Annotated in this window: 45 protein-coding genes, 1 pseudogene and 1 other annotated feature; of the genes and pseudogenes, 33 read left to right on the top strand and 13 right to left on the bottom strand. The window is 35.8% G+C overall.

Going from position 1 to position 42,832, the window contains the following annotated elements; translation table 11 throughout:
* Positions 1-81 precede the first annotated feature (81 nt).
* Positions 82-1,716: a methionine--tRNA ligase gene (gene metG / locus BAU23_RS13260; RefSeq protein ID WP_071734612.1), complete on the top strand. Its 1,635-nt coding sequence runs from the start codon at positions 82-84 to the stop codon at positions 1,714-1,716.
* 43 nt (positions 1,717-1,759) lie between these two features.
* Here metG and BAU23_RS13255 read toward each other — a convergent pair whose 3' ends face one another.
* From BAU23_RS13255 to BAU23_RS13235, 5 genes are all read right to left on the bottom strand, one after another.
* A complete protein-coding gene (locus BAU23_RS13255) occupies positions 1,760-2,662 on the bottom strand; it encodes an EamA family transporter (RefSeq protein WP_000410493.1) in 903 nt (300 codons plus the stop codon).
* Positions 2,663-2,868: 206 nt separating this feature from the next.
* On the bottom strand, positions 2,869-4,311 hold the full coding sequence (locus tag BAU23_RS13250; protein WP_071734611.1) for a sensor histidine kinase: 1,443 nt from the start codon (positions 4,309-4,311) through the stop codon (positions 2,869-2,871).
* Entirely contained in the window at positions 4,289-4,954 is a 666-nt protein-coding gene (locus BAU23_RS13245; protein WP_071734610.1) for a response regulator transcription factor, read from the bottom strand. Before BAU23_RS13245 ends, BAU23_RS13250 begins: the two co-directional genes overlap by 23 nt.
* 359 nt (positions 4,955-5,313) lie before the next feature.
* Positions 5,314-5,775 carry a L,D-transpeptidase gene (locus BAU23_RS13240; protein ID WP_000735646.1) on the bottom strand — a complete coding sequence of 154 codons (462 nt, stop codon included), beginning with the start codon at positions 5,773-5,775 and terminating at the stop codon, positions 5,314-5,316.
* A 29-nt stretch (positions 5,776-5,804) separates the two neighbouring features.
* Entirely contained in the window at positions 5,805-6,248 is a 444-nt protein-coding gene (locus tag BAU23_RS13235; protein ID WP_071734609.1) for a DUF3978 family protein, read from the bottom strand.
* Between the two features lie 415 nt (positions 6,249-6,663).
* Here BAU23_RS13235 and BAU23_RS13230 point away from each other — a divergent pair, with 415 nt between their 5' ends.
* Positions 6,664-7,278: a DedA family protein gene (locus tag BAU23_RS13230; protein WP_000455363.1), complete on the top strand. Its 615-nt coding sequence runs from the start codon at positions 6,664-6,666 to the stop codon at positions 7,276-7,278.
* 42 nt (positions 7,279-7,320) lie between these two features.
* Here BAU23_RS13230 and BAU23_RS13225 read toward each other — a convergent pair whose 3' ends face one another.
* Positions 7,321-8,013, bottom strand: a complete 693-nt coding sequence (locus BAU23_RS13225) for a hypothetical protein (protein WP_002077813.1) — start codon at positions 8,011-8,013, stop codon at positions 7,321-7,323.
* Positions 8,014-8,258: 245 nt separating this feature from the next.
* On the opposite strand from BAU23_RS13225, the gene BAU23_RS13220 reads away from it, so the two are divergent.
* From BAU23_RS13220 to BAU23_RS13205, 4 genes are all read left to right on the top strand, one after another.
* Entirely contained in the window at positions 8,259-8,498 is a 240-nt protein-coding gene (locus BAU23_RS13220; protein ID WP_208611241.1) for a helix-turn-helix transcriptional regulator, read from the top strand.
* Positions 8,482-9,195, top strand: a complete 714-nt coding sequence (locus BAU23_RS13215) for a DUF3169 family protein (protein WP_083583353.1) — start codon at positions 8,482-8,484, stop codon at positions 9,193-9,195. Before BAU23_RS13220 ends, BAU23_RS13215 begins: the two co-directional genes overlap by 17 nt.
* Before the next feature lie 13 nt (positions 9,196-9,208).
* Entirely contained in the window at positions 9,209-10,291 is a 1,083-nt protein-coding gene (locus BAU23_RS13210; RefSeq protein ID WP_083583352.1) for a M50 family metallopeptidase, read from the top strand.
* A gap of 96 nt (positions 10,292-10,387) precedes the next feature.
* A complete protein-coding gene (locus BAU23_RS13205; RefSeq protein WP_000404783.1) occupies positions 10,388-10,528 on the top strand; it encodes a DUF3985 family protein in 141 nt (46 codons plus the stop codon).
* A 235-nt stretch (positions 10,529-10,763) separates the two neighbouring features.
* Here BAU23_RS13205 and BAU23_RS13195 read toward each other — a convergent pair whose 3' ends face one another.
* Positions 10,764-11,150: a DUF3938 domain-containing protein gene (locus tag BAU23_RS13195; protein ID WP_001077772.1), complete on the bottom strand. Its 387-nt coding sequence runs from the start codon at positions 11,148-11,150 to the stop codon at positions 10,764-10,766.
* A gap of 461 nt (positions 11,151-11,611) precedes the next feature.
* Between BAU23_RS13195 and BAU23_RS13190 the strand changes: the two genes are divergently transcribed.
* Complete coding sequence (locus tag BAU23_RS13190; protein WP_000406912.1) at positions 11,612-12,133, top strand: GNAT family N-acetyltransferase; 522 nt, start codon at positions 11,612-11,614, stop codon at positions 12,131-12,133.
* A 110-nt stretch (positions 12,134-12,243) separates the two neighbouring features.
* Here BAU23_RS13190 and BAU23_RS13185 read toward each other — a convergent pair whose 3' ends face one another.
* Complete coding sequence (locus tag BAU23_RS13185; RefSeq protein ID WP_000530031.1) at positions 12,244-13,137, bottom strand: YitT family protein; 894 nt, start codon at positions 13,135-13,137, stop codon at positions 12,244-12,246.
* A gap of 274 nt (positions 13,138-13,411) precedes the next feature.
* On the opposite strand from BAU23_RS13185, the gene BAU23_RS13180 reads away from it, so the two are divergent.
* From BAU23_RS13180 to BAU23_RS13150, 6 genes are all read left to right on the top strand, one after another.
* Positions 13,412-13,696, top strand: coding sequence for a hypothetical protein (locus BAU23_RS13180; protein WP_000394940.1), 285 nt, complete (start codon positions 13,412-13,414; stop codon positions 13,694-13,696).
* A 28-nt stretch (positions 13,697-13,724) separates the two neighbouring features.
* Positions 13,725-14,507 carry a membrane protein insertase YidC gene (locus tag BAU23_RS13175; protein WP_000920516.1) on the top strand — a complete coding sequence of 261 codons (783 nt, stop codon included), beginning with the start codon at positions 13,725-13,727 and terminating at the stop codon, positions 14,505-14,507.
* A 129-nt stretch (positions 14,508-14,636) separates the two neighbouring features.
* Positions 14,637-15,599, top strand: coding sequence for a hypothetical protein (locus tag BAU23_RS13170; protein ID WP_071734605.1), 963 nt, complete (start codon positions 14,637-14,639; stop codon positions 15,597-15,599).
* A gap of 288 nt (positions 15,600-15,887) precedes the next feature.
* Positions 15,888-16,124 (top strand) — a binding site (T-box leader).
* 64 nt (positions 16,125-16,188) lie between these two features.
* A complete protein-coding gene (locus tag BAU23_RS13165) occupies positions 16,189-17,502 on the top strand; it encodes an APC family permease (RefSeq protein ID WP_071734604.1) in 1,314 nt (437 codons plus the stop codon).
* Positions 17,503-17,553: 51 nt separating this feature from the next.
* Positions 17,554-18,798, top strand: a complete 1,245-nt coding sequence (locus BAU23_RS13160; protein ID WP_116733293.1) for an MFS transporter — start codon at positions 17,554-17,556, stop codon at positions 18,796-18,798.
* 554 nt (positions 18,799-19,352) lie between these two features.
* A complete protein-coding gene (locus BAU23_RS13150) occupies positions 19,353-20,963 on the top strand; it encodes an MSCRAMM family protein (RefSeq protein ID WP_071734601.1) in 1,611 nt (536 codons plus the stop codon).
* A gap of 31 nt (positions 20,964-20,994) precedes the next feature.
* Here the strand turns inward: BAU23_RS13150 and BAU23_RS13145 are convergent, their stop codons facing one another.
* Positions 20,995-21,753, bottom strand: coding sequence for a TrmB family transcriptional regulator (locus tag BAU23_RS13145; RefSeq protein ID WP_071734600.1), 759 nt, complete (start codon positions 21,751-21,753; stop codon positions 20,995-20,997).
* A gap of 208 nt (positions 21,754-21,961) precedes the next feature.
* On the opposite strand from BAU23_RS13145, the gene BAU23_RS13140 reads away from it, so the two are divergent.
* From BAU23_RS13140 to BAU23_RS13130, 3 genes are all read left to right on the top strand, one after another.
* Positions 21,962-23,956, top strand: coding sequence for a methyl-accepting chemotaxis protein (locus BAU23_RS13140; protein ID WP_071734599.1), 1,995 nt, complete (start codon positions 21,962-21,964; stop codon positions 23,954-23,956).
* 79 nt (positions 23,957-24,035) lie between these two features.
* Positions 24,036-24,338, top strand: coding sequence for an MTH1187 family thiamine-binding protein (locus BAU23_RS13135; RefSeq protein ID WP_001018862.1), 303 nt, complete (start codon positions 24,036-24,038; stop codon positions 24,336-24,338).
* A gap of 47 nt (positions 24,339-24,385) precedes the next feature.
* A complete protein-coding gene (locus BAU23_RS13130; protein ID WP_071734598.1) occupies positions 24,386-24,631 on the top strand; it encodes a YusU family protein in 246 nt (81 codons plus the stop codon).
* Between the two features lie 117 nt (positions 24,632-24,748).
* On the opposite strand, the gene BAU23_RS13125 is transcribed toward BAU23_RS13130, so the two are convergent.
* Entirely contained in the window at positions 24,749-25,120 is a 372-nt protein-coding gene (locus BAU23_RS13125) for a DUF1433 domain-containing protein (protein WP_071734597.1), read from the bottom strand.
* Between the two features lie 39 nt (positions 25,121-25,159).
* Here BAU23_RS13125 and BAU23_RS13120 point away from each other — a divergent pair.
* The 3 genes and pseudogenes from BAU23_RS13120 to BAU23_RS13110 all read left to right on the top strand — a co-directional run.
* A pseudogene (locus BAU23_RS13120) lies at positions 25,160-25,755 on the top strand (cytoplasmic protein); the annotation flags it as partial.
* A gap of 15 nt (positions 25,756-25,770) precedes the next feature.
* Positions 25,771-26,070, top strand: coding sequence for a hypothetical protein (locus BAU23_RS13115; RefSeq protein ID WP_071734596.1), 300 nt, complete (start codon positions 25,771-25,773; stop codon positions 26,068-26,070).
* Between the two features lie 443 nt (positions 26,071-26,513).
* Positions 26,514-27,431: a proline dehydrogenase family protein gene (locus BAU23_RS13110; protein WP_000436766.1), complete on the top strand. Its 918-nt coding sequence runs from the start codon at positions 26,514-26,516 to the stop codon at positions 27,429-27,431.
* 22 nt (positions 27,432-27,453) lie between these two features.
* On the opposite strand, the gene BAU23_RS13105 is transcribed toward BAU23_RS13110, so the two are convergent.
* On the bottom strand, positions 27,454-28,293 hold the full coding sequence (locus BAU23_RS13105) for a D-alanyl-D-alanine carboxypeptidase family protein (RefSeq protein WP_071734595.1): 840 nt from the start codon (positions 28,291-28,293) through the stop codon (positions 27,454-27,456).
* Positions 28,294-28,380: 87 nt separating this feature from the next.
* Positions 28,381-28,527 (bottom strand): YuzL family protein, encoded by a 147-nt coding sequence (locus BAU23_RS13100; protein ID WP_001096346.1) that lies wholly within the window; start codon positions 28,525-28,527, stop codon positions 28,381-28,383.
* A 237-nt stretch (positions 28,528-28,764) separates the two neighbouring features.
* On the opposite strand from BAU23_RS13100, the gene BAU23_RS13095 reads away from it, so the two are divergent.
* The 11 genes from BAU23_RS13095 (at position 28,765) to BAU23_RS13035 (ending at position 39,916) form a co-directional block, all read left to right on the top strand.
* The gene (locus BAU23_RS13095; RefSeq protein WP_016130798.1) at positions 28,765-31,146 is read left to right on the top strand and encodes a 3-hydroxyacyl-CoA dehydrogenase/enoyl-CoA hydratase family protein; all 2,382 of its coding nucleotides are present in this window, start codon (positions 28,765-28,767) and stop codon (positions 31,144-31,146) included.
* Between the two features lie 21 nt (positions 31,147-31,167).
* Complete coding sequence (locus tag BAU23_RS13090; protein ID WP_001206340.1) at positions 31,168-32,340, top strand: acetyl-CoA C-acetyltransferase; 1,173 nt, start codon at positions 31,168-31,170, stop codon at positions 32,338-32,340.
* 329 nt (positions 32,341-32,669) lie between these two features.
* Positions 32,670-34,454 (top strand): acyl-CoA dehydrogenase family protein, encoded by a 1,785-nt coding sequence (locus tag BAU23_RS13085; RefSeq protein WP_000416295.1) that lies wholly within the window; start codon positions 32,670-32,672, stop codon positions 34,452-34,454.
* A gap of 139 nt (positions 34,455-34,593) precedes the next feature.
* Positions 34,594-35,316, top strand: a complete 723-nt coding sequence (locus BAU23_RS13080) for an MBL fold metallo-hydrolase (RefSeq protein ID WP_001242343.1) — start codon at positions 34,594-34,596, stop codon at positions 35,314-35,316.
* A 3-nt stretch (positions 35,317-35,319) separates the two neighbouring features.
* On the top strand, positions 35,320-35,877 hold the full coding sequence (locus BAU23_RS13075) for a TetR/AcrR family transcriptional regulator (RefSeq protein ID WP_000074930.1): 558 nt from the start codon (positions 35,320-35,322) through the stop codon (positions 35,875-35,877).
* A gap of 183 nt (positions 35,878-36,060) precedes the next feature.
* Entirely contained in the window at positions 36,061-36,288 is a 228-nt protein-coding gene (locus BAU23_RS13070; RefSeq protein ID WP_000813830.1) for a helix-turn-helix transcriptional regulator, read from the top strand.
* Positions 36,285-36,572 (top strand): DUF2178 domain-containing protein, encoded by a 288-nt coding sequence (locus BAU23_RS13065; protein ID WP_000029290.1) that lies wholly within the window; start codon positions 36,285-36,287, stop codon positions 36,570-36,572. Before BAU23_RS13070 ends, BAU23_RS13065 begins: the two co-directional genes overlap by 4 nt.
* Before the next feature lie 663 nt (positions 36,573-37,235).
* Positions 37,236-37,421, top strand: a complete 186-nt coding sequence (locus BAU23_RS13055) for a hypothetical protein (protein WP_001180550.1) — start codon at positions 37,236-37,238, stop codon at positions 37,419-37,421.
* A gap of 13 nt (positions 37,422-37,434) precedes the next feature.
* Positions 37,435-37,683 (top strand): spore coat protein, encoded by a 249-nt coding sequence (locus BAU23_RS13050; protein ID WP_001002991.1) that lies wholly within the window; start codon positions 37,435-37,437, stop codon positions 37,681-37,683.
* A gap of 246 nt (positions 37,684-37,929) precedes the next feature.
* Entirely contained in the window at positions 37,930-38,880 is a 951-nt protein-coding gene (locus BAU23_RS13040) for an L-lactate dehydrogenase (RefSeq protein ID WP_002079696.1), read from the top strand.
* Between the two features lie 22 nt (positions 38,881-38,902).
* Complete coding sequence (locus BAU23_RS13035; RefSeq protein ID WP_071734593.1) at positions 38,903-39,916, top strand: PTS sugar transporter subunit IIC; 1,014 nt, start codon at positions 38,903-38,905, stop codon at positions 39,914-39,916.
* A gap of 56 nt (positions 39,917-39,972) precedes the next feature.
* Here BAU23_RS13035 and BAU23_RS13030 read toward each other — a convergent pair whose 3' ends face one another.
* On the bottom strand, positions 39,973-40,620 hold the full coding sequence (locus BAU23_RS13030; RefSeq protein ID WP_000787715.1) for a phosphatase PAP2 family protein: 648 nt from the start codon (positions 40,618-40,620) through the stop codon (positions 39,973-39,975).
* Positions 40,621-40,764: 144 nt separating this feature from the next.
* Here BAU23_RS13030 and BAU23_RS13025 point away from each other — a divergent pair, with 144 nt between their 5' ends.
* The 3 genes from BAU23_RS13025 (at position 40,765) to gcvH (ending at position 42,583) form a co-directional block, all read left to right on the top strand.
* Positions 40,765-41,292 (top strand): hypothetical protein, encoded by a 528-nt coding sequence (locus BAU23_RS13025; RefSeq protein ID WP_000830433.1) that lies wholly within the window; start codon positions 40,765-40,767, stop codon positions 41,290-41,292.
* Positions 41,293-41,792: 500 nt separating this feature from the next.
* Positions 41,793-42,158 (top strand): arsenate reductase family protein, encoded by a 366-nt coding sequence (locus tag BAU23_RS13020; RefSeq protein ID WP_000218970.1) that lies wholly within the window; start codon positions 41,793-41,795, stop codon positions 42,156-42,158.
* 41 nt (positions 42,159-42,199) lie between these two features.
* Positions 42,200-42,583, top strand: coding sequence for a glycine cleavage system protein GcvH (gene gcvH / locus BAU23_RS13015; RefSeq protein ID WP_000026895.1), 384 nt, complete (start codon positions 42,200-42,202; stop codon positions 42,581-42,583).
* Positions 42,584-42,832: the final 249 nt, after the last annotated feature.

Below are 42,832 nucleotides of genomic sequence, written 5' to 3'. Positions count from 1 at the left end.
CCGCGACTGTTTATACAGCCCCGCCCTTATCTTTTTTAAGATAAGGGCGGGGCTTTTTATATTTTAAAGGAGGAATATAAGGTGAGTATTTTTATTGGAGGCGCTTGGCCGTATGCAAATGGTTCGTTACACCTTGGACACATTGCTAGTTTGTTACCAGGAGATATTTTAGCACGTTATTATAGGGCGAAAGGTGAGCATGTGTTGTATGTTTCAGGAAGTGATTGTAATGGAACACCGATTACAATTAGAGCAAAACAAGAAGGTGTGACGGTGAAAGAAGTTGCTGATAAGTATCACGAAGAGTTTGAGCGATGTTTTCGTAGCCTTGGTTTTACTTATGATTGCTATACACGTACAGATAGTGAGCACCATCATGAAACTGTTCAAAAAGTCTTTTTGCGTTTATTAGAAGAAGGCTATATTTATAAAAAAGTAGTTGAACAAGCTTATTGCGAAACGTGTACGCAATTTTTACCAGATCGTTATGTAGAAGGCCTTTGTCCACATTGTCATGAGGCAGCAAGAGGAGATCAATGCGATGCTTGTTCTGCCATCTTAGATCCACTCGATTTGTTAGAAAAGAAGTGTAAGTTATGCGGTAGTACGCCATCAGTACAGGAAACAGAGCACTTCTATTTTGCATTGCATAAATTTCAGCAGCAAATTAAAGCGGCTGTAGAAATTGCAAAGCAGAAAGGAACATGGCGCGACAATGCAATTCAATTAACAGAGAGATATTTAAAGGAAGGATTACAAGATAGGGCAGTATCACGTGATTTACCAATTGGGGTACCAATTCCGGTGGAAGGATATGAAGATAAGAAAATTTACGTATGGATTGAAGCGGTGACAGGATATTATTCAGCGAGTAAACACTGGGCTGAAGAAACAGAGAAAGCTAATCAAGAGTTTTGGGATAGAGATGCGAAAACATATTATGTACATGGTAAGGATAATATTCCGTTTCACTCCATCATTTGGCCAGCGGTATTACTTGGAATAGGAGAAGAAGCGATCCCGCGTCATATCGTTTCGAATGAGTATTTAACAGTAGAAAAAAGAAAGTTATCGACAAGTAAAAACTGGGCAGTATGGGTACCTGATATATTGGAACGCTATAATCCAGATTCTATTCGTTACTTTTTAACAGTAAATGCACCAGAAAATCGTGATACTGATTTTTCATGGCGTGAATTCATATACAGTCATAATAGTGAATTGTTAGGTGCATATGGGAACTTTGTGAACCGAACATTAAAGTTTATTGAAAAGTATTATGATGGCATTGTGCCGAAGGGAATTATTAATGTAGAGCTGAAGGAGAAGATAGAAGGATTATATAAAAATGTAGGGGAATTGATTGAGCAAGCAAAATTTAAGGTGGCATTAGAGACAATATTTGATGCAGTACGTTTTGCAAATAAATACTTTGATGAAAAGCAGCCTTGGAAACAAAGAGAAGATGCCCCAGTTTCATGTGAAGAAACGATTTATAATTGTGTTTATCTTATCGCTAATTTTGCAAATCTCCTTGAACCGTTTTTACCATTTTCAAGTGAGAAAGTTAGAAACATATTGTCGATTGTTAAACAAAATTGGGAACCTCAAAATACGTTGCCCAATAGAATTGATAGCGTGCAGCCATTATTTGAACGAATTGATGTAAAACAAATTGAGCATGAGATAGAGAAGTTATATGGAGCGGTAAAGTGAGATATAGAAAAAAGACCTTTCAAGTAAATGAAAGGTCTTTTTTCTATGCACTATGCACACGATTATGTTTTTTTTCTTTCCTAGCAGTAAGTAGTTGTGGTGTGAAAATACCGAGTAATATAAATACAATCCCAATCCACTGCATGAGCGATACAACTTCATGAACAAGTGTAATAGAAGCGATAATTGCTGTTGGTAATTCAGCTGCACCTAATATTGTCCCAAGCCCCGTTCCGACTTTCGGTACACCAATTGAAAAACAAATGACAGGTACAATAACTCCAAACAGTCCAAGGAAGAAAGCATATTTCCATAGGCCTGCTTGTAAAGCGCCGTCCGTTAAAAAGGTAGGCGGGAAAAATAAACATACAATAAGAGTAGCACTCGTTGTCATAAGAAAGCTTTTCGTATAAGGCGGAACATCTGTAGCGACGCGCCCGCTTGCAAATACATAGAATGAGAAAGAGACGGCAGCTAATAGCCCGAAGATAATACCTTTCGTCGAAAAGTTTTGTCCAAGTCCTTCAAATACTCCACCAGCAAACAATGTACCAGTAAACAAAATAATAATAGATATAACTTTTTCACGGCTTGGGAATGTTCGGTTGGCAATTGCTTCGATGACTACACCAATCCAAGTGAACTGAAAGAGTAAAACGACAGCGATAGAGGCTGGCAGTTCTTCTACCGAAATAGCATAGAAAATACCTGTCATACTCATTGTGGTGCCGACTGTTAGTAACGAAAAGAATTGTTTTTTTGATACTTTATGACGTGAAAAGAAAAGGACAAGTAAAAGTAGGCCAATCCATCCGAAGACATATTGTCCTCCTAGTAGTTGGTGTGCTGAAAATCCATCGATGAATCCAAGCTTAAAAATAGTTGAAAGTACGCCGTAGCTACAAGCGCCGAATAAAACTAATAATGAATACTTAAATTTTTCCATGAGAAAACCTCCTTATATAAAGTGAAACTTTAATCAGTGGAGGGTGTTCATCCCTCACTGATTATTAGCCCGCACCAATCGGGATAAATAAAAAACGCCCGTTATCCTAATAAGGACAACGGGCGAACGAAACAGAGTAAGAGACTCTACAAAATTCCGCCACTCATACGAAGTATGAGTTTGGGGTATGAAATTATAGTAGTAGTTTACATTGCTTTTGGAAAGACAATTGAGCATTTTACACCTTGAGGTGTGTTTTGTATTCCATAAGGAAACTGATGTTTATCTAGTATTTGTTTTACAATATATAATCCAAGACCGCTACCTTGTACTAAACCATTGTTTCCAGGATTAGCGCGATAGAAAGGCTCGAATAGATGAGCGAGTTTGTCCTCATCTATTTGTGAACCTGTATTTAAAACCTCTAATGCGTAACCGTTCGGTTTTTCATAAAGCTTTATATATACATACTGATGATCGATTGTATAGTGAATTGCATTTGAAATAATATTAAAAATAGCAGTTTGAATAAATTTAGGATCAGCTAAAATTGTTACATCTTGTTTAATGTTAGATTGAACAGTTAATTGCTTTACAGATATAAAATAATCTACTTTCCTCATAACGTCCTCAATGATGTTAGATAGTGAAATAACTTCTAAATTCGGTTTGAATTGAGGATTTTGCATTTTGGATAATTCTGACATCTTTTCCATTAGTGCGTTAATATCTTGCATCATCTCATAGGATCGTTTTAGATATTTGTCTCTATCTTGGTATGCACCGATTCCGTGAATCATGCCATCTAGTTGTCCCATAACGGCTGCGATAGGTGTTTTTAATTCATGGGATACCATAGACATAAATTCTTTACGAGATTGTTCTAATTGTTGTTCTTTCTTGAGCTCATTTCGTAAATCTTTATTTGTTTCGTGTAGATTCCTCACAATAGTTGGGACTTGTGAAGCCGCTACTTGTAAATTGAAATCTGTTTGATCTGTATTTTTGTTAGGTGATTGTTTATCTGAACAGTCCAGATTTATAATATCTTTTAAAGTATCACTTATATATTGAAAAGGTTTGGCAATTAGTTTGGCATAAATTAAAGAACCGAGCAGAGATAATGCAAGCATTGTTACACCAATATTTGGAGCTAAGTGTTGCAAGGCATCTGCTAAACTTGGACTATCATGTGTTTCATTTGTTTTCTTTTCTGCATTTTGTGTATGTAAGGAAGCAGTGTTAGCGGCCGTTTGTTCCGCTTTAGTATGTGATTCAGTTTTGTTGCTTTCCCCCGAAAGATTTTCTGCATTTTCTTTTGCAGTTGCAGTTTGGCTAGGTTGCAAAAGATGATTAATAGCTGTAGAGAGTGTTTTGAAATCTATAATAGATGACTGGAAATTTGAGATGCTACCCTCTGAAACAACTTTATTTTCTTCTCTATTATTTTGTTCATGATTCGTAACTGAATCCGCATGTTCCACAGTTTGAGTTTCAGGGTTTTGCGCATAACGCTCTTTATCATAGTCTAAAGCTAGAAAATAAATAATTTGATACAGGCAAAGTGATAAAAGAACACAAAACAATAAGGTTTTGATGAAAATATTTTTGGTGATGTTATCCTTGCTATGATTCGATTTTGTAGCCAATGCCTTTCACCGTTTTAATATAAGGGATCCCCAATTTTTTTCTTAAATTTTTAATATGTGTATCTATAACTCTTACATCACCATAATGTTCATAGCCCCATACCTTATTTAACAAATCACTTCTTGATAATACTTTTCCTCGATTTTGTAACAAAGTATATATAATCTCAAATTCTTTAGTTGTTAGTTCAATTTGATTGCCATGAACATAAGCCGCATATGCTGTAGAATTTAACATCAATTCATGGAATTGTAGTATAGTTGCAGTTTCGGTTTCCTTCGTTGTTGTTCTTCTTAATACAGCTTCTACACGTTTAATAAATACCGTGTAATGGAACGGTTTCGTAATATAGTCATCAACGCCCAACTCAAACCCTTTAATTTCACTTTCTTCATTATGTAAGCCTGTTAACATAATGATTGGTACATCAGACTGTCCTCGCATAATTTTACAAATACTATAACCATCTATATCTGGTAACATTACATCAAGGAGGACAAGGTCGTATGAATTTTTTTGGAAAAGAAGAATTCCTTCCGTTCCAGCGCCAACCACATCAACGGTAAAATTTTGGGCAGTTAAAAATTCACGAATAAGTTCTTGTATATCTGGGTTGTCTTCAATCACCAGTATATGCGTCATAGTAACACCTCCTAAATAACGCTTTTTACTGCAATATTCGAATTCTTCATTTTTGGATGACTCAGGTTATATATATAATAAGCCCCTGCTATAAAGTAATCATAAAAGTAGCAAGGGGAATTGTTTATTGGAACTGAATATTTCAGAATCACAGTAGTTCTATTATAGTGTGCAATGTAACAGTTATAAAATATTATAACTGTTTAATTTTAATATCCATGTGTATCGATGTTTCGATGCTATTTAGTGCGGGCTACTTTTATTATATATGCAAGTATAGTTGTTTCGCTACTGTAAATGAATAAATAAAATAAGCCAAGATATAAAATTCTTGGCTACATGTAAATCTGGTTCATATGTTATTTTACAGTGACAGTGGCACGATCGTGGATACGTTCAAATAACCAATGTATATCATTGTTATACATGCGAATACAGCCAAGTGTTGTAGCTTTACCAATCGCTTGATTATTGTTAGTGCCGTGAATTGCATACGTTGTTCCGTATGTTCCTGCCATATTTAATCCGAGCCAACGATCACCGAGTGGATTACGTGGATCGCCGCCTTTAATATGTCCTTTATAATAAGGACGGTTTTTAATTTTGTTTACCACTTGAAAAGTACCTTTCGGTGTAGGCGTTGCAACTTTGCCAGTAGCGACAGAGAAGCTTTTTATAAACTTTCCATTTTGATAGAAATCCATTTTATTTAATTTCGTGTCAACGATAAGCTGTTCGTTAGTTGAAGCTGCTTCTGCAGACATATATGGAACAGTTAAAAAACCTAACGATAACATTATAGTTACTAGTAATTTTTTCATTATATTCTCCTTTTACTATGTTAGTAGTGTTATATACAACGAATTTGTAATCCGCGTAATGCTTGATGTACGTTTTCATTTAGTGATTCAAAAAAATTGGCGATTTTTGCATTATATTTGTTATTTTTATCAATAAGTAATCTTTCATTTAGTAGAAGCTCACCGTATAGCCCAAAGCTCTGTACTTGAATGTTCATTTCATCTTCTGTTTCAGAAATGATAGGTAAGAAATAATGAAAGGCTTTAGTTGGAATGATATAACTTTTTCCAATCATGCTTTCGTGATTAGAATTAATCCATTTTTTCGTGACAATCTTAATATTCTTTTTAGAAATGATAAAGGATAGCGTTGTAGATTTTGTTAAACTTACGTCAAATTCATTTGTTTCATATATGTGTAAGTTAAAAATCGTTTCATTTGGATGAGATTCAATATTGGTATTAATAAAATCGTGCATTTTATAAGCTTCCATTCCTATTCTCCCTTTTTTCATTTTCAGAAAGCGATTTATATTTATTCAATTTAATGTTTAGGTAATATAGTAGTAAAAGTATTCAACAAATTCCGATATAATCTTACAATACGTATATGAAGCTAATATGAAGTTAGTATGAGTTTGTTATGGTTTTTTATAGAGAACAAAATGAGGCGATTTCCGAGTGTTAAAAACTGGATAAGTTTTGTGTATTAATGTCCCTATCCAGTGTAATAGATAGGTGTCATCTCGTTTTAAAGCGATAATTTATATAATTAAATAAAGAATAGAAAACGTTAGTGTGAGCCTTACAAAAATGTAATAAAAATGTAAGCTATTGCGATAGTTATTTCGACAATTTTTTTATACAATATATAGTAAGAAGTTGTACGTGATTGAAAGGAGAGATGACATGGAATGGGTTCATGAATTATTTCAGCAATACGGGTATTATGTAGTGCTTGTAGGCTTGCTGTTAGAATATATTGCACTGCCGTTTCCGGGAGAGCCAACATTAGCATATGCGGGATTTTTAGCACAGAAGGGTGATCTAAGCTTACCTATTTTAATTATCCTATCCTTTATTGGGACAAGTGTAGGAATGACGATTCAATACTTTTTAGGGAATAAGCTTGGCATGCCTTTTGTTCAAAAGTATGGGAAGTATGTATTTTTAACACAAAGAAAAATTGATTTAACGAGAATGTGGTTTGATAAATACGGATATTTCCTTATCTTTATCGGTTTCTTCATTCCTGGAGTACGTCATTTTACAGGATACTTTGCAGGTATCATTAACTTACCGTTTCGCCGTTTTGCGATTACAATTTATTCAGGTGCTTTATTCTGGGTATCATTCTTCTTAATCGGTGGCTACTGGTTAGGTGGTAACTTACATGATATTTTCGGATTATTGGAAGATCATATCGGCAAAATCATTTTCGGAGCTATTGTCATTGTAGCAATTACGTTAAGTGTTCGTTTCCGCAAGCAACTAAAACGAGTATTTTTACAAAACGCAAGTTAATATGGAATCCATTCTATGTCAGATTTTAGAAAAGGCAGTGCTTTAGGGCACTGCCTTTTTTATTTTCCAGTTTGTTTTTATTTTTCCTTCGATACCGTAACCGGTCACTACTATATAATATGTTCCCGTTTTACTAGGGGAAAGTTCATACGTATCGTCGTTTAGTTCGGAAAGCGGTTCATATTTATTAAATTCACTAGAAAAGTAAGTGCTATAACCTTGATAGGCGCTATTTTCAGTAATAAGGAAGTTTACGTTAACTTCAAGTGTTTCTCCCTTTTTTACATAAACGGGTATTTTATGTGTGCCGTTAAAAAACGAGAATTCCGCTTCGAATGCATTTTTTGTACTATGCTCAACCCAGTTTTCTTTTTTTGTAAAATCAATAGAGCATATTACGATGAATAAAATAGGAATGATAATAGCGGTCGCATATCGAAACCATTTTGATTTATTTGCTATACATGTACATAAATAAAAGAAAAGTGAACAAATTGCTCCTACAGATCCTATTATGAGAGTTAGGATAATATCTCCCCCATTGTATATATGCAATGGAAGAAAGAATAAGTAACCAGATAGAATATAAAGCAAAACTTTTCTTGGCGTGCTATTATGTTTTGAACTTAATTTGTCAATTACAAGCGAGCATAAAATCGCGTAGAAGAAAAGAAGGTAAAACCAAAAATTATATAAAAATCCAGTTAAGTATGCGGAAGTTTTAAAGAAGTTCATATCACTTCCTATAAAGAAAAATAATAAAAAAGAAAAAAAGAGAGAACAGGCCGCTGAAAGTTTAATAAGAGCGTAAGGAAAGACCATTCTTTTATCCATGAGACACCTCAATTATGTAGTTCTTAAAAATTATTATATACGTTATATCTAGTATAATATATATGTATTTTTGACATGTATCTACGTCAAAATGACAATGATAATTGACATTTAACAGGATATTATTTACAATTTTAATTAAATAAATGAAAAAGAGGGAAGACATGAAGCTTCAAAATCGAGTGAGGGAATTTCGAGCAAAGCATCGTTTATCACAAGGTGAGTTAGGTAAAGCGATTGGCTCATCACGGCAAACCATTAGTTTAATTGAACGTGGGGATTATGCGCCATCTATTGTGTTATCGCTAAAAATCGCACAAATTTTTGGAGCGCCGGTGGAGGAGATATTTATGTTAGTGGAGGGGGAAGATGGAGATGGGGAGTAAGGGAAATGGGAAAATGACGGCTATATTGAAATTGTTAGTAGGAGCAATTTTTGGTGGGTTTATAGGGTATGTAGTAGGGGATATTGCAACAGCGGGTACTAGCAAAATATCTCCTGTTATTAGCGTCGTGATGGTGAGTGTATTTGGCGTAGCGATTATATATTATATTTGGAAGCGTACAAGAGCGCTCGCACAAACGAAAGATGAAGAAGAAAATGTTAAGGGACGAAGATTAGGGATAGCGCTTATTTATTTTAGAGTAATGGAAATTGTTATTCCATCATGGTTTGTTTGCTCAGTTATCGCTTTTTATAGAACGTATACAAGTGAGGGGAACTTGCTCTTTGTTAGTGTAAGTATTGTGGTATCTACAGTGTGCTTCATTGCTATAACTTGGTTAGGATCTGTAATGAGGAAAAGGTATAACGCTCTATATCCAGAACAGAGTGTTACGTATTCTCAGTCAATGGAAATGTGGGCAAAGAATGCAGATGAAGGGCAAAAGCAAATTGTTCATGAAGCGGGATATAAGGCATATCAATATACAAATATGACACTTGCTTGTGCGTGGTTGGTGGCGATTGCGTATGCAATTTTAGATGGAAAAGACTTCTTTATGGTCATTATGATTTCATTTGTTTGGGTTTTACATGTTGGAACATATATGTACGAAATGCATAGAAAAATGATTTATTAAGGGGAGAAAAACGGTGGACATTTTAAAAAGACCTGCTTTTTCAATGTTCGTTGCCTTCGTTTGCTCCGCTTTATACGGATTCATTCGAATAGAAAAAGTACAGCAAATTATAGAAATATGGGCCTTTTTCGGGATTGCATTGCTTGTGTTAGCTATTCATGAATTAGGGCATGTAATATTCGGTTTGATGGGTGGTTTGAAATTTAAGTTTATGACAGTAGGGCCTATTACTGTTCAAAAAGAAAAGGGAAAAATACGAATTCGAGAAAATAAAATATGGATGTATGTTGGTGGCGTCGCAATGTTAGTACCGCCTTCCACATACACACCGAACCTCTCAAAAAAATGGGCCTGGATGACTTTAAGCGGACCATTAACGAGTTTCGTATTTTGCATTGTATCAGGTTACATATATATGGTGAGTTATTACCACATGCTTTTATACTTTTCTGTGTTACATCTCGCAATCTTTGTCGTCACAGCAATTCCAATAAAGGGAACGCTACTAAGCGATGGCATGCAATTTCTCATTTTAATTAAAGATGATGAAAAGGCTAGAGAGCATTTATACACGATTCAAGTATCGAGTGAGTTATTTAGTTACAAAAGACCAGAAGATTGGGATGAGAGATTAATAGAACTTAGTGAGGAAAAATTAAAAGAGGATAAAAGTATAAGCGAGATAATGAGTGGACTTATGCTCGTCTTTTATGCCCGAGCTGATCAAGAAGGAATGGAAAAGGCGATAGTGTATTTAGAGAAAATTGTGCAGTTACCTGTGACAAAAGAGAATAAATATTTTGTTGGTAGTTTTCATAGTTGGTATCTTTTATATAGAGTACTGTATCAAAAGGAAGGTCTTTCTCTGCAAGAAGCGAAGAATCATGCAAAGGCCATTACAAGGCTAGACTTACATGGGTATTACCGCGCACAAGGAATTATCAAATATTTAGAGCAAGACATAGAAGCATTCCATATTTATATGAAGAAAGCAGATAAAGAGTTGAAGACCGCTGAGAAGAGTGAATTGGGATATTTACAACTGGAGAGAGAATGGTTTGAGCGGCTGAAGGAGAGGGTATCTTACGATGGGTGAGGTATCCTCTTTTCTATATGTAATCTTCTGCCGTTCCGTAAAAAGCTTGGGGCGAGTAAAATGAGGTAAGAAGAGCAAAGCTTGGAGGAATTCTAGATGGAAATTTTAACGATTATTTTAATAGTCTTGCTCATTTATGCTGTTTTTAAAGTAGCATATGTAGCATTAAAGATACTCGCGATCCTATTAGTTATCTTTTTAATCGTAGAGTTCGGCAGTAAATTACTTGGGGGATAGGGTATGTTGTACGCCTTGAGTGTCGAAGGATGTCGGTAAGTCGATATAATGAAAAAATCGCCGATATAAGTGGAGAAACGATCGATATATTTGAAAAATCGTTGATATATTCCGGTAAGTACCGGATGGGGTATGTGGAAAAGAAGTTGCCGTGGGGGTAACTTCTTTTTATTTTGATGATGGGTATGAACAGGGAAGGATAACAAACAAAAAAGCTGGAAGAATATCTTCCAGCTTAAGAGTTGCTTTCAATTTGTTGACCATTTTCTTCTTCGTGATCTTGTAGTAGGTTGAATACATCTGCTAGGCAGAATGCAATGAACCAAGTCCAAAGACCGTGGAAGAAAGCTGAGCTTAATTGAAGTGGTAATGTATAGTTTGTCATTGAGTAGGAAATACATCCGCCAACGATTCCGATCATTGTTAATAACATTGTTTTTTGAGCATTTTCTTCTGGATTGAAGAGGAAGTAAATGTATCCACCTAAAATTGAAGCGCTTACAAGGGTTTCGATTCCATTAAAAATGATATTCTCTCCAAGCTGAGTGTTTGTCCAGAAGCAGATTGTTCCGCCGATAATAGCAAACAGGACAGCTATTGTATATCTTATATATTGATTCATAGGTTCATCTCCTTATGTAATAAGATGATTTGGAAGTCAAAAAGGTAGGTATAGTATATTGAAGTGAATTTTAGTTGTACGTATCTTTTTATAAAAAGATCATGGAAGAATAACTAAGATGATCGGTTTTTTAAACCGTTACGTGTATGGTGTCTGAAATATACCTGACTGCTCGTTTCTTTTTGCTTGTAAAAATAAGAGAAACTTCCAAGTCTATATACTCTTTTTTTGTGAGTCTGCTTTCATTATAACACATTTAGGGCCACAATAATAGAATTATCTGATTTTGTAATAAGTGTAAAAAATAAAAATCGCAAGGAAATACCACTAACAATGCAGTTTAGTGGAAGAAGGATTTTAATTTATTATGATGAAATATGTAATCAAGGTGAGATCTAAGAAGGAGGCTTAAATACTATAAAAAATATTTTGTAGCATGAATGTAAGGGAGGAGAGCTAACTTGGAGATCACAACAGAAAGATTAATAATTAGACCTTTTAAGAGTACTGATTTACAGGATGTATTTGCTATTTATAATAATGATGATACATGTAAGTTCCTATTACATAATAAGTGGACTCATGAAGACATGCAGAAAAGATTTAATAAGAAGCTAGCAAACAATGTACTTACTGAAGAATCAATATTAAGTTTGGCAGTTATATACAAGACTAAAGTAGTTGGTGATTTATCCGTATGGTACACAAATATGAAAGATACTGTTGAGATTGGTTATAGTTTTTCAAATGAAGTAGCTGGGAGAGGTTTGGCAACAGAAGCAGTAAGTAGTTTGGTATTTAAATTATTTAATGAATTTAATGTACATCGTATACAAGCTAATCTTGATGCACGTAATACAGCTTCAAAAAAATTGTGTGAACGAATAGGCATGAGAAAGGAAGCCCATTTCATACAAGATTTTTGGAATAAAAATGAGTGGACAGATAGTTTTGTATATGGAATGCTATCCTCGGATTTGTAGTAATAAACTTCGTGGTTTTATTATGCTAAAGGGTGCGTTAGTTGAATAACAAAGGGCATAACATATTATATATGACTAATATGTTATGCCCTTTAATGTATTAACCTTTTTTATATACGTTTGAAACGGCCGACAATTTCAACTGTTTCAGTAATGTTCATAAATGCTTTATTATCCACTTGGCGGATAATACGTTTCATTTCGCCCAACTCGTAGCGAGTTACGACAGTGTAAATCATTTTTTTCTTATGGTTTGTATAGCCGCCGACAGCATCTACCATTGTCACCCCGCGTATGCCGTGATGTAGTAGTGAGCTTTTTATTTCCTCACCTTTTTCTGTAATTGTCATTATCGTTAATTTAATATGTTTTGTATGCACGGCATCAATTACTTTGCTGACTACAAACCGACTAATTAACGTATAAAGTGTAATATCCCATCCGAAAATAAATCCTGCTGCAACAAGTAAGATTAAGTTGAATCCAAAGATGATTGCTCCAATTGAAACATCGCGATGTTTCGCTACAATCAATCCAACAACATCAAAACCACCTGTTGAAGAAGCAAATCGGAATATGATTCCTGAGGCAGCACCGCAGATGACACCACCGAATACAGAAGACAGTAAAATATCGTCTGAAACTTGGTGTACTGGGATAATGTTCATCGCTAAAGATGATACAGCTACAAAGTATGCCGTTAAAAAGGTTGTCTTCTTACCTAAGTAAAAGTGACTTAAAATAAGAAGCGGAATGTTTAGTAAAAAGATAAGTGCTCCGATATTGTAGTGCATTAAATAACCGATAATCATCCCTACACCAGCGAATCCACCGCTAATCATATTATGCGGGATAAAAAACATATTCATAGAAATTGCATACAAAATAGAAGCTATAAAAATAACAACTAACTGTATGATAAATTCTAAATGAAATGTTTTAGCTGCTGGGAAGGATAAAAAGGCGGTGTCGGGAACGTAATCGGCGTCTCCTAGTTGACCCATAGTATGTTTCATCTCCATATTCATTTTTGATTACAAGAAGAGAATAAAGCTTTTTTCAAAAACTGGCAATAGTTTTATTATAATGCAAAAATTTTATAAATTTCTAACAAATTAAACCTATTCAAAGATACGTGTGAATATACTAAAGAAAGCGAATACATTGGTTTTCTAGCATAATTTTTTGAGAAAATATGCAAAAAAACTTTTGAGAACAAAAGGAAATAGAGAATGTTTGCTGAATATGCTAAAATGACTTTATTAAGGATGTGAAGCGATGGAATTTTTATTGCAGGATGCAATTCTATATATATCGTTTGTAACGACAGCGCTTTGTGTATTAGAAGTCTTTTTTCTTGCTAACGTTTCTCGCTTTGTACGTCAGCAAGCATCGAGCGGTAGACAGAGAGCTTTTAAACTAGTTGATACGTGTGAAGAGGGTATAGGAAATGTACCGCTTTTCTCTATTTTTTATAAATATGGAATGATTCGTTCTGTCCGTAGACAAGAATCGAGCGGAGAGAGTGACGAGGTAGGTCCGTATACACCAATGTTTCGCTAATTAATTACGAAACATTGGAGGAATGAACATGTTAAAATCATACCGAGCTGCGCTCATTAGTTTATCATTATTACTTGTTTTTGTTTTATCTGGCTGCAGTAATGCAGGCACAATCGATTCACATAGTACGGGAATTTGGAACCATTATTTCGTATATCCAATCTCGTTTATGATTCAATTTGTTGCTCATCATATACCTGGTGGAAGTTTCGGGATTGCTATCATTGTTATTACGCTAGTTGTTCGTTCAGCGATGATTCCATTAGCTGTTTCGCAATATCGCAGTCAAATGAAAATGAAAAAGATGCAACCTGAATTACAGAAGCTGAAAAAGAAACACGGTGATGTGAGTAAAGATCTTGAAAAACAAAAACAGTATCAAAAAGAAATGTCAGAACTAATGAAATCAGGCGGTTGGAATCCGTTAGCTGGGTGCTGGCCAATCTTTATACAAATGCCGATTTTCTCTGCTTTGTATTATGCGATTAGCCGAACTGAAGAGATTCGTACATCCTCATTTTTATGGGTGAACCTAGGACATGCAGATCCATATCATATATTACCGATTATCGCAGCGTTAACAACATTTATTCAAATGAAGGTGTTCCAATCAAATGTAACGCCTGGAGAGCAAGTACAGATGCTAAAAATACAGCAAATTATGATGCCTGCAATGATTCTATTTATGGGATTTGCGGCGCCATCAGGACTTGTGCTGTATTGGATTACAGGTAATTTATTTACAATGACACAAACAATTGTGCTAAGAAAAGTAATGGAACGTGAAGAAGTACAATTACAAAATGCATAGAAAAACACCGCTCATGATGAGCGGTGTTTTTTATTTACATCGTTAAGGAAATTTTAAGAAACCAACATTACTATTGGCATTGTATACGAAAGTGTACATGCTTTAGAAATATGAAGGAGGAAATTTCCTATGAAGAAGAAAACAGTTGGGTATTTAGCAATTGCAGGTGCTTTATCATTTGGAATTATAGGAGGAGTGGGTATACCAGCATTTGCGGCAACGAATACTCCGGCGGCTGAGCAACCTACAAAAACGGCGAAGAAGGATTTAGATGACGCTACAAAACAAAAAGTAAAAACGATTATGGATGATACAAAGAAACAGTTAGAGGAGCTAGGTGTAAAGCTTCCAGAGAAAGAAAAACGTAAAGATATGTTTGCGGGATTAGATGATCAGGCGAAAGAAAAAGCGAAGTCGATTTTAGAGCAAGAGAAATCTGGGGAATTAACACGTGAGCAAGCAAAAGAGGAATTAACAAAACTAGGTGTGAAATTGCCAGAGAAGGGTAAGCATAAGGAAATGTTCGCGAACCTAGATGAAGCGACGAAAGAAAAAGCGAAGTCGATTTTAGAACAAGAAAAGTCCGGAAAATTAACACGTGAACAAGCGCAAGAGGAATTAACAAAGTTAGGCGTGAAATTGCCAGAGAAGGGTAAGCATGGTGATATGTTTGCGGGATTAGATGATCAGACGAAAGAAAAAGCGAAGTCAATTTTAGAACAAGAGAAGTCTGGAAAATTAACACGTGAACAAGCGCAAGAGGAATTAACGAAGCTAGGTGTGAAATTCCCGGAGAAAGGTAAGCGTAAAGATATGCTTGCTGACTTAGATGATCAGGCGAAAGAAAAAGCAAAGTCTATTTTTGAACAAGAAAAATCAGGGAAATTAACACATGAGCAAGCAAAAGAAGAATTAACAAAGCTAGGTGTAAAACTTCCAGAGAAAGAGAAGCATGAAGATATCTTTACTGGATTAGATGAGGCAACAAAAGAAAAAGCGAAAGCAATTTTAGAAAATGAAAAGAAACAATTAGAGGAATTGAATGTTAATTTACCGCACCATAAATTTTTTATGAAAAAAGAAGATAAATAATTGAACTATGTCGTATCTTTCGTGTGGGCAACCGAAAGGTACGTATGCGAGGAGGCTGTCTTTGGGACAGCCTCCTTTTAGTATTTAGAGTGATATCGTTGTCGTTTTTGTCGAATTATCGATATGATTTCATTTACGATCTTATGGCGTTCGTGGAAGAGGAGATTAGAGAAATAAAGTAGCTTCTGTTATAATATAAGAAGAGAAATATTTCTTATGTTATATAAAAAATATATTGATTTTTTCTAACAATTCAATATAATGGGAAATAACTACAAAATTCGACATCAAGAAGTGATGATGAGGACATGATCAATTTTTTACGATTCTCAGAGAGGGAAGCCTTTGGCTGTGAGCTTCCTAATACGGGAAAATCGATTACCCCCTCTGAACTGCAGCAGTGAACGAATATCTAGTAATTGCTTGCCGGCAAAAACCGTTATTTAGACTTGAGAAATTGGTGAAGTGTGTCACTTTGCGAATTGAAACAAGGGTGGAACCACGAATACAACACTCGTCCCTTTTTAGGGAGGAGTGTTTTTTTATTTCATTTTTGCATCACACTAGAATTGGAAGGAGGATATGCAGCATGCATCATGATGAGAAAAACAAAATTGGTTTAACAGTGGCACTTTCTATCGTAGTAGGAACTATTATTGGGTCTGGTGTGTTTATGAAACCAGGGAGTGTATTAGATTACTCAGGGAGTTCTAATATGGCTATTTGGGCTTGGATAATTGGTGGTCTGTTGACGTTAGCAAGTGGTTTAACAGTAGCCGAAATTGGAGCGCAGATTCCGAAAAATGGTGGGTTGTATACGTATTTAGAGGAGATTTACGGAAGCTTTTGGGGGTATCTATCTGGCTGGATGCAAACGATTGTATATGGTCCAGCTATTATTGGAACGTTAGGTTTGTACTTTAGTTCTTTAATGATTAATTTTTTCTATTTAGATAAAGTCTGGAATTTACCAATTGCAATTGGAACAGTTGTGTTCCTAGGCGTTATAAATAGTATGGGAACAAAATATGGAGGCATCGTTCAAACCGTTACGACAGTTGGGAAGATGATTCCAATTATATTAATTGTTGTGTTAGGGTTTTGGAAAGGGAATAGTGATATCCTCAACGTAGTTGTACCGATATCAGAAAATCAAAGTATCGGGATGGCAATTTTGGCAACTTTATTTGCTTATGATGGTTGGATTTTACTCGCTTCTATTGGCGGAGAAATGAAGAACCCAACAAAATTATTACCGAAGGCAATGACAGTTGGGATTTTAATTGTAACAGCTGCTTACGTATTAATTAACTTAGCGTTATTAAATGTATTACCAGCAGCGAAAATTGTAGATCTTGGAGAAAATGCAACAGCGACAGCTGCGGGCATGTTACTTGGAGAATATGGCGGGAAAATTATTAGTATCGGTATTATCATTTCTATTTTCGGCTGTTTAAATGGAAAGATCTTAACATTCCCACGTATTCCGATGTCGATGGCAGAGCGTGGACACCTTCCGTTTTCTAAGTTTATTGCAAAGGAAAGCCCAAGATTTAAAACCCCAGCGAATGCGATTACTGTTGAAATCATATTAGGAATTATTTTAATGCTTATTAGTGATCCGAATAAGCTATCTGAGATTTCCGTATTCATTATTTATATTTTCTACGTAATGACGTTTATTGGTGTCTTCATTTTAAGAAGACGTAACAAGGATAAAGAGCGTGCATATAGTGTACCGTTATTCCCGATTGTACCAATCGTTGCGATTTTAGGGTCATTGTTTGTACTTGGAAGTGCGATTATTAACGATCCGGTAAGTTGTTTCTTATCGATTGGAATGGTATTTACTGGACTTCCAGTGTATTGGTATTTAAATAAGAGGAACAAAACTGAAGTGTAATGATTGAAGGGTAGGCGTATAATACGCCTACCCTTTTTTACTGTAAAAAAGTTGTACTTGCTTACAGTTTCTATTTTGGTTACTATAGTCGTAGTAACCAAAATAGAAAGCGTGGGGAAAGACTTGAATTTTCGTGTGTATATTCTAGCTATTGCGGCTTTCGTAGTCGGAACGGTTGAGCTAATTATAGGAGGAACGCTCGATTTAGTTGCCAATGATTTAGGAGTATCTATTAGTGCAGCTGGTCAGCTTATAACAATATTTTCAGTAGTATTTGCTTTGTCAGGTCCGGTTTTATTAGCATTAACCGGCAAGTTTGAAAGAAAGAAATTGTATGTTGTGGCATTATCAATTTTCTTAATTGGAAATATCGTTTCGGCATTTAGTGTGAATTACGGGATGTTAATGTTCTCAAGGGTAATTTGTGCAGCGAGTGGATCGCTTATTATTGCACTGTCAGTAACACTTGCTTCTAGTGTAGTAGAGCCACATTTTCGTGCGCGTGCAATTGGAATCATTTTTATGGGGATTAGTGGATCGCTCGTACTTGGGGTACCACTTGGCCTTGTACTCGGAAATGCATATGGATGGCGTGCGCCATTTGTGTTAATTTCAATATTAACGGTTATGGCGATTGCTTGTATTTCATTATTCTTAACGAAAGTACCACCAACATCGGTATTATCAATAAGAGAACAAATTGCTACGTTAAAGGATAAAAAAATTGTAAGTGCACAGTTAACATCATTTTTATTTTTAACAGGTCATTTAACACTGTATGCATACTTAACACCATTTTTAAAAGATGTGATGCATGTGGAAGCGAACTGGATTAGTGTATTTTACTTCATTTTCGGAATTGCAGCGGTACTTGGAGGTGGCCTTGGCGGCTGGCTTGCTGATAAATGGGGATCGAAGAAAAGTATTATTTCCATCATTATCGTATTTGCATGTGCAATCTTTATGTTGCCGATGATGACATTCTCATTCCCGCTGTTCATTATTATGATGGGACTTTGGAGTATGCTGAGCTGGGCAATTTCGCCAGCACAGCAAAACTATTTGATTGAAATTGCGCCAGAATCAGCTGGTATTCAGCAAAGTTTAAATAACTCTGCACTTCATTTAGGAATTGCACTTGGCTCAACAGTGGGCGGAGTTGTTATTGAGAAATCATCTGTTATATATAACGCTTGGGTAGGCGGCGTTTTCATTATATTGGCACTGCTTTGTGCGATTTTCTCTATTACGAGAGGACGCTCTACTCAGTTCGCGAAAGAAGAATCTATCGTTTGATAGGTTCTTTTTTGTTTTGTAAAAAATTGAAGGGTTTAGCAGGGGCGGAGAGAAGGGTGTATATAGCGAGGTGATAGTACATGTATTCAAATTTTTCAATAATTGGTTTTCTATTTACGATCATACCATTCTTTCTTGTAATTTTTATATTTAGATGGGTTCGTTTCATCTATCAAAATTCAGAGAAACAAGTGGAGCAAAATGAGAAAATTATTGAACTGTTGATGGAGATAAAGGAGAAGAATAAGTAATAGTAGTTATTTTGAAAATAATTATATACAGATATAAAGAAATTTAATTTTAGCAAATTTGAAAGGTACTTTTGAAAGTGCCTTTTTATTATGTTTGAAGGGCTGAGCGCAAATTATCTTTATTTATCAATAGTCAAATGAGAATGAGAATGAGAAATTCAAAATTCGCAGTTTATCCGTTTAAATTTCTCAACAATTCGACAAGATACTACAAAAAAACCACCTATTCTCTTTTTTTTACTATAAGTACAATGAAACAGTAAGATTGCTTCATGTAGAAATTTATATATGGTGGTGGAGAGAATGAAACGAAAGATGTTAGGAAAATGGTTTAGTTTTTTAAGTGCTCTTATTATTTTATTAGGAATTGCAATGCCACAAGTGAAGGCAGAAGTAATGAACAGAGAAACATATAAAATGGATTGGAGCTATAGTAATTCGAAACAGCGTGAAATAAAGACAGAGATAATTAAAACGGCTTCGGGTAGTATTGCGTATTGTTTAACGCCTGATTTACGTTCTCCCAATGGGGATGATTTGCCTGAAATGGGAAAAACATCTGATGCTGTATATCGTGTTTTATTAAATGGATATCCTCAAAAAAGCCCATCTGAATTAGGTGTAGCGACAGTAGAAGAAGCGCATTATGCGACACAATTAGCAGTATGGATTGCAGCAAATGAATTAACGGAAGAAGATTTAGTTGCAAAAAATGAACGAGTACATAATCTTATGAAGAAGTTAGTAGAAGCTTCAAAAAATACAACTGGATCACAAGATGTGTTTTTTGAAGTTAATCCTGTAGATCCACAAACTGCTACACAAAAAGGTGACTATTTAGAAACAGGGTTTTATGCAGTGCAAACAAATGCGGTTTCTGGCTCTTATACAATTCTTCCTGAAAATGCTCCTAAAGGACTTCGAATTGTAAATGAAAATGGAGAAGAGAAAAGTACATTACAAATTAACGAAAAATTTAAAATATTAATCCCGAAAGATACGAGTAGTGGAAATTTTAAAATGAAAGTGAAGTCTACTTTAACAAATTTACAAGCAATAGCTTTTAAAGGCTCGGGAAAAGTTCAAAATACAACGGTATTGTTACAAAGAAATAGTGAGAAAATCAGTACAGATTTAGCTGTAAATTGGGAATCAGTAGGCTCTTTAAAGATTATGAAATTAGGAGAAAAAAAGGAATTATTAAAAGGAGCTGTGTTTGAAGTCTCTAATGAAAACTTTAAACAAAATGTTACGACAAATGATAAGGGGGTTGCGGAGCTAGGTAATCTTCCAATCGGTATATATAGCGTCAAAGAAATTCAAGCGCCAGCTGGATATGTGTTAGACGAAAGTGTTAAAAAAATTGAAGTGAAAACTGGTGAAACAGCTGTATTAGAGTTGAAAAATGAAAATCTAAAAGGTGAATTAGAAATAACGAAAGTAGATGTAGCGGATGGAAATACGAAACTGCCAAATGCAGAGTTTACAATTTATAACGAACAAGGAAAAGAAGTAGTAAAAGGAAAAACAAATGAGCAAGGTGTAGCGAAATTCAAACTAGCATACGGAAAGTACACGTATAAAGAAACATTAGCACCGAATGGATATGTAATAAATGAAGAGACATTCGCATTTGAAATAAAAGAGAATGGAGAAATTATTAAACATATTGTGAAAAATAAGAAAGAAGAAAAGGCATCACTTCCTTCTAAGCCAAATAAGCCAACACCGAGTGGAGAAGTGAAACCTTCCACTGATGTGAAGCCGGTAAAACAACCTAATACTCATAATGAAGTTCGTTTACCAGCTACTGGTGGCGTCGGTAATGAATTTACGTCGTTATTCGTTTTAGGAATTAGTTTTATTATTGCTGGTGCTTATGTGTTAAGAATGAAAAATAGAAAAGAAATGTAGAAAAAAACGCCTTGAAATAGAGGCGTTTTTTTTAGTATCTCAACTTCATCAACAAGCTCTTAATTTCCTCATCTTCCATAAAGAGATCATGGTGTTTCAGGGTAATCTTTGCAAGTGCAACATCATGATAGAAGAACTCCGTAAAGAACTTCACGAAAGGTTGTGACATTGTTTTCATCGCTTGCCATGATTCTTGCTCTACACCAGCAAATAAAATTTCACGATCGTCAACGATGAGTAGTAAGTAGCGCTCTAATGCGTTAGGTTCTTCAGTTGGGATTAGAAAATGCATGTTTTCTAAGTCTGTTTCTACTTTTCCAACTATGAGGGACTCGATTTGGACACCTTGTTTTGTTTTTTGTTCTAGTAAAGGAAGATATTCTAAAAGGGTATCGTTCCATGCGGATATGCGTATAGATTCTTTTGCATCTTCTATAAGTTGCCTACTTTGTACTTTAATAGAAGACTGCATTTTTAAGCTCCAAACGCGGTCATCTGTAAATGACTTTTTAGAAATATTATTTTCAAGTTCTTTAATATTAGATTGGAATTCTGTCGTTAATTTTTCAATTGCTAGCTTGAGTGGTAATGCTGTATACAACTTTTTCTTTTCTGAAACAGAATCCATTACCATCCCCTTATCAATGAGGCGTGCTAACACTTCATATATTTTTGCTTTTGGAACACCTGAATGTTTAACGATAGTTGTTGCATCTAATGGTTCGTTGCTTGATACGACAACTTCATAGGCCTGGCTTTCATATTGTGAGAAACCGAATTTTTGTAGCATAGTTCCCTCCGAACGAATGAGATTATATGTTAAGGATAATGAACTATTTGTTTTTGCACAAGTGTTGAGATAATAACTAAGTTGATTGAAATGAGAATAAATTTTAATTTTTTATACTATATAGATTGAGCTTTTATATTTATCTATTATACTTAATATAGTAATTAATAGAGTTATAATTCATCGAGAAGGAGATGCTTGAGGGAAGATGTTGAGAAGTTTAAAAATTGCAGTAGTGTTTTCGGTGCTTATTTCTATGATGTTTGTAATATTAGGTACAGCTGTGTATCAATTACAAAAAGAAAAAGAAACGCACTCCTTAGACCAGTATTCTAAAAATACGATGGATCTTGTGACAGAGCAATTAAATGCATTTATGCAGCAAATTGAAGAGGGCATGGGGTATTATGGGAGCCATTATAGCATTCAAAATATGTTACAAGATGGAGTTACGCCAGAAGAAGAAAGTTCTATATTAAAGGAGTTTTCCTATTTTAAAAAATCCCACCCCGATATTTTAGACGTATATATTGGGACGAAAGATAAAAAGACATTAAGTGCAAATATTGCAGATGGTGGGACGATTCCAGAAGGATATGATCCGACGAGTCGCCCTTGGTATAAAGCAGCAGAAGCAGATACGAATTCTATTATTTGGGGACAAACACATTATGAAGTTGCGACAGGCAAGCTAAGTATCGGAGTTTCAAAGGCTATTGTTGGTCAAGATGGCTCAGTATTAGGAGTTATGGCAATGGACGTATCGCTAGGGACACTTCAAAAACTACTCCATAATATTCAATATAACAATGGCGGGGAAATGTTTATCGTAAATGATAAACATATTGCCCTTGTATATCCGGGGAAAGTTGGGAAAGATGTTTCGAAAGAACCACTTGTGAAAAGTTTAAATAAAGGTGAAACGAGATTTGCAGTAACGACACTAGATAAGAAAGATGTAGTTGCGTATAGTCAAACCTTTAATAAGATGAACTGGAAGGTAGGGATTGTATATCCGAAAGAGGAAATTGATAATTTACTTGTAGAAACAAGAAATACGGTTATTTTAATGGCGTGTATAAGTTTATTAATTGGAATAGTTGCGTCATATATATTCTCAAGAAGATTAGCAAGACCATTACAACTATTAACAAATCACGTTCAAAAAGTAGCGGAAGGTGATTTAACACTCCAAATGAAGGTGACAAGTAAAGATGAGGTTGGTACGCTTACGAATCACTTTAATCATATGGTTGAGCAAATGAATGAAATGGTAAGTGAAATTAAAAATAGTGTATCGACAGTACAGCAATCAACTCACAATCTGTATTATTTAACGAATGAAACGGTAGCGGCTAGTAGAGAAGTTTCAGGTGCAATGGATGATGTGAGCGGAGGCGCATCTACTCTTGCTAATAGTGTAGATAAGGTTTCAGCGCAACTTGAAAATATGGCGCAATCGATGGAAGAAATGAATGGTTCCGTTGGTGAAATAAAGGGAGTGACTGGCAAGGCGGAAGAAGCGTCTAAGCAAGGATTAAATACGATGCGGAATTTAGTTCGTACAAGAGCACAATCATCTTCTATCGTTGTTCATACGGAAGAAGCATCCGGTAAGTTAGAGAAAAGAGTTGGATCCATTCAAAATGTTGTAGAGCTTATAAAGGGTATTTCGGATCAAACGAATTTACTAGCTTTAAATGCTTCGATTGAAGCAGCACGTGCAGGTGAGCAAGGTAAGGGCTTTGCTGTTGTTGCTGAAGAAGTTCGAAAGTTAGCGGAACAATCGAAAGAGGCAACAGGAGAAATCGCAACGATGATTGGCGATGTACAAGTAGAGGTAAAACGAGTTGTAGAAGTTGTAAGTAAATTAAAAGATATTGCAGATGTACAAAATAAAGTTACGACAGAGGCAGAGGCAGAATTCCGTACAATTATGTCAGTTGTAAGCACAATTAGTACTTCAGTCGAAAAGATTGTAGCAGAAGTGCAAAATATAGGTCATGAGCAAGAAGAAATTACAGAAGTTATGCAAACAATTGCTAGTACAAGCCAAGAGAGTGCAGCTGTTTCTGAAGAGGTTAATACAGCGACTGAGTCACAAGTTAATCATTTAGAAAAAGTGGCTCATACAATGGAAAGTTTGACAGAGAATATGCAGGACTTAGAAAGATTGGTTGAGCAGTTTAAAGTAGACGAATAACAAATTATTAAAATGATAAAAATTTTGGTAAAATAGATAATGGATATATAAGAAGCGATTTAATAGGAGGAAGACTACTATGGCAATTGTTGACGTATCGATTATTCCAGTAGGAACAGGTAATCCAAGTGTTAGTGAATATGTAGCAGAAGTACAAAAGGTGCTAGAGAAAAATGCAGATCGCGTGAAGTATCAATTAACACCGATGAATACGGTTATTGAAGGAGATCTTCCTGTCATTCTAGAAGTAATTCAACAAATGCATGAAGTTCCATATACGAAAGGTGCACAACGTGTTGCAACAACAATTCGTATTGATGATCGCCGTGATAAAGTAAGCACAATGGAGAAGAAATTAAACTCTGTTCGATCAAAATTATAAGAAAAAGCAGCGATCTTCGCTGCTTTTTTCATATAGGAGGAAATAAGATGAGTGAAAAGTTTAACGAGCAATTTGATGGATTACTAGAGAAATACACGGAGCTATTACTTGGAGAGAGTAACGAAGAGCGAAAAGAGCAGGTGCAAAAATGGGCGCTTTATTCTTATATGGCTAAGACGATGCCAGTTTTAGTGAAGCATTGGAATGAGACTTATCCTGATGCGAAAGAAGAGATGGTGCAGTTAATTACGGATATTAAAAGGCTGAATGAAGAGAAGAGAAATGAAGGATAAAAACAATAAAATGCACAACCTTTTCTCAATACAATATTGAGAAAAGGTTGTGCATTTTTTGATTGTTTAATCAGTTATTTCGTATGTTCTTGGAAGAATGCTGATTGAATTAATGCTCTATCTTTTTTCTTCTTTTTCTATTTCGGATACAGATTTTTCAGGTTCTTTTATAAGTTTTCCCAGTTCTCCAGAACGTGTAAGCTGTTCCTCAAAATCTTTTGTAGTACTGACACTAGCTATAAACCATAATTTATCATCTTGGTTTATATATCCATTTATATGTGGAATGCCCATAGGGGTTATTTCTCTTTTTGTAAATGTAATAGATTTCACATCTTTTACATTATAACGAATGTACTTTTCCACTCGTGCTTCTTGTTTTTTCCAAAATTGCTCTTCCTGTTTTTTCTTTTCTACATATTTCATCGCAATATATCCTCCTGTTATAATACAAATTATGACAAATATAATTACCAATTTCTTTTTCATTTGGAATCTCCTTGCATTAAAATATATCATGAAATGAGTGATTTTTATGCGACAACATATGCTGCACCTAATATTTATCGCTTGTTAAGTGATGAAGCAAAAAACGTGTAGATGAAGGTGTAATGGATCATAAGGCTGTTGATTATACACATGAAAAAGATGCTGTAGGGAATTTTGAACAATTTGGTGCAAATCCGATTGGTAAACAATATGTTGTAAAAAGTAATGGAACTTCTCATGGTGTACTGGGTCTTTTACTTATGTCAGAACACCCTATGGATACATTTCAAGGAATGTTCCACTCTGATGGAAGTCCGATGTTAGTAGCCGAACCCCATGGCGTTATTCGCCAAGTTAAGAATACAGAAATCCACCTGAAAGTTGAGGATATTCAAGCCATTACAACAGATTTACAACGTGAAATAGATCATATTAACGAAAAAATCGTGGAAGCCAGCTCAAAGATTATACAAGTATTACAGCAATCACCGGCTAGTGTAGATGGTAATTTAATCCCTACAATCACGTATGCTGTAAATCAATTCCAAAGAAACTATGTGGAATCTCTACGTTCTACATCAGATTTTATTTATCAAAAGGCAAATGAATTTGAACGGGTGGATAATGAAGGCTAAATAGGAGGAAATAGCATGAAAAACTATGATGTTATTCAACATTCTTTAGATGTACAAGGGGCAACCAATCAATTAGCTGCGTGTTTATCAGATTTAGAAAATCACAAAATCAAACTATATTCTATCAAAACATTATTAGCTCATAATTGGAAAGGGAACACTGCAAGCGAAATTGAAAGAAGATTAAGTGAAACTGAAGATAAATTAATGTATGTACTTAATCAATTTCAAAATATAGAAGGTGATTTAGAAAGATATAAAAGAAGTGTAGACAGTTTTGCCAATCAGTTTATGATGATGGGGCCAAAATATTAATTAATATCCTCTATATGCAAAATATAAAATGAGTCTTAATCTACATAGAAAGTTGGTTTTACTGTAAAAGGGTATATTTAATTGTAAGTGCTAGTCATTGCATCCCTTTTTAAGTAGATATTCAAAGTCACGATGATTGATGAATATGAAACATATATTGTTCTTTACATTAATATCCTCATATAATTTACATGGAATATAAAGGGTTTTATAAGCATGTCGAATATTTTCGACATGCTTATTTTTTGCCTAGTAAACCCGTTTTTTATAAATGTCGAAAAATATTTCCGGCATATTTGTAAGCGAGAATATGGGGTTTTAAATATTTTTATAGTATTTTATAAATTATCTAAATAATTATTTGTATCAAATAATTTTAAACAGTGATATAATTTTGAAGAGGGGTAAAAAACAGATAAAGAACAGTCATAGGGGTGAATTACATGGAACAATTAATGCGCAATTCGTTTCTTTTTTTATCAAAAAATAAAGCGCTAACAAAACTGGCTAAAAAGTACGGTTTACGCTTTGGCGCGGGTCGCTTCGTCGCAGGGGAGACGATTGAATTAGCGACAGCAGCAATTAAAGCATTAAATAAGCAAGGTCTTTGTGTAACGATCGATTATTTAGGTGAATTCGTTGATAACGAAGCGGAAGCAAATGAAATGGCTAGCGAATCGATTGAAGCGATTCGTGCAATTGGAAGAGAAGGTCTTAATTCGCAGCTTTCTTTAAAGATGACTTCTATGGGATTAGATATTTCTGATGAAATCGTAATGAACAATATGCGCCGTATTTTAGAAGCTGGAAAAGAAAACGGTGTGTTTATTACAATTGATATGGAAGACTATACGCGCTGCGGAAAAACAATTGATATCTTTAAACAGTTAAAATCTGAATACGATAATATTGGTACTGTTATTCAAGCTTACTTATATCGTACAGAAAAAGATATGGAAGAATTAAATGCTTATAGTCCTAATTTACGTCTTGTAAAAGGAGCTTATAAAGAGCCTGAAGAGGTAGCGTTCCCGGATAAGAAAGATGTAGATGATAACTATAAAAAAATTATTAAAATGCACTTATTAAATGGAAATTATACTGCAATTGCTTCACATGACGAAGCGATTATTGAATATACGAAAAAACTTGCCGAAGAACACAATATTCCAAGAGACCAATTTGAATTCCAGATGTTATATGGTATTCGTAATGAGCGTCAACTTGAGCTAGTAAAAGAAGGTTACAAAATGCGTGTTTATGTGCCTTATGGAAACGACTGGTATGGCTATTTCATGCGCCGTCTAGCAGAGCGTCCAGCAAACGTTGCGTTCGTATTAAAAGGTATGGTTAAAAAATAACCAAGGAGAAAATACTCCTTGGTTATTTTAATTGCTGAAATGCGTAGTGCGCCATTTTCTTCGTATCAGGGTATAGCTGCGTACGAGTAGAAGATAACACGACGTTAATGACGCGTTTACCGTCTTTTTTATCAACTGTTACGACTGTATATTTTCCGAGTGCGGATAAACCACTTTTACTTCCAATCGCATATGGATCGTCATATAGTTCTTCTCGTCCATAGTTTGCAATTTTTGGAGAGCGCTCTGAAGTATGTAGAGTAGTATGTGTTGAATTCATATAATCTAAAACAATTGGATACTTTAATGCTTCTTTCGTAATAATAGCAATGTCATAAGGTGATACTTTATTTCCAAGTGCATCAGCACCGCTTGCATTTTTGAAAGTTGCATGCTTCGTCCCGAGTTCCTTCGCCCTAGCATTCATCATTTTCACAAACTCATTTTTTGATCCTGCGATATGTTCTGCAATTGACTCAGCGATCGGGTCTGCACTAATGATAAGCATAAGTTTTAATGCCTCATCACGTTTTAATTTTTCACCAGCACGAAGCTTAATCTTCTTACTTTGACTTTCTGTTTTTATTGCGTTTTCTGTAACTGTAATTTCCTCATCTTCTTTTACATTCTCAAGTAAGAGAAGAGTTGTCATCATTTTGGCTATACTAGCCGGATAAGAGCGCTCATCCTCGCGTTTTCCATACAAAATTTCACCTGTGTCTGCATCGATTGTAATTCCATATTGCCCAGTAATACTAGGTTGATCCGCTCTTACGGCTTGTTGTCTGTGAGCATAAGAGAAGAAAATCATCCCTGTAAACAGTGTAGCAATCATTACAATCATAACTATTGTTCGTTTCATTATAATTCCCTCTTTTGTTCCAAATAAATTGGGCAGAAAAAGCAGCCATTAATCATTATGCCACGTTCTCTGCCCAAAAATATAGCGTTATTTTTCGCCCATATTATGCTTCTTATATTGTTGGTTATTACCTTGACGCCCTTTTTCAACACCTTGATTATGCGGGCCTGCATTTCCAGTTACGCTTGCTGCGCTAATTCCAGCTTTTGAAGGGTTCTTCTTAAGTTTTGCCATATATATTCCTCCAGTTTCGTCAGATTATAAAAAGGAAAAGTGCATTTTAATGAAGAAAATACACATGTATAGCATAGCCAAATGAAAGAAATATATTTATTTCAGAAAATTTTATCAATAAATATATTGCGAAAATTCAAACTGTATCATATATTTATTAGTAGAGGCTCACTCATTGATTGCGACTTATGTCGAAAAATTGAATGAGCATTCATTCAAGAATAGGGGGAGAAATGGATGTTCCAAATTAAAAAGGCTGCTGTTCTAGGTTCAGGCGTAATGGGTTCAGGAATTGCGGCACACTTAGCTAATATTGGTATTCCGACATTATTGCTTGATATTGTACCACCTGCGCTTACGAAAGAAGAAGAAGCGAAGGGACTTACATTAGAACATAAAAGTGTGAGAAATCGTTTTAGTAATACGGCTGTGCAAAAACTATTAAAGCAAAAACCAGCTCCTCTGACAGTGAAAGGAAATTTAGCACTGATTGAAGCAGGTAACTTAGAAGATGATCTTGAGCGTCTAGCTGATGTAGATTGGATTATTGAAGTAGTAGTTGAGAACTTAGATATTAAAAAGAAACTATTTGAAAAAGTAGATGCTGTTCGTAAACCAGGCTCAATTGTGAGCTCAAATACATCAGGCATTTCCGTTGAAAAAATGGCAGAGGGTCGTTCAGACGACTTCCAGAAACACTTCTTAGGCACACACTTTTTTAACCCACCACGATATTTAAAACTTCTAGAGGTAATACCGACGAAAGAAACTGATCCACAAGTATTAAGCTTCATGAAACTATTTGGCGAAGACGTTCTTGGAAAAGGCGTTGTTATCGCAAAAGATACACCAAACTTTATTGGAAACCGCATCGGTACGTATGGCTTGCTTGTAACATTACAAGAAATGATTAAGCGCGGCTATAGCATTGGGGAAGTTGATTCTGTAACAGGCCCACTTATTGGTCGTCCGAAGAGCGCAACGTTCCGTACATTAGATGTTGTTGGTTTAGATACATTCGTACACGTTGCAAATAACGTATATGAAAATGTACAAGAAGAAGAGCGTGATGTATTTAAAGTACCAGCTTTTATGCATGACATGCTTGATAAAAAGTGGCTTGGAAGCAAAACAGGTCAAGGCTTCTTCTTAAAACAAGGAAAAGAAATTTTAGAACTAAATCCTGAAACGATGGAATACGAAGCTCGCAAAAAATTAAAAGCTGCATCTATCGAGTTAAGTAAACAAGAAAAAGGTTTATCGAATAAATTGAAAGCGCTTGTATACGCGAAAGACCGCGCAGGAGAGTTGTTATGGAACATCATTACACCGACTCTTTTATACTCTGCAAAACTTCATAAAGAAATTGCTGACGATATCGTTGCAATTGACCAAGCCATGAAGTGGGGCTTCGGCTGGGAGCAAGGACCATTTGAAGTTTGGGATGCAATTGGCGTTGAAAAGTCCGTTCAAAAGATGGAAGAAAACGGTGCAGTTGTTCCGACTTGGGTGAAAGAAATGGTAGAGAAAGGTTTCACTACTTTCTACAAACATGATAACGGAGATAGCTACTATTACGATAATGGCGAATATAAGCTAATCGAACGTAATAAAAAGGCAATTTCTCTTAAGCAATTAAAAGCGAAAAATGGCGTATTAAAGAAAAATAGCGGAGCGAGCTTAATTGATTTAGGTGACGGCATCCTTTGCTTAGAATTCCATTCGAAGAGCAATGCAATCGGTATGGATATTACGCAAATGATTAACTACGCTGTTGATGAAGTAGAAAAGAATTATAAAGGTCTTGTTATCGGTAACCAATCGAAGAACTTCTGCGTTGGTGCGAACCTAGCAATGATCTTAATGGAAGCACAAGATGACAACTACTTTGAAATTGAGTGGGTTGTGAAAAATTTCCAAGATGCAATGACGAAAATTAAGTACTCTTCTAAGCCAGTCGTAGCAGCACCATATGGTATGACGCTTGGTGGAGGTACAGAAGTTTGCTTACCAGCTGCTAGCATTCAAGCTTCTAGTGAAACGTATATGGGCTTAGTAGAAGTTGGTGTTGGCTTAATCCCTGGCGGAGGCGGTAATAAAGAGCTTTACATTAAACACTTAAATAAAATGCCAAACGGTGTAGAGTTTGATCTGCAAAAAGTTGCGAATAAAGTATTCGAATCTGTAGCGATGGCGAAAGTTTCTACATCAGCACAAGAAGCTGTCTCGAACAACTTCTTAGGCGATAAAGACGGTATTAGTGTGAATGGTGATCACTTACTATATGATGCGAAACAAAAAGCACTTGCTTTATATGAAGCTGGCTATAAAGCACCAATCCGTAAAAAGATACCAGTTGTTGGTGAAACAGGATATGCAACGCTTGTACTTGGTGCAGAAGCAATGCATTTATCAGGTTACATTTCTGAACATGATCTTCACATTGCGAAAAAACTTGCATATGTCATTGCGGGCGGAAAAGTGCCGTACGGAACAGAAGTTGATGAGCAGTATTTATTAGATGTAGAACGTGAAGCATTTATTAGCTTAGTAAGTGAGATGAAATCACAAGCAAGAATGCAGCACATGCTTGTAAAAGGAAAGCCATTACGTAACTAATAACGAGGGGAGATATCGTTCATGAGAGAAGCTGTCATTGTTGCGGGAGCAAGAACACCAATTGGAAAAGCAAAGAGGGGTTCATTAAAAACAGTTCGTCCTGACGATCTAGGGGCATTAGTAGTAAAGGAAACGTTAAAGCGTGCGAATTATGAAGGACCGATCGATGATTTAATTTTCGGTTGTGCGATGCCAGAAGCTGAGCAAGGTTTAAATATGGCTCGTAATATCGGCGGATTAGCAGGACTTTCTTACGATGTTCCAGCTATTACAATTAACCGTTACTGTTCTTCAGGTTTACAAAGTATCGCTTACGGAGCAGAGCGTATTATGCTTGGTCACTCGGAAGCTGTATTATCAGGCGGAGCGGAATCAATGAGTTTAGTTCCAATGATGGGACACGTTGTTCGTCCAAATAGTCGCCTTGTAGAAGCGGCTCCGGAATATTATATGGGTATGGGACATACAGCAGAGCAAGTTGCTGTGAAATATGGAATTTCTCGTGAAGAACAAGATGCATTTGCAGTAAGAAGTCATCAACGTGCTGCGAAAGCATTAGCTGCAGGGAACTTTGCTGATGAAACAGTATCTGTAGATGTAACGTTACGTACTGTTGGATCAAACAACAAACTGCAAGAAGAAACAATCATTTTCGCACAAGACGAAGGTGTAAGAGCAGAAACGTCGCTAGACATTTTAGGTAAATTACGTCCAGCATTTAACGTTCGCGGTTCTGTAACAGCTGGTAACTCTTCACAAATGAGTGACGGTGCAGCATCTGTACTATTAATGGATCGTGAAAAAGCAGTGAGTGATGGCATGAAACCACTTGCGAAATTCCGATCATTCGCAGTAGCTGGCGTACCACCAGAAGTAATGGGAATCGGCCCAATCGCTGCAATTCCAAAAGCGTTAAAATTAGCTGGCTTAGAGCTATCTGATATCGGTCTATTCGAACTAAACGAAGCATTCGCTTCACAATCGATCCAAGTTATTCGTGAACTTGGTTTAGATGAGGAAAAAGTAAACGTAAACGGCGGTGCAATCGCACTTGGACATCCACTTGGCTGTACAGGAGCAAAACTAACACTATCTCTTATTCACGAAATGAAACGCCGCAACCAACAATTCGGTATCGTAACAATGTGTATCGGCGGCGGAATGGGAGCAGCAGGAGTGTTTGAATTACTATAAAAAAGTGGAAGTGGCTTGCTCAGAACAGGAGGGCGTTGGAAGCCCTGACGAAGAGGCGCTTTTTGCCTCACAGGAAGGGGTGAAACGATCGACTGTTCTAGCCACTGGAACTGGATTATGAAAAAAAGTGGAAGCGGCTCGTTCAGAATGTGAGGGGGATGGAGCTTCAGACGTAGAGGCGTTCTTTGCCTCGCAGGTGGCTCGCTCAGAACGAGACGTCGCCAATACAAAGAATGGAAGCAACAAAGGTTTATAAAAAATAAACGGGAGAGCCAGCTTCTTTCAAAATGAGAGAAGCGGCTTATGAAAATATGAAGGAGGAAATTTTCATGGAAAAAACAGTAGGAAATGCGGTTAAAGGCGGTAGCTTTTTAGTTGATGAGATTACGATTGATCAAGTGTTTACGCCAGAGGATTTTTCATCTGAGCATAAAATGATTGCAAAAACGACAGAGGACTTTATCGTAAATGAAGTTCTTCCAGAGCTTGAATATTTAGAGCAACACGAGTTTGATCGTTCTGTGCGTCTTTTAAAAGAAGCTGGTGAACTTGGTTTATTAGGCGCTGACGTACCAGAAGAGTACGGCGGAATCGGTCTTGATAAAGTAAGCTCAGCGTTAATCGCAGAGAAATTCTCTCGCGCAGGTGGCTTTGCAATTACTCACGGTGCTCACGTAGGTATCGGATCTTTACCAATCGTATTATTCGGTAACGAAGAGCAAAAGAAAAAGTATTTACCATTACTTGCAACTGGTGAAAAATTAGCTGCATACGCATTAACAGAGCCAGGTTCAGGATCTGACGCATTAGGTGCAAAAACAACGGCACGTTTAAATGCAGAAGGTACACATTACGTATTAAATGGTGAAAAACAATGGATTACAAACTCTGCATTCGCTGATGTATTTGTTGTATATGCAAAAATAGATGGTGAGCACTTCTCAGCATTTATCGTAGAGAAAGAGTATCCAGGCGTATCTACAAGCCCAGAAGAAAAGAAAATGGGTATTAAATGTTCTTCAACTCGTACGTTAATTTTAGAAGATGCATTAGTACCGAAAGAAAATCTACTTGGTGAAATCGGTAAAGGTCATATTATCGCGTTCAACATTTTAAATATCGGTCGTTATAAATTAGGTGTTGGTACAGTTGGATCTGCGAAACGTGCAGTAGAAATTTCAGCACAATATGCAAATCAACGTCAACAGTTCAAACAACCAATCGCTCGCTTCCCATTAATTCAAGAGAAACTTGCGAATATGGCAGCAAAAACATATGCAGCTGAAAGCTCTGTATATCGTACAGTAGGTTTATTCGAAAGTCGCATGAGCACATTATCTGAAGAAGAAGTAAAAGACGGTAAAGCAGTAGCAGCTTCTATCGCTGAATATGCAATCGAGTGTTCTTTAAATAAAGTATTCGGTTCTGAAGTGTTAGATTATACAGTAGATGAAGGTGTTCAAATTCACGGTGGTTACGGATTTATGGCAGAGTACGAGATTGAAAGAATGTACCGTGATTCTCGTATTAACCGTATTTTCGAAGGAACGAACGAAATTAACCGCCTAATCGTACCAGGTACGTTCTTACGTAAGGCGATGAAAGGTGAATTACCACTTCTTCAAAAAGCACAAAAATTACAAGAAGAGTTAATGATGATGATGCCAGAAGAAGTAGGCGATGAGCCATTAGCACTTCAAAAGTATTTAGTAACTAACGCGAAGAAAATCGGTTTAATGGTAGCTGGATTAGCTGCTCAAAAATACGGTAAAGCATTAGATAAAGAGCAAGAAATTCTTGTGAATATCGCTGACATCGTAAGCAACCTTTACGCAATGGAATCAGCTGTTCTGCGTACAGAAAAAGCAATTAAAACAACTGGTCTTGAAAAGAATAAACAAAAAGTGTTATACACTGAAGTATTCTGCCAAGAAGCATTCAACGAAATCGAAGCAGATGCGAAAGAAACACTTATCGCAGTTGAAAATGGCGACATGCTGCGCATGATGTTATCATCATTACGCAAATTAACACGCCACACGCCACTTAACGTAATTCCGAAGAAACGTGAAATCGCTGCGAAAATTTTAGAAGATGAGCGTTACACAGTTTAATACCTTTAAAGAACAGTAGTCGTTTATACGACTACTGTTCTTTTTTTTTTGAAAAAATGAAATTTTTAGTGACATAAAACTAATGCCATTAGTATAATAAAACTAATAGCATTAGTTTTTCGGAAAGGGAGCTGGAAATATGAGAATGATACATGAAAAAACGGTATATCAATTGTCATTTTTACCAAGAGTGTTTCCTGTGAATTGTTACTTTGTGGAGGAAGAAGATGGTTTAACTTTAATTGATGCAGCTTTGCCATATAGCGCAAAAGGTATTTTACAGGCGGCTGAGAAAATAGGGAAACCAATTACTAAGATTGTATTAACGCATGCGCATGATGATCACATCGGTGCGCTAGACGAATTAAAAGAAGTACTTCCTGATGTCCCAGTCTATATTTCTAAGCGGGACGCAAAGCTGTTAGAGGGAGATACGTCGTTACAAAAGGATGAACCAAATATACCAATAAAAGGCGGTGTACCTAAAAAGGTAAAAACGGTACCTGATGTTTTATTGGAAGATGGCGACCGAGTTGGATCGCTTCTTGCGATTATGACACCGGGACATACGCCAGGATCCATGTCGTTTCTTGATGTACGAAATAAAGCTCTTATTGTCGGGGATGCCTTCCAAACAAGAGGAGGTATGGCTGTTTCGGGACAAATGAAATTTTGGTTTCCGTTTCCTGCGATGGCAACGTGGAGCAAAGAAATATCATTACAAAGTGCAGAGAAGCTAAGAGAATATGAGCCTTCCTTGCTTGCGGCGGGACATGGAAAAATGATAAAGGATCCAGGCGCTGCTATAAAACTTGCTATTAAGGAAGCTAAGCGGAATATGGAAAGTAGAAAAGAGGTTTAATTGATGTCACCGAGAATCGGACTTACATTACAGAAAATTGTAGAAACAGCAGCAGAAATTGCAGATATAAATGGAATACAAGAAGTAACGTTAGCTTCATTAGCGCAAACATTAGGGGTGCGTTCTCCCTCGCTATACAATCATGTGAAAGGGTTACAAGATGTACGGAAAAATCTTGGTATGTACGGAATAAAAGAGCTGCATAACAGACTGGAAGAAGCGGCCGAGGGTAAACGTATGGATGAAGCAATTCATGCTTTAGGAGAAGCGTATGTAGCATTCGTACGCAAACATCCTGGATTGTATGAAGCGACTTTTTTACGAGATGAAGAAGTAAGAAAAGCAGGTGACGGAATTGTAAAGCTTTGTCTTCATGTTTTACAACAATACGGCTTAGAAGGAGAGAATGCACTTCATGCGACGCGTGGATTCAGAAGTATTTGTCATGGGTTTGCGTCGATTGAACAGCAGGGTGGATTTGGTTTGCCACTAGATTTAGATACAAGTTTACATGTATTATTGGAGACATTTATTAAAGGATTACACGTAATGAGAGATTGAATAAGAGGCGAGACAACATGAAACCTTAGGAGCGATTCTAAGGTTTTTTAGTGCATAGGATTCCAAAAGAACGGTAGGTGGGCGGATTGAAGTTTCACTTTATCTGTGTTAAAAATAGTTTACATGATGTTAAAAATAAATTACAATTAAAATATGGAAAATAATGTAAAATAAGGAGAGGTTATGAAACAGAGTGGGAATTTACAAAATAATCTCGTTGTACTCAGAGCAGAAAAACGCTGGTCACAAACGGATTTAGCGAACAAAGCTGGGGTAAGTAGACAAACGATCGCATCAATTGAAGCGAATCGGTACAATCCATCTTTAATTTTAGCTTTTGAAATTGCGCATATTTTAGGTAAGGAGTTTCATGAAGTTTTTCAATATAAGATAGAGGGGGAAACGGAATGAGTATTGTAATAGGGATAATAATCTCAGTAGCAGGACTAATAGGTGTTTTATATTCAACACGTTTTCAGAAGAATGAGGGGGAAGATGAGAGAGGCGAGCATATTACAGGGAATGCAGCTAAAATTTCATTGTTTGTATTTTTATTTCTATATTTAATTATCTTTTTAATCGGGAATCTATATTCATTGACAGGCGAACAGTATAAGTTAGCAAATGCATTTTTATTAGCTGGAGTACTTTGTTCGTATGCTTTAACTATCGTAGTTTTAAAAAGAAGATATTAACTGGAAAAGAGTCTCTAATGGTTTAGAGGCTCTTTCTTGTTAAATGATATTATTTTGCAGGTTTGAAAAATGTGTATATGGCTAAGAAAAAGCAAACGAAACTGAATGCAATAGGATCTTGATAGGGGGTAGGTTCAGAGCCTTTCTGGATTTCTGTAAGGAATTCATGGGTTTTCATAGTCGTTGCTCCTTTGTTATGTAGAGTTTATAAAAGGGTGTTTTTCATTAAACTAACGCTTACCAATAGAGTTGCACTAATAAATATTAAGAAAAAAGTGGTATTACGATTTCTATAGTTGTTAAGCGCAATGAACAAAAAACCAATGAGAAATAACATATGTAAAGGTATGGAAGTGAATAGTGGTTTTAAAGTTGATATATCAATCAACAATTTTACATACAGGATTGCATAAACCATTAAGAAGATAGCTTTAAAATGTTTTTGCATAAGCACACCTACCTACTATGCTATGGGTTGTTTGGGGATTATATTGTTGTTATAGGTTACCTATTGAAAATTTGTATTTTTCTGTAATTATAACATTTTATTGGATTTATAAATAGGCGTGATTTATTTGAAATGTAAGAAAGCTTTTTAATGAATATGATTTAGAAAGAACAGAATACTAAAGGAGAATGAAAGAAGAAAGGTAGGAGTATCCTATGCAAAATTTAACAGAGCTTGAAGTAGAAAACTTACGCCATTTAATTGGTGGACATGCAACAATTATTAATAAATTAGACCAGTATGCACAGGCTTGTACAGATCCACAACTGAAACAAATGTTACAAAAGGATGCACAAGATGCACGAAATACGAAACAGCAATTAATGACTTTCCTAGGATAGGAGGAAGTGAAAGATGAATGAAAAAGATATGGTAAATGATTATTTAGCAGGATTAAATGCAAGTTTAACAAGTTATGCAAATTATATTTCTCAGTCTGATAATGAACAGTTACATCAAACGTTAATTCAAATTCGTAATCAAGATGAGATGCGTCAACGTAATATGTATGAATACGCAAAGCAAAAGAGTTATTATAAACCGGCAGCACCTGCTAACCCAATGATTGTACAGCAATTAAAAGGTCAATTAAGTGCGGAATAATGGGATGAAAAAACGAGCGAATGAAGTCGCTCGTTTTTTTTGTTTTGGGCATGTCAATAAATATATAATAAATATTTTTCCAGTTGTAACAAATATGACGAAAATGGAATATAACAATTCACAAAAAGGACAAAAGTTTGCTCAACATTTCACAAAGTATCCATGGTTTCTATCGTGGGAATCTATATAATTAGGGGTGTAAAGAACAAAAGAAATAGATTATATGATCAATTAGGAGAGATTGCTATGAAACGAAATACAAGAAAAATTGCAATTATCGGTACTGGATTAGTTGGATCAAGTTGTGCATATTCCATTGTCAATCAAGGCATTTGCGAAGAGCTATTATTAATTGATATAAATCATGAACGTGCAGTTGGGGAAGCAATGGATTTATCACACTGTATTAACTTTACAAATACAAGAACAAAAGTATATGCAGGAAGCTATGAAGACTGCAAAGATATGGACATTGTAATTATTACAGCAGGACCAGCGCCGAAGCCTGGACAAAGTCGTTTAGACACTTTAGGGGCAAGCGCTAAGATTATGGAGAGTGTTGTGAATGGCGTAATGGAAAGTGGATTTGATGGCATTTTCTTAATCGCATCGAACCCAGTTGACATTATTACATATCAAGTTTGGAAATTATCTGGTTTACCAAGAAATCGTGTACTTGGTACTGGCACATCACTAGATTCTTCTCGCTTAAGAACAATTTTATCTGAAATGTTACATGTAGATCCTCGTAGTATTCATGGGTATTCATTAGGAGAGCATGGTGATTCTCAAATGGTTGCTTGGTCTCACGTAACTGTTGGTGGAAAGCCAATTCTGCAAATTTTAGAGGAACAAAAAGAACGATTTGGTGAAATAGATTTAGATGAAATTGTTGAGAAGACTGCAAAAGCTGGATGGGAAATTTATAAGCGTAAAGGAACTACTTATTACGGAATCGGAAATTCCCTAGCATATATTGCCCGCTCAATCTTCAATGATGATCACCGTGTTATCGCTGTTTCAGCTATTTTAGATGGCGAATATGGCGAATACGATATTTGTACAGGAGTACCAGCAATTATTACTAGAGACGGTGTAAGAGAAGTGGTAGAACTGAATTTATTAGAAGATGAAGAAAGCCGCTTTGCGAAATCAAACGATGTTTTACGCGATTATATGAAGACAATTGGTTACTAAATTATAGGAGAAGGTGAAACAAATGAAGGAATATATAATGTCTCGTGTGTTTAAAGCTTCTGCCGGAATCGCACAGGGTATTTTCGTATCCCTTGGAATTGGTTTACTGATCGAAAATATAGGAAGAATTGTTGATATCCCATTACTTATTACAATCGGAGTTGTTGCAAAATCACTTATGGCACCAGCAATTGGAGCCGGAATTGCTTTTATGCTTGGTGCAAACGGACTCGTAATTTTCTCAGCAATGGTAGCCGGAGCAATTGGAGCAGGTTCCATTTCAATTACTGAAGCTGGTCTCATTATTAAAACAGGTGAACCAATCGGTGCATTATTAACAGCGACTTTAGCAGTTTATATTGGTAAACGATTAAGCGGAAAAACTGCTTTAGATATGATGCTCGTTCCATTTGCAGCAATATTAGGTTCTGGTTTAGTCGGTATTTGGTTAGCTCAAAATATTAGCCCAGTTTTAAATGCAGTTGGAGCATTCATTAAAGATAGTTCAGCTGGTAGCCCGTTCGTCGCTTCTATCGTGATTGCTGTAGTTTGGGGATTATTACTTATCTCTCCAGCTTCATCAGCTGCTTTAGCGATAGCACTTAGCTTAGATGGTGTTGCAGGAGGAGCAGCACTTGCAGGATGTGTTGCTCAGTTTATCGGATTCTCTGTTATCTCAGCGAAAGAAAATAATTTAGGTGGCATATTAGCTCAGGCACTTTGTACTCCAAAAGTACAATTACCGAACATTACTAAAAATCCAATGATTCTCGTCCCAACTGTCGTCGCCAGCGCTATAGTAGGCCCAGTATCAGCATTAATTTTCCAACTGGAAGCAGGGAAAGAAATTGCAGGTCTTGGATTAAGTTATCTTATCGCACCAATTAATTTAATTTCCAGCCAAGGATGGGAAGTTGTCCCAGCGATGGTAATCACTTATATCATCATTCCAGTAGCTGTTTCTTATATACTTTACATTGCTCTTAAAAAAACAGGTCGTATTCATTCTGGTGATATGACTGTACCGCAATCTTAAATTGAAAATCTCCTTAATATAGAGAAAAGCAGACTGAAGAAGCCACAGTCTGCTTTTTACATTTTTTGATTTTGTTTTACTGGAACACGTACTGTTTCTTTTGCTAATAATAGCTGAACACCGAAGTATAGTACGCTTGCGAGTGTCATTCCAGAAACGGCATCTACAAAAGCATGTTGCTTTGTAAATAGCGTTGATAAAATAATAAGAGTACCGAAGAACGTAAGGATGTAATACTCAAAAGCATGTTGTTCTCTACGTCTAAAGGCAGCTAACATAATTATAAAGGTGGTAAGGACATGAATGCTTGGGAAACAGTTTACTGGTTGATCAATACTATAAATATAGCGGACTAGTTCGGAAAATACGTCCGTTCCAACGACTGTTGGACGTGGTACAGTTGTCTGCCAAAAATAATAAATAGAAAAACAAGCAAGTTTTCCAAGAATTACACTACTTAAAGTGACATAATATTGCTTTCGATCAGCAAAACAGTAATAAATAAGTGCGCCGTATAAGTAAGGAAACCAAAGTAAATAAGGAATAATAAATGCTTTCACAAATGGAATCCAATCATCTACTACAGTTGTGACATCCACTGCGTGAACAGTGGATTTATTTAATACATCGTAAAGGGGACTTACGAGCACGAGTAGAAGTATATAACTTAACGGAAGAAAAGATGAAAGTTTAAAATTCTTCATGATAAGCTCCTATGTTTTAGTAATGTAAGTAAATTCAATTGATTATAATATAGAAAATCCAATTGGGCTATCGATTTCACTTACATTTTCTTGAATTTACCTTACATTTTTGTCACTTGACTTAAAAGAGGGAGAGGGTGCTAAATGAAGCGTTCATTTTATTTCTTAGTTTTTATATTGTTATGCCTAGTGAGTACTGGGTGTGCAAAGGATAAAGAAGGAGAGAAATTAGAATACAACGGGAGAGCACTCGTAATTGGAGTTGTTGGTGAAAAGCCGAAAGATACGTTTAGGAATATAAAGTTTGAAAATGTGAAGTTAGAGGAATTGGAAAAGAAATCTAAGGAAGTGGATGGTTTTCTAATAATGAAAAATCACTTTCAAGAGGCCTCAACAGAGCAGTATAAAGATGTATTTTCATCGCTAAAGAAACCAGTATTTTTTATTGGTTTACAAGATAAATCATATTCAACTTTTATTACAAAAGGGATAGAGTATAACAGTGCACGAAAAGATGTAAATGCTATGTATACGCAAGGTTTTGCAAATATCGGAAGTGGTGAAGGACAACAATGGGCAGTTGGTTTATCGAATGGTGGAAATACAGAAGAAAGTATTCATAATATGTATATCGTAGTATTTCAAACAATTGCAGATTATTTGAATAGATGATGAAGGAGCCTGTAAACGAGGCTTCTTATTTTTTTAGAAACGTTTGTTTAAGATGTATGTTCGGTAGGAAGAAATCGTTGCAGCTAAAGGGTTAACAAAGAAAAATATGGAATTAATCAAACGTTTGTTTAAGATGTATGTTCGGTAGGAAGAAACCGATACAGCTTAAAGGTTAACAAAGAAAAGTAGGAAATTAATCAAACGTTTGTTTAAGATGTATGTTCGGTAGGAAGAAAGCAATGCAGCTCAAGGGCTAACAAAGAAAAATAGGTAGTTAATCAAACATTTGTTTAAGATATATGTTAGGCGGGTGATGAGAGAAGAATCTAAAAAATTTATATATTTATTTTTTCTTAATAAATGGCGGAAAAATAAGAAAAATTAGCAGGATTATTAAAAATTATCACGAAATAAGTAAAAGTTTAGCGAATAATCGTTTGAAATAATAAAACGTTTTCTATATGATAAAGGTAAAGGTAAGTAAAAAAGTAGGTGAATTTATGACAGTAACATTTTATTCATATCCAAAGTGTGGCACATGTCAAAAAGCAAAAAAATGGTTTGAGGCAAATGATGTAGCATATGAGATGATTCATATTGTTGAAAATCCACCGTCAAAAGAAGATTTACGTAATTTACATGAGAAAAGTGAATTGCCATTAAAAAAATTCTTTAATACAAGTGGAATGCGTTACCGCGAACTTGGTTTAAAAGATAAGTTAAAGGATGCAAGCGAAGACGAAATGTACGAGCTTTTAGCATCTGATGGCATGTTAATTAAACGTCCAATTGTAACAAATGGAACGAGTGTAACACTTGGTTTTAACGAAGAGCAGTTTGAAAGTGTGTGGAAAAAGTACCAATAAGGTATTTTTACATAATTAATACATTCACTGGAGGTACAGTCATGAGCATTCCAAATAATTTACGTTACTCTGAAGAACACGAATGGGTAAAAACAGAAGGTAATGCGGTTGTTATCGGTATTACTCATTTTGCGCAAGGTGAGTTAGGCGATATCGTATTCGTTGAACTTCCTGAAGTAGGTGCAACAATCCAAGCTGACGAGCCATTCGGAAGCGTAGAATCTGTTAAAACAGTTTCTGAATTATACGCACCTGTAAGTGGTAAAGTTGTAGCAGTAAACGAAGAATTAAGTGACCAACCAGAACTTGTTAACGAATCTCCATACGAGGGTGCATGGATGGTTAAAGTTGAACTTTCTGATGCAAGCCAAGTTGAGAAGTTATTAACTGCAGAAAAATATGCAGAAATGACAAACCAAGACTAATTATAGTCGACTAAAGGACAGCCTTTGTGCTGTCCTTTTTTTATGTTGTGTTACATAATGAATTTGAAAGCACATATATATTAATTATCATATAGGAGAAGATTTTTGAAAAACTTTTTCGCAGATGTTTCATGTTGATTGAGCGGGTTCCGCTTTTCTTTATGATCCAGCTCCAGCGGCTAGATTGTTCGGTGGCTTCGCTTCTTCCTACAAGGCAAAAAGCGCCTTTACGTCAGAAGCTCCATCCCC

Source organism: Bacillus nitratireducens (assembly GCF_001884135.1).
In the GTDB taxonomy this organism is placed as follows: Bacteria; Bacillota; Bacilli; order Bacillales; family Bacillaceae_G; genus Bacillus_A; species Bacillus_A nitratireducens.
The sequence above is the reverse complement of the archived record's forward strand: the minus strand, read 5'-3'. Positions and strand labels throughout refer to the sequence as shown.

Coding starts and splice junctions, on each gene's coding strand:
- BAU23_RS13255 (WP_000410493.1), bottom strand. CDS start 2,662: ATGGAAAAATTTAAGTATTCATTATTAGTTTTATTCGGCGCTTGTAGC.
- BAU23_RS13245 (WP_071734610.1), bottom strand. CDS start 4,954: ATGACGCATATACTGGTGATTGAAGACAACCCAGATATACAAGAACTT.
- BAU23_RS13240 (WP_000735646.1), bottom strand. CDS start 5,775: ATGAAAAAATTACTAGTAACTATAATGTTATCGTTAGGTTTTTTAACT.
- BAU23_RS13235 (WP_071734609.1), bottom strand. CDS start 6,248: ATGGAAGCTTATAAAATGCACGATTTTATTAATACCAATATTGAATCT.
- BAU23_RS13230 (WP_000455363.1), top strand. CDS start 6,664: ATGGAATGGGTTCATGAATTATTTCAGCAATACGGGTATTATGTAGTG.
- BAU23_RS13225 (WP_002077813.1), bottom strand. CDS start 8,013: ATGAACTTCTTTAAAACTTCCGCATACTTAACTGGATTTTTATATAAT.
- BAU23_RS13220 (WP_208611241.1), top strand. CDS start 8,259: ATGAAAAAGAGGGAAGACATGAAGCTTCAAAATCGAGTGAGGGAATTT.
- BAU23_RS13215 (WP_083583353.1), top strand. CDS start 8,482: ATGGAGATGGGGAGTAAGGGAAATGGGAAAATGACGGCTATATTGAAA.
- BAU23_RS13205 (WP_000404783.1), top strand. CDS start 10,388: ATGGAAATTTTAACGATTATTTTAATAGTCTTGCTCATTTATGCTGTT.
- BAU23_RS13195 (WP_001077772.1), bottom strand. CDS start 11,150: ATGAATCAATATATAAGATATACAATAGCTGTCCTGTTTGCTATTATC.
- BAU23_RS13185 (WP_000530031.1), bottom strand. CDS start 13,137: ATGGGTCAACTAGGAGACGCCGATTACGTTCCCGACACCGCCTTTTTA.
- BAU23_RS13180 (WP_000394940.1), top strand. CDS start 13,412: ATGGAATTTTTATTGCAGGATGCAATTCTATATATATCGTTTGTAACG.
- BAU23_RS13175 (WP_000920516.1), top strand. CDS start 13,725: ATGTTAAAATCATACCGAGCTGCGCTCATTAGTTTATCATTATTACTT.
- BAU23_RS13170 (WP_071734605.1), top strand. CDS start 14,637: ATGAAGAAGAAAACAGTTGGGTATTTAGCAATTGCAGGTGCTTTATCA.
- BAU23_RS13165 (WP_071734604.1), top strand. CDS start 16,189: ATGCATCATGATGAGAAAAACAAAATTGGTTTAACAGTGGCACTTTCT.
- BAU23_RS13150 (WP_071734601.1), top strand. CDS start 19,353: ATGAAACGAAAGATGTTAGGAAAATGGTTTAGTTTTTTAAGTGCTCTT.
- BAU23_RS13145 (WP_071734600.1), bottom strand. CDS start 21,753: ATGCTACAAAAATTCGGTTTCTCACAATATGAAAGCCAGGCCTATGAA.
- BAU23_RS13140 (WP_071734599.1), top strand. CDS start 21,962: ATGTTGAGAAGTTTAAAAATTGCAGTAGTGTTTTCGGTGCTTATTTCT.
- BAU23_RS13135 (WP_001018862.1), top strand. CDS start 24,036: ATGGCAATTGTTGACGTATCGATTATTCCAGTAGGAACAGGTAATCCA.
- BAU23_RS13130 (WP_071734598.1), top strand. CDS start 24,386: ATGAGTGAAAAGTTTAACGAGCAATTTGATGGATTACTAGAGAAATAC.
- BAU23_RS13125 (WP_071734597.1), bottom strand. CDS start 25,120: ATGAAAAAGAAATTGGTAATTATATTTGTCATAATTTGTATTATAACA.
- BAU23_RS13115 (WP_071734596.1), top strand. CDS start 25,771: ATGAAAAACTATGATGTTATTCAACATTCTTTAGATGTACAAGGGGCA.
- BAU23_RS13110 (WP_000436766.1), top strand. CDS start 26,514: ATGGAACAATTAATGCGCAATTCGTTTCTTTTTTTATCAAAAAATAAA.
- BAU23_RS13105 (WP_071734595.1), bottom strand. CDS start 28,293: ATGAAACGAACAATAGTTATGATTGTAATGATTGCTACACTGTTTACA.
- BAU23_RS13100 (WP_001096346.1), bottom strand. CDS start 28,527: ATGGCAAAACTTAAGAAGAACCCTTCAAAAGCTGGAATTAGCGCAGCA.
- BAU23_RS13095 (WP_016130798.1), top strand. CDS start 28,765: ATGTTCCAAATTAAAAAGGCTGCTGTTCTAGGTTCAGGCGTAATGGGT.
- BAU23_RS13090 (WP_001206340.1), top strand. CDS start 31,168: ATGAGAGAAGCTGTCATTGTTGCGGGAGCAAGAACACCAATTGGAAAA.
- BAU23_RS13085 (WP_000416295.1), top strand. CDS start 32,670: ATGGAAAAAACAGTAGGAAATGCGGTTAAAGGCGGTAGCTTTTTAGTT.
- BAU23_RS13080 (WP_001242343.1), top strand. CDS start 34,594: ATGAGAATGATACATGAAAAAACGGTATATCAATTGTCATTTTTACCA.
- BAU23_RS13075 (WP_000074930.1), top strand. CDS start 35,320: ATGTCACCGAGAATCGGACTTACATTACAGAAAATTGTAGAAACAGCA.
- BAU23_RS13070 (WP_000813830.1), top strand. CDS start 36,061: ATGAAACAGAGTGGGAATTTACAAAATAATCTCGTTGTACTCAGAGCA.
- BAU23_RS13065 (WP_000029290.1), top strand. CDS start 36,285: ATGAGTATTGTAATAGGGATAATAATCTCAGTAGCAGGACTAATAGGT.
- BAU23_RS13055 (WP_001180550.1), top strand. CDS start 37,236: ATGCAAAATTTAACAGAGCTTGAAGTAGAAAACTTACGCCATTTAATT.
- BAU23_RS13050 (WP_001002991.1), top strand. CDS start 37,435: ATGAATGAAAAAGATATGGTAAATGATTATTTAGCAGGATTAAATGCA.
- BAU23_RS13040 (WP_002079696.1), top strand. CDS start 37,930: ATGAAACGAAATACAAGAAAAATTGCAATTATCGGTACTGGATTAGTT.
- BAU23_RS13035 (WP_071734593.1), top strand. CDS start 38,903: ATGAAGGAATATATAATGTCTCGTGTGTTTAAAGCTTCTGCCGGAATC.
- BAU23_RS13030 (WP_000787715.1), bottom strand. CDS start 40,620: ATGAAGAATTTTAAACTTTCATCTTTTCTTCCGTTAAGTTATATACTT.
- BAU23_RS13025 (WP_000830433.1), top strand. CDS start 40,765: ATGAAGCGTTCATTTTATTTCTTAGTTTTTATATTGTTATGCCTAGTG.
- BAU23_RS13020 (WP_000218970.1), top strand. CDS start 41,793: ATGACAGTAACATTTTATTCATATCCAAAGTGTGGCACATGTCAAAAA.
- gcvH (WP_000026895.1), top strand. CDS start 42,200: ATGAGCATTCCAAATAATTTACGTTACTCTGAAGAACACGAATGGGTA.